The following is a 57,313-nucleotide window of genomic DNA, read 5'->3' as shown; positions in this document are numbered from 1 at the left end:
ATCCAAAAGACGCTCTCTACGAGATGCTGCGCGTAGCTTGTCCTCCGCAGGAGTACGCGGACTCGCTCTCCGTGGCGCTATCGTCAATCCAAAATCCAAAATTGAATTGCCCAATGCCCAATGCCCAATGCCCAATCCCTTAACTGCGTAACTTTCTTTTACATTATATCTGTTTGATTTTTCTGAAATCTGGGAAACAGACGCACTTCAGGTATTTGATTCGTTTTTGCTAGTGATAGAAAACTCTAACAGTTATGTCATAATTTTTAACGTATATTTAAGATTTCTCCTCTGCGAGGACTTAGCCATGAGCGAACCAGCTGTTGAGACTACGGTGTTAGATCGCTACGAGTGTCGCGCCTGCGGTTATGTTTACGAACCTGAGAAGGGAGACGACAAGGATGATATTCCTTCAGGGACACCCTTTGCAGAACTGCCCATAAATTGGCGCTGTCCAGTTTGTGCTGCTAAAAAAACCGCTTTTGCCAACATCGGCCCTGTGGGTACTGCATCCGGCTTCAAAGAAAATCTCGGTTACGGTTTTGGTGTCAACACCCTAACGCCAACCCAAAAGAATATCCTAATTTTTGGCGCTTTGGCTCTTGGCTTCTTGTTTTTTATCAGTCTCTACGGCTTACAGTGACAGCCGTTAAGCAATTCAAAATAGACGCTCTCTACCAGACGCGCTCTTTACCTTGGACTCGCTCTTTGTGGCGCTAACAAAATTCCAAATGGAAAACTCAGGATTGCCCAGCATCCTAACGCCGACTACTACAGAAATTTAGAAACAAATAAGAGATACTGATGCATTCAATTGTGAAAAGTTGGCAACGAATAGCTGCCTTGTTGATAGTAGTCCTGATGTGCATAGGTTGTAGCAAAATTCCCTCTGTTAGCTACAATCCCTGGAAAATCATTTCTGTGCCAACAGACTCGAATCTATTAGATATTGCTTTTACTGATAACCCTGAGCATGGCTACTTAGTAGGTAGCAATGCTACCCTGTTGGAAACCAATGACGGTGGTAATACCTGGAAACAAATAACACTACAACTGGATGAGCAAAAGTATCGCTTTGACTCAGTAAGTTTTCTCGGTAAAGAAGGCTGGATTGCTGGAGAGCCTGGACTGTTACTGCACACTACTGATGAAGGTGGTTCTTGGTCGCGTATTCCCCTGAACGAAAAGCTACCAGGTAGCCCGATCGCAATTAAGGCAGTGGCAGACAAGACAGCTGAAATGGCTACTGATGTCGGAGCCATATATAAGACCACAGACGGCGGCAAAAACTGGAAAGCCCAGGTGGAATCAGCAGTTGGTGTGGTGCGTAACTTAGAGCGTTCTGCTGATGGTAAATATGTTGCCGTTTCCGCTAAGGGTAGTTTCTACTCGACTTGGGAACCGGGGCAAAATGCTTGGGTACCCCATAACCGCAATAGTTCTCGGCGGGTGGAAAACATGGGCTTTACTGACAATGGGCAATTATGGTTGCTAGCCAGGGGCGGTCAAATTCAGTTTAGTGATCCAACTAAACCTGAAGAATGGCAAGAGGCAAAATATCCAGAGTTATCAACCAGTTGGGGTTTACTGGATTTGGCATATCGCACACCCAACGAAATTTGGATAGGTGGCGGTAGCGGTAATTTGCTACGGAGTGGGGACGGTGGCAAAACCTGGGAAAAAGACCGTGCGGTGGAAGAAGTTGCTGCTAATTTGTACAAGATTATTTTCTTAGAGCCAGAGCGGGGATTTATAATTGGCGATCGCGGCGTTTTACTCAAATATTTACCAAACCCTGAAACAACTTCTCCAGCAGGGGCGGCTTAGTAAGAGGACGGGGGAGATGAGGGAGATGAATTAATAACCAATGCCCTGTTTGGCCTATGCCCCATGCCTAATTTCTGAGAATAACGTTGCAACTTGTAACTCTTTCTTAACTTTGTAGGATAATAAACTCTATAACACTCTATGTAATTAGGTAGGGATCTAAATGTCAGGTACCACTGGAGAACGTCCGTTTTCGGACATCATTACCAGCGTTCGTTACTGGGTAATTCACAGCATCACCATCCCGGCATTGTTTATTGCAGGTTGGTTATTTGTACAAACTGGTCTGGCTTATGATGCCTTTGGCACACCCCGTCCCAACGAATATTTCACAGAAGCACGGCAAGAAGTGCCAATTGTGAAGAACCGTTTTGAAGCTAAAAAACAAGTTGAACAATTTATTGGAAAGTAGTTTGAGATCATGACTAGCGGCAATAACATCAATCAACCAGTTACCTATCCAATTTTTACCGTTAGATGGCTGGCAGTTCACACTTTAGGTGTACCAACTGTATTCTTTTTAGGCGCGATCGCCGCAATGCAATTTATTCACCGTTAGGAGCAATTATGGTAGAAAGATCGCCCAATCCCAATAATCAGCCGGTTGAACTAAACCGGACTTCGCTATACCTGGGACTACTTCTAGTTTTCGTTCTGGGGATTCTGTTTTCCAGTTACTTCTTTAACTAACTGGAACTAGTGTTGTTAATGTTTGTTTATTGAAGATATGTTGATTTGTTGTTAAGAGAGGAGAGAAGTTGTGTCTGAAAGTGGGAGAATTCCCCTGTGGGTCGTCGCTACGATCGCAGGCTTAGGTATAATCACAGTCTTGGGCATTTTCTTTTATGGTGCCTACGCCGGACTTGGTTCTTCGATTTAACATTAGTTTGAACCGAACGCTATAAGTTAGAATTTTCTAGCATTTGTTGAGAAATCAACGTTAAAAAAAACCGCCTGTCTCTATGAGATGGGCGGTATTGATTTTGGTCAATAGTCTAGAAATGTATCCGACATTCATACTTGACCAAAGCAACGCAGTGGCTCCTAATGACTAGATCACTTAATATCGCTGATATCGTCGCTTTCAATGTATAAAAATAGAAAAGCAAAGGTCACAGCTGGCAAAATCCAACCAATTGTGTAAACCAAGATCGGAGACAAGAACGAAGTAGTAGCCAAGACAGAAGGCAAAAAAGAAACTGCCATAGTAAAAGTTCCCATTAAATCACACTACAATTCAAAATGAGCTTACTGCAAATACTGCCAGATTTTTGAAATTCTTTCATATTTTTAACACAGACGGGGAGTGGGGAGTGATTTGTTGAATAATTCTTCCTTGCCCCTTTGTCCCCTGTTTTCCAACCGCTACTGGCGATCACATACCCAGTAGTTCATCTAGCTGCAAGCTTGGCAAGTCTGGAGGAACCACAGTTCGCACTATTGTGACTTTGTGACTCTCTTGCTGGGTTGTCAAATCAAGTGCGATCGCTTCCAAGCGAATTTCTAAACAGCCAAAGGGAATGTTTAATTGGGTCATCACTTCCAACCCTCCCAAAGCATTAGGTAGTAAATTTGTCAATAAATGCGGGCCATCTAGTAACCAGCGAGTTTGATAATCTTCAAGCCATAACTTGACAACAACTTGTGGAGGTACTTCAGGCAGTACTACGCGCACTATGATAAACTTGCCAGCGATTAGTTCGCCTTCTGGCACTAGCAGTTGGGGAATTGGCAAAGGTTCAGTGGCTGCCGCAATTATAGGTAAGTAAGGAGATAAATCTAACAGTGGTTGCTCCTCTTCTTCAAAGGGGTAACTCCTGGTTGCGTCGGCTTCCAGTTCACTATATGTATCATCTACAACGATTTCTTGCGCTAACCAAGCTGAGGCTATATTTATTTTTATCGGAGGAAGGGGGGGCGGTAGTTGTGTTAACACCGATGAGAGCGTTGGTTCTAATACTTTTTCTAGTTCCGTATTTTCTCCTATCTCCAGATCCGCTTCCTTCGCTGTATTTACATCTTCCCCAAAGTTCCCCAGTTCGGAAGCCAACCCTTGGACTTCTTCCGTCCCCTCTTTGTTGCGCGTCTTTGTCAGAAGAAGTTCTGAGTGACCGCAACCTTCGCTCAGATTCATCTCTGTGTTGGCATCTAGGTTTAACGGCAAGTTAACATCAACATTCGCATTTTCTGCATTTAGAGAAAGCGATGTCTGCTGTGCTGAAACATAGTTATCGTAGTTTTGAAGTTGCAGATCATTGATAGATTCAGGCAAAGAGTATCCTTGGCTCTGCATCCACTTCCTAAGTAAAGGAGATGAGTAAAGGTTGCCTGTTGTAATCAATTGTGTATTTGGCTGGGCTTCTACAGCAACAGATTCCTCCTGGAATTGTGCATCACCTACTACTAATTCAGGTGTATTTTCATCTTCAGCTATTGCGTCCAACTGGGGGAAGTCTTCAGCAGGTGAAAGTTGCAATGCCTCTGGGGAAACATTGTTTTTTACTTCCTCCTGGAATTGTGCATCACCTACTACTGATTCAGGTGTATTTTCATCTTCAGCTATTGCGTCCAACTGAGGGAAGTCTTCAGCAGGTGAAAGTTGCAATGCATCTGGGGAAACATTGCTTTTTACTTCCTCTGCATCACCTGGCAAAGCTTTTAGCCGTCTCAAGTATGGAAAAGTTGCATTGAGTTTTGGCATTCGACGTTGCCTGATCACCAACTGCTCCAAGTTGATGGTGGATATAGTAGCATCCTTTTCTAGAAGTTCCTCCTCTGTAGGGGGTTGTGCAACAACATCTGTGGAAGTCTTGGCATCGGTTTGAACAAGGGGCAGTTTCGGCAATTGAGGCGAAGTGCCTGAATTCTTGACCTTAGATGTCCGCAGGGCAAGTTCTCGCAGAACTTGCAGGTTAATTTGCGGTGGTAGGGGTGTGTTTGGGGATGGATTGAGTATTTGAAACTGGTCGGTTTTTGGAATCTTGACCAGATTAAATAGTTTCAAATCGAGCCTTACAGCTGTCTCTGGTTCTGTCAAAGTAGCAGATGAGTCCGATAGTGCTATGAGGCCATTTCCATTTAAGGATGTACTAGGTTTTGCTATGGCTGTGATTGCCAGTAATTCTTTTACATCTGCGGTAATGGTGAACGACTGGTTGGCTAACCGGATGACTTCACTAACATCGGCAAATCTACCATACAAAGTGATATCTGCCAAAATTAACTTGGATTCACAGTCAGCAGGAATATCAATTGAGGTATTGATGGTGAACGGCAACTCCTGGTCTGGTAAGGGTTGCCGTACCTGGGTTAAGATTTTTGAGTTATTGGGCGATCGCAGTTCAATTCCTAGTTCAAGCCCTTGCAAGCTTGTTGGGGATAATGTTTCAGCCTGATCTACATTTGTCTTTTCTGGGAGTTCTATGTGTCCATTGATTGTAAGAGGTTGTCCCCAACGAGCAATGTAAGTATCCTGACCTAAAGTTAGTAGTAATGGTGGCGACGGTTGTGTTGCTGGAGAATCTGTAACGTTTTCATCTTTTGGCAGCAGTTCAGAAGCGGGTAAAGCTAAATCTATTAAATTTTGTAAAATCTGCTCTGCCGTCTCACCTTTGAGCCACACAGGACTCACAGGCTCATCGATAACTCTATTTTCTTCGGTTTCATCTGGTACAACAATGCTAGTGGGGTTGCTGTCTGTAGCAATTCCCACTTCTGCGGAGGGAGCGATCGCTTTATCTAGAGTAATTTCGGCATCTGCTGGGGCGAGAAATTCCAAATTCTCTTCATCTGGCACAACAATGCTAGCGGGGTTGCTATCTGTAGCAATTCCCAGTTCTGTCGAGAGAGCGATCGCTTGATCTAAGGTAATTTCGGCTTCTGCTGGGGCGGTAAATTCCAAGTTCCCTTCATCTGGCACAACAATGCTAGCGGGGTTGCTGTCTGTAGCAATTCCCACTTCTGCCGAGAGAGCGATCGCTTTATCTAGGGTAATTTCGGCATCTGCTGGGGCGGGAAATTCCAAATTCTCTTCATCTGGCACAACAATGCTAGCGGGGTTGCTGTCTGTAGCAATTCCCACTTCTGCCGAGAGAGCGATCGCTTTATCTAGGGTAATTTCGGCATCTGCTGGGGCGGGAAATTCCAAATTCTTTTCATCTGGCACAACAATGCTAACGGGGCTGCTGTCTGTAGCAATTGCCAGTTCTGCAAAGACAGCGATCGCTTTATCTAGGGTAATTTCGGCTTCTGCTGGGGCGGGAAATTTCAAGTTTTCAGAAAAAGTATCTGGGTGATCAGGTGAATTTGATTCTATATTCTCCCCCAGCCTTCTTTGCTCCCCCTCTTTTTCCTGGGGCAATACTTCAAGTTGGACACTGTACTGCCAAGATTTACCTAACAGATCCGACATCAAATCGCCAAAACAGCGCAACTCCCAAACTCCCGACTGGAAGTAGGTAAAAGGAATTACCGCCATTAAGCCTTCTGAGTTAGTGCGGCGCGATCGCTTTAAAATTCGCCGCGTTGGTTGAACTTCCTGGGTTGAAGAGTGAGTTACCCGCACTTCCACCTCTGTATTAGGAAGTTTAGAAAGAGCCAAAACTCTATACTCCCCTTCCCAAATTTCCAAATTTGGCGATTCTAGGATATGCCACGAGCGAGCGCCTTGTTTCTGTATCAGAAATTGCCAGTGTTCCATTGTGAGTGATGCCCAGACCGACGAGCCGCCTAGTAATATTGTGTATTACCTTGCTTGTCAGTTTACCTCAGTATTTTGTAATTGCATCACTTAGATGGCTATCAAGTTAACTCAGCTTTACTTACTTGATTTTTCGCACTTTAAATAGTCGCGTCAAGGGAATTTTAATGGGTCGCCGTGTTGCTTGTGCGTAAAGATTTCTTGTTTCCTGAATTAACACAGATGCAATGAATACCGTTGGCTGTCCCTACTAAACTTAGTGCGAAGAATTTTGTATTATTTTTTACTTTGCAATAGACACAACAGACAATCTATTAAGATTCAGTTGACAATTTTTATTGAATTGTGATTGCTCACATTTTTGCTACAAAGAGTTAGGATGTGGTTTTTAAGTGTCCTCTGTGATCGCCGACGCTGGGCGCAAAGCGCCATCGCACTCTTGATAACACTTAACCCAATACGCTTGGGTTAGCGTCAAAACCTTAAACTGCGTAGGTTGGGGAGCCACTGCTAGAGGTGCGGTTTCCCGACATGGAAATTGCGCGTCTCACGAGAGGGAGAAGCAAGTGGCGTTTAAGCAAAGCGCAACCCAACAAAGCTATTTTTCTTAAGGCTTGCCTATTGACACTTAACCTGCAAAGCCCAACATAGAGTTTGTAGCGGTTCAAACAGCCGCTACAAACAAAGCGTGTCCTCACCTAAGTAAAATATGGGTGACAATGAGGATTTACAGGAGGGATTCGATGCTAGTCATTTTAATGGACGAGCAAATCCTTGCCACTGAGCAAGTTTGCCAGTCTTGTTTACTCGCTGACCGGAGCGGTCAACCCCGTTGGCGTGGGGGTCAACTGCGCTGTGGTCAAGCCATTCGCAAGCTTACTCAACAGCAGCCAGACCAGTATGAGTGTATGATGGGCTTTCGCATCGCCCATATAGAATAGTTGAATTTGCCAGCAAGACCAAGCAACTGCGTTATCCTAAGCTCAAGTAACTATATAAATTTCACCACAGGAGAACGCATAATGTCTTGGCGTGGGTCTACAACGGTTTCAGATCGGATTTTTGCTTCCTTGCCTTATTTGCTACCGATGGTTGAGGCAGTAACTTTTGGCTTTTTTTTATTAAAGCAGTTTCCTCCCCTGGCAGTCATTTTTACACCGATTCTGATTTTATGGTCATTTTACACAAGTGTGCGCTATGCAGGACTGATTATTTTCTTTGCCTTATTCCTATTGGTGGTAAGAAACGAAAAAATCAGTCACTTTATTCGTTTCAACACGATGCAAGCAATCCTTTTGGACATCATTATCTTTTTGTTTAGCATCCTGACTGATGTTGTGGGACTAGTTCCCTCTGCTGGTTTTGCAATCCAAACCTTATCCACAACCATTTTTCTAGGCATAGTGGTAGCAGTTGGATATTCAGTCATCCAGTCATTGAGCGGGCGTTATGCCGAAATTCCGGCGATTTCCGATGCAGTGTATATGCAAGTGCGTTAGAAATTAACGGGACACTACGGTGTTTTCCAGGCGACCAATACCTTCAATTTCTACACGGACGCGATCGCCTGGATGCAATGCACTTACACCCTCCGGCGTACCTGTAAGCACCAAATCACCCGGTAGTAACGTCATCACCTGACTGATATAGGAAACTAGAACATCGGGGGAAAATACCATCTGATCGATACAAGCAGATTGGACTGGATTGGCGTCGTCATTCACAAAAGTCTGCAATCTTGCTCCGGGATTTAATTCCCGCACAATCCAAGGCCCCAAAGGACAAAAAGTATCAAAACCTTTGGCTCGTGTCCATTGACCATCCCGTTTTTGTAAATCCCGCGCTGTTACGTCATTGGCGATGGTGTAGCCCCAAATTTTAGTTTGGGCTACCTTGGGCGTACATTCAAAGGCGTAATCACCAATCACTAGTGCTAACTCTCCTTCGTAGTCAACTCTTTGTGACTGGGGAGGATACTTAATTTCGCTCTCAGACGGAATTATAGACGTGGGTGGCTTGAGAAAGATTAGTGGTTCAGAAGGTACTGGAGTTCCCATTTCGGCTGCATGGTCTGCATAATTCTTACCCACCGCCACAATTTTTGAGGGAGCGCAAGGAGCCAGAATTTGGTAATTTTCTGGTGTCAAAGTTAAATCAGTGGGTTGTCCTTCTAACCAAGGCGGAGCATCTAGCACCTGAACATTGAGGGATAGTTTGAGTAACCCATAATAAATCTGTCCTTCTGGATTTTGAATTCGCACATAGCGCTGTGCCATAACCTTAATACAATATCCTTTTATCTGCTTTTTTGTTGCTGTGAGCCGATAGCAATCCTCAGTGAGCTTTTTAGCGAACCGATTGAGCCTTAAGCAAAAAAGCGATCGCTATAGATGCCCTTAAGGAAATATACCCCTTAGTGAACCTGATAGCTTGATCAATCTTGCTAAAGAAATATCGGGATTGCCTCCCGACCTAGTTTTCATTAGGTACATCGAAAAAATCCCAACTTCGGCGATTTGGCTAATGATTCAAATTGAAAACTGGTAAGATTATAGTTCCTTGTTGCTTCAGATGTTGATCAATACTGACATTTAAAATTTAAATCAGGTATAAATTAACATTGGCAGCCACTTTTGTCCATGAGGAGACTGAAAAATATGACTACAACTTACGAAACAATGTACATCCTCCGTCCTGACCTCGGAGACGAACAGGCAGAGCAAGCAATTACTAAATATCAGAATTTGCTTCGCGATCAAGGCGCCCAGGACATCCAAATTCAAAATCGTGGTAAGCGACGTCTGGCTTATGAAATCAAAAAACACCGCGATGGCATCTACATCCAGTTAAACTATACTGCGCCTCCAACTGCGATCGCCCCCTTTGAACGCGCCATGCGCCTGAGTGAAGAAGTGATTCGCTATCTGACAATTAAGCAGGAAATCGAAGAGGAAAAACCCGCTAAAGTGGCTGCAACGGTCTAATGGGTAGGGAGTAGGCAATAGGGAATAGGGAAGAGTTTTCCCAATGCCCTGTTTGCCCAATTCCCAATTCCCAATTCCATTCAATAAAATTTTGTCTTTTTCTTTTTTCGTAACTTGTCTGGGAATGCTAAATTAACAAATACTTGCCAAAGGTAGTACTTCCGCAGTTATACCTAAGAGTGGACAAGATTCTGAATGGGAGCTATAAGCTACTGTGAGCCAATCTGATACACCCAACATTCAAGTTCTCTCTACGGAAGTATCGCAGCTACGCCAAGAGTTGCAACTTCGCGATCAATTAGTGCAACAACTATCTCAAGAACTCTTCCGCCTGGTAAAGGGTAACACTAGTTTTATGCCCCAGCAGCCGGAGCTTGAGCGCGATCTCGCCCAGTTACAAGCTTTGCAAGAACAACTCCAAGCTGTGGAGCAGCAGGTGGCGTTCTATCAAGAGCAAATTACAACTCGTGACTCCGAAATTTACCAATTGCGACAGTCAGTTCAAGAACTCACCGATCGCAGTCGAATGTTGGAGCAAGTAGTACAAGAGTTACCTCAAATTTACCGTCGGAAGTTTGAGGAGCGGATGATGCCAGTAAGAGAAAAGGTAGCAATGCTACAACGGGAAAACCGCCAACTACAAGCAGAACTGCAAAGTGTGAGTTACCGTTTAGCACTCAAAACTCGCAATGCTAGTCATAGCGGCATTGATTTGCCAAATTTTCCCCACCCAGCATCCGAACAAACTAACATTTCGACTCCCCAGAATGCCTAAAGTTACCATTATTGTGGAATCGAAGAGGTAAGAAATTGGCGCAACAAAGTATCTTGGAGACATCCAAGTAGTACATCAAGACAAAAATAACTATAGAGTTAGAAATAACCCAAAGGCTGAGATTCTAAAATTTCTTACCTCCTGCTTCTTTGCACGAGTTGCGTCGGACATAGAGCAATTAGCTCAGAGTAATTTGAGAAGCCCTCTCTTTGCGAGGCTGGGGAGTGTCACAAACAATTGCATTACTTTGACCAATTTTGGCCATTTCCTAGTTTACTGGTTTAAGTAGATTGGCTGACAACAAGCAGATACATTCATCTGCCATTGATATTACCTAGCTCAAAACCATGAGTTTTTCTCAACATTCTTCTCTAGGCAGAAAAGAAAGTCAGCCTGCTAGCACCAGACTGTTATCTTTAAGAATGTGAAAAAATGCAAATATTGCTTGACTCCACCATCCTTCTAAAGGTAGATTTATTTAGTTAGCCTGCTAGCACCAGACTGTTATCTTTGACGGTGGTAAAAATATCTTCGTAAGTGTGAAAAATTTCAAACACTGAATCTAGTTGCGTAAGTTCCAAAATTAACCGTACAGGAGCTTGCACGTTGCATAAAACTAAGCGGCAACCACTCTGACGTGCAGCTTTCAACCCTTTTACTAAAGGGACTAGCCCAGAACTGTCCATAAAATTAACTTCTTTTAGGTCGATAACCCAGAGTTGATCAGCTTGGGGCACTACTCCAGCCATCTGTTCGCTCAAAACCTTACCGCCTTGCAAATCTATACTTCCTTGGGGTTTAAACAAAATCACTTGAAGTTCTTGTGTGAGAGCCATGAATTTAACAGGGTAATTGGAACACTTGACAGAAAATTCAAAAAAGACATCAATACATCTTCTCTTTCAACGGCAAAATGACTGTTCTACCCAGATATTTGGGCAATTGCAGCCATGCAATTGAGAGCGATTATTTCAGTATTCATGCCGTATAATTTGTGATAACTTTCATCAATATAGGCATAATCGCCTAACAATTTCGGTATCAACCGTATCTTTTACAGTATTTTCATAATTATCTGGGGTATTTATAAAGAATTTATAAATTTTTTAGTTTTTTTAAAAAAAATATTAAAGTGTGGTAGGTATTTCTAAAAATTGCCTAGTTAATAGCCAAAAACTAATAGTTACCATAGATTATAAGTTATGGATTATTCAGAATTAAACTAATGACTTAATGACTGAATGTAGTGGTTTGATTGACACCCCACCCAAAAACAAGCAAAGATATAGTAAAAGTAAAAATTTATAAAGACGGCGGTGCGGGATGTCTTTAGAGTTGATTTCACTAGAAAATATCCAGGAAGTCGCCCACAGATACGGGTATTGGGCAATTTTTTTGGGAATTTTGCTAGAAAATTTAGGCATTCCCCTTCCTGGTGAAACCGTGACCTTAGTAGGCGGGTTTCTAGCTGGCAGCGATGAACTAAATTTCTGGCTGGTTCTTGGTGACGCAATTATGGGTGCTGTGATTGGCGGCACTTGTGGCTATTGGATTGGTAGAGTTAGCGGTTGGGATTTTCTCGTAAAAGCTGGTAGCATATTTCGGATTTCGGAAGTGCGGCTGCTGAATATTAAAGATCAATTTAGTCAAAATGCGGCGAAAGCGGTATTTTTTGGACGTTTTCTGGCATTGTTACGAGTTTTTGCTGCACCACTAGCTGGTATAGCCGAAATGCCCTTTGGAAAATTCTTTTTATACAACTTGTTAGGAGCAGTTGCTTGGGCTAGTTTGATGGTGACATTGGCTTTCTTTGCTGGCAAGATTATCTCTTTAGAACAATTGGTTGCTTGGGTGGGTCAATTTGCGATCGCAGCGTTATTAATCCTTGCTGCCTTAATTGTTGTCCCCCTGTGGTTAGAGTCTCGCCAAGTTAAGGAAGTGAGTAATGAGGAGTGAGGAGTAGAGACGCGATTAATCGCGTCTGTACAGGAGTTAGGAGTAAAGTAAAAAGTTATTTTTTTAACTTTTACTTTTGTATTTTACCTTTTTAACGGGTCGCGGAAGTCCCAATCTTCTCTACGAGACGCTACGCGAACAAGGTATTCCTAAGATGGGGATTGTGAGCGGGTGATAAGGATTGCATCTGGGATTGATTTTTTACTTTGTAAAAAATCAATCCCAGATGTATGACGAGTCACCAAAATTTTCTGGTAAGCTAAATAGTATCTTGACCATCAATGCCATAAGCGAAAACCAAGCTAACAGGTATATGTTGCAAGAAGAACATTTGGGTCTTGGGAACCAGGACTTCTGCCCTTGGAGGGAATGTTAGACTTTCTAGTACTACGGAGTTCTGGAGGCTATTCCCGATGAATTGGGAAGCTCCGTCCGTCTTACGGCGGAGTAGTTCACCTCCTAAATCTGGCAATTTTGGATTTTAGATTTTAGATTTCTCCTTCAATCCAAAATCCAAAATTCAAAATCTAAAATTGAATGACTCCTAACTTTTAGTTAGCCGTGACCAAATGCGAGTCGGTAGTCCCCAAACGTAGATAAAGCCTTCAGCCGCTTTGTGGTCAAATTTGTCTTCGGCTCCGTAGGTTGCCAAATCGGGAGTATAGAGGGAATTATCGCTCGAACGCCCAACTATCGTAGAGTTGCCCTTGAACAACTTCACGCGCACAGTTCCAGAGACTCGCTCTTGTGTCTTTTGAATAAACGCATCGAGTGCAACTTTGAGTGGACTGTACCACAAACCGTTGTAAACGATTTGGCTGTAAGTTTCTTCAATCCCACGCTTGTAATGGGTAACATCTGCCGTTAAAGTCAAGCTTTCTAAATCCCTATGTGCCTGAATTAGGACTAACATCGCGGGTGATTCGTAGATTTCCCGCGATTTGATGCCCACCAGACGGTTTTCTATCATATCGATCCGCCCGACGCCGTGATTTCCTACCACCTGATTGAGTTGTTCAATTAGCTCAACTGGCTTTTTAGCTATGCCGTTGAGGGTTGTGGGAATACCACCGTGGAAACCAATTTCGATGTACTCTGGCTCGTTGGGAGTGTCAGCGATCGCTTTGGTCATCTCATAAATTTCTTCTGGTGGCTCAAATGATGGATCTTCGAGTAAACCAGCTTCAATGCTACGACCGAGCAAATTCTTGTCAATGCTGTAGGGAGAGGATTTTTTGACTGGTGAGGGGATACCAAAGTTTTCACCATAGGCGATGGTTTCCTCACGGCTCATCCCCCATTCTCTGGCTGGTGCGAGGATCTTCAGGTTGGGGTTCAGGGCGGTAACTGAGACATCAAAGCGAACCTGATCGTTACCTTTACCCGTGCAACCGTGAGCGATCGCATCAGCACCATATTTTTCAGCCGTTTCTACTAATACCTTAGCAATCAGTGGACGGGCAAGAGCAGTTCCTAGAGGATAACGATTTTCATAGAGGGCGTTGGCTTGAATCGCTCCAAAGGCGTAATCTTTAACGAAGCTGTCTTTGACATCCGCCACTAGGGATTCACTTGCACCCGATTTCAGAGCTTTTTCTCGAATTGGCTCTAATTCATCTCCCTGACCTAAATCTGCTGCTAGGGTAATCACCTCTTCCACACCCCACTCCTGTTTGAGGTAGGGGATGCAAACTGAGGTATCCACTCCGCCAGAATATGCCAGGACAACCTTTTTGGCGCGACCCATTAATTTCTCCAGTTAGGAAAACAAACAATGAGTCATTATTATATCTGAACTAATCCATGTATATTTTCTTGATGCAACAACCTATAGGGGGTAGATATAGCGAAGCTGTCACAAGGGGCAAGATAGCCTGAAAATATTGCTGCTGCTTTACTCCCTCAAGAAATACGGTTTTTGGGGGAGTAAAATGAAAGGCGATTGCCCAGTGGGGATTGCGATCACATAGCGACTCATAGCTGAGTATCGCCTTTCAGGGATAGCACGCTTTGTCTAGCTGATATTTTATTTTCGTGAGAGTCCCTAACCTCGGATTATTGGTGCTTCGTCTTAGAATCAGGAGCCGGATAATGGCAGATTTTGCTTGATTGCTCAACTTGAAAATCATTAAACCTTATTCTTCTAACTGTTTCTACGCATCCTGATACAGGTTTTGGCTGTAAAAACTGCAAAATGCTGAGAAGCAAAGGTAAAATAACTTTGCTAGGGCGTTGCCAATCAATCCAGCGTGTTATGACTGATTTTGGATTGGTAGAACGGTTCTCCAGTTCCACATATGGTGAAACTTTAGAGGATTTTTGCGCTACTATATTAGTAATGGCAAACAAAAACTTGCCTTTGTTGAAGGCATGATTTTTTTTCATAATAAAATTGTCAATTGTTTGATTAATGTCGATTAAAATCTGCTATCACCGACGGCAAATCAGTGGTAGCGTGAAATTGAAGCCCAATGCTGACCGTAAATCAGTGTTGGGTTGTTTATTTTGGTGATGTACTCGGTGGCAGACGAGAGCAAAAAAACTTCATCATATTGTCTCCAATTTGACTTTAGAGCAGTTTGCAAAACTGCTCTAAAGTTCTTTTGCTGCTGATACTTTATGTATAACGCGAAATTTCAAACCTGACAACTCTTGACAACTGCGCCAAATTACTGAAGCAGCGAACGAAACGCCAATTAAGTAACAACACCTTAAGACATAACATAGCATAAAATAACCTAAAAAGATAACACTGTAGAAGTATATAACAGAGCCAAGGCACAAGATGCATGAGTAACGATATGCATCTTGTGCAGCTGGGTGTTTATAATATGCTTGTGAGTAAAGTACTAAATTCATATGTTGTCTGAAGAAAAAAACTTTGAAAATTCTAATACTCTATCCGTAGAAAAATCTAAGTCTTCAACTGGAATAAATGAACCTCCTGCGTCAGTCGCTTATATTCACGGTTTCTTAGATGAATACGGACTAGATCCTTATGAATTTCGTCTTTATGCCCACATGGTTCGCCGAACGGGTGGTAAACCAAAAGGGGTCTTTTTTGCGAGTCTCAAAAAGACCGCTGAAATTTGTGATATGAGTGTTCGCAAAGCTCAACAAGCTTTAAAGGTGTTGATTAAAGCAAACCTTTTAAAGCAGACAAAACGTGGCGGTCGGACAGACGAATACAGAGTGACTCTTACTAGTGAGTGGATCTCAAAGGAGGAATTAGCAAAAATTCGCATAGATGCAACAAGCAGTAAACCTGATAAAACGATAGACACAGTTATCAAGACAGATATTACGTGCGAATAGCAACCAAACAGGAATGTATGTTAACTGGATGCATAAGCCAGGAAGCACTCTACCGTGTGCGGATTTTTAATCCGCACACGGCAATATTATCCTTCCAACGACAGCAATATTTTCAGACTATCTTGCCCCTGGTGACAGCTTCGCTATATCTACCCCTATAGGTAGATTGTCAGCAAACTCAGACAGCACAATCTGTATAAGTAAGTGGGCAAGAATAAATCAAACTATTTTATACAATGTAAAATTAATTAAAAATTAGATTAAAAATTTGCAGGGTGGATAATCCCACCCTGTTATATGTAGATGCCAATCAACCACCTAACAGTTTATTTTTGATAATTTGGTTCAAGCTTTTGTGCTTGATGACCTAGAAGATGCTGTCTTTTTGGCCAAGAACAAACCCAACCCAAATACAGACAATCCAAGCATAAAACTTGGCTCTGGGACACTTGCGTAAGTGATGGTTTGAACACCCGTAGCAGTCGAATCATTCAGATCGATAAAACTATCACGGTAGACATTAAACGTGCTTGGTGTAAAATTCAAGCCCAACCCCGCTTGGTTCAAAATTGTTCCGGAAAAGTCGGTTAAAACTGATGCTAAAGGATCATTGGCTTCAGTATAGAATTGGTGATTGTAGGTAGCAAAAATCTTTAAGCCTTCTGCGATCGTTACTTGTTGATCGTCTGCTGCTGCTTGGTCAAAGGAAAAAGTCCCTGTGAGAGTTTTATTCTCGTTAGAGAAATTATAAGTGAGTTGTTTAGCTTGGACGGGCATAGTTTCCCCTACCGCAAAAATCAGAGCAGTTCCCAGCGTTACAGCTGCTAACTTGTTGAAGATGGAGTCAGTCATTTTTTTACCTTGATTAAAGAACAGATACAAAAATACCGAAATAGCTTTATGAAACAGAGACGTGAGAACACACGTCTGTGCAACACAAAGTTTTTCAGTCAGACAATGCAAGGATTTTAGATTGACCCTACAGATCAATCCATTTGCTCTAAGGATTTTGGATTTTGAATCTTTTAATCCAAAATCCAAAATCTAAAATTTAAAATTCGGTCAGTGTTTAGTGAAGCGGTGTATTAATTTCACGGACTGACGATCGCAGTTTTCATCGCCTGGAAGATATGACTTTGATCAACCACTCCTCGAACACCGGGCGCACTGTAAGTACCAGAGCTATCTGTGAACTTGAGCTTTTGTCCAAACGATCGAGTCAGAGTTGATGAATAAGCACCCTGGTAGTAAACAGGTACAATCCGTCGGCTATGGCTACCCCAGAGGTACTTGTAATTTGGATCAGCTCCCCAGAAGTGACCAGCATCTTTAGGGTTGTGCTTGTTGAAGGTGATGTCCTTAGCGTTATACTTCAAGCCTCTAGCTTTATTAGGATCAGGATTGGGAGTTAGCTTTGAAACAAAGTCATTATTCAGAGTCAGGTAGTGGTCATGGTCAGCAGTAACAAGCAGCAGATTCTTACTCCAACCTCCATGCTTGTTTACCCAACTAATCACCTCCTGGACTGCTTTATCAAAATCATTCATGGTACCGATTAGGTTATCCATGTTGTTGTCATGAGCAGCCCAGTCTACATCACCTCCCTCAATCATCAGCCAGAAACCGTCTTTGTCTTTACCTAGAACCTTTAGAGCTGCTTTGCTCAGATCAGCCAAAGTTGGATTTTCGTTAATCTCTCTGGCGATAAAGCTAGCATCGGTTTCGCCGGGAGCGAGAGGACGGATAGTATCAGGTGTGGGGCCAGCGATTGGGTTCCCTGCTGCGTCAACGACAGGAACACAATCCCCAGCTGTACCAGGAATGATCTGACCTGATGGACAGGGACTTACACTCTTAACAACGGTGCTATAGAGCGAGCCGTTGTTCAGACCTGTTAGACTGTAGTCTCCCTTAGAAGAGCTAGTAGGAAGGTTGCCTTCTTGCCCACGCGCACCGTATAGACCAAATAATTTGCCTCCCTTATTTGGGTTGATGTTAGCAGCCGTCTTTAGCAGTGTCTGAGTTGCATTCGGCCCACGTTCCAAAAAGGTATAGCCGTAACGATTGGACGTAGGGTTATCACTGAGATGCTTGTAAGTGTCTTCTGTAATATACGTATAGTTAAAGATACCCTCTGCTGTAGTTGTACTACTTTTATTGTCAAAGTCTTTAGGATGACCGCCACCCAACAAGACATTAGGCTGAAAGTTTAGCAATGTCTGTTGCAGAATACTGTCTTGGTTAGTCTTGGTGGGGTCGTATTTACTGTCGTATTTGCTGCGACGATTTACAAAAGAAGCCGCAGCACCAGGCGTTGCGTGGCTAATAGGTACGGAAGTAACTAGTCCTGTAGACTTACCTTTTTCTTTGGCAATTTCCAGGATAGTTTTCAACTTTTTCTCGTAAATGTCTACACCCATCGCGTTGTTAAAGCTCTTTACGCCCGTATAAAGAGTCGTAGCGGTGTTAGCAGAGTCGGGATAACTGTGTTTGATGTACTCTTTGTCGTATGTACCAGGATTAGCAGGGGTCAGAGGAATCCAGGGAACAGGGCCGCCCTTACTAGGGTCGTAACCTGTCAAATTACCATCTGCCAAACTGTTGCCATCAAGTCGATTGCCTGGATTAAAAGGAGTAGGCTGGAATGAGAAGTTGGGACGAACAGGACTTGCACCTGTGAATGTATCAGACCCATCCAGAGCAGAGTTAGTTGTTAGGTGGGGCTGATCTGTTGGCTTCTCTGGTGTATTTCCCTGAATCGTTGTGCCATAGGTGGTAACAAGTCCATATCCACTTAGCTTTTGGAAGCTTAGACCTAAGCCTTTACCACTAGTGTAAAAAGGGGCACCTTTGGCAACGGCTGCGGCCCGTGCCAGATTCCAACCCATACCATCGCCAATCATGATAATTACATTAATTCCATTACCAGCCGCCATAGTCGGCTGAAAAACAGAATTACCAAATATCAGCAGAACGGTACAGAGAAAGCCAACCATAGTCAAGGATAGCGATCGCTTGTACTTTCGCAAAAATGAAATCATTTCAGTGCGCCTTAAAGTTAGTTGAGCAAGTATTAGCGGTTAATACTGATAAAAATTTGGTTCTAGATGAGTAGCACCGAAGTCTGAGTACGTAGGAGTTACATCTAGCTGAGTAGAGGGTGTGGTATGACTCTGGTTAGAGGCAGGGTTAGAGGCAGTTGCTGGTTGTTGATTCGATGTTCCGAAGAACAACAGGACTGCCAAAAACAGACCAGATATGAACCAAACTAATGTGCGTTTGTAGTGTTTCAGTAATGAAACAATTTGAGATTTTGGAATTAAATTCATGATTGAGTAAACCTCCTAGTAAATAACCGTTTGATAATCGAAATAATGCTAATAAGCATCATATTTAAATCTTCATTTTAGGCAAAAAGTTTGGTGTTTGATAGGGACATTAAACAAAGAAATAATTCTTGCTATTGGTCTATCAAGGAAACCTTGACGAGTAAATAAAATCTTCAATTTCTTTTCTTTCTTTCTTTCTTTCTTTATTTCTCTTTTTTCTTCCTTCGCGCTCTTCTCTGACGAGACGCTGCGCGAATGCGTCCTTCTCCCAAGGGGAGACGCTAACGCGTAGCTTGTCCTCCGCAGGAGTACGCGGTTCGTTCCTTTACCCTTCAAACTTCGCTTGACAGACTACTATTACAATATATTTCGCTATTATTTTGGTTTTAATTTGTTTTACTCGCAGACAACATTAAAACTATATCTTGGTTAAATAAAGGATGAATTGGCATTAATGAAGGTTTTCTAGAGCTAGTTAGCTGTAAAGTTATCTCAGCAATATTAAAGTTTTTTTGAAGGTGAGCTTCCAACTTAGCGAGTAAGCGATCGCGTTCTTGGATAGTTGTACATTCCACTGTCAAATTGGCACAAAGCATGACTTTATTTAAATTAATTTTCCAGATGTGAAGTTTTTCTACTTGAACAACACTAGGAAAAGATTTAAGAGATATTTCCACCTCGATGGGGTCAATTGATTCCGGTGCATAGTCCAAAAAAATCTTCAGGCTTTCTTGGACTAGGGGGAAAGCACTTAAACCAGTAAAAATTGCAACTACTAAACTAATAGCGACATCTGCCCACCACCAATCCCAAAGATGAACTGCTAAAGCAGCTATAATTACGCCAACAGAACTAGCAGTATCGGCGATGACATGAAGCAAAGCCCCCCGTAGGTTTAGGTCGTCGTGAGTGTGGGGATGAAGCAAAGTAATGTTGAGTAAATTGACGATTAAACCTAACACCGCAATTCCTAACATTGGTAAGCCCAAAATTGTTGCTGGATGTTGCCAGCGCCCAATAGCTTCCCATGTGATAAAAGTAGCGATCGCCAGCAAACCTAATCCATTCAACAAAGCTGCTAAAACTTCGATACGCTGATGTCCAAATGTTGCCTGACTTTTAGCTGGTTGCTGTGCTAAGAAACTTGCAAATAGTGATATTAGCAAGGCTGTAATATCAGATAATATATGTCCTGCATCTGCTTGTAGAGATAAACTTTGACTCCACAAACCCACACTCCACTCAGCAACAAAAAAACAAGCAAGTAAACCTAATGTTATCCACAATATCTTGGCTTTTTGCCGACTTTTAAGTACTTTTATCGAAGTATCTTCGCACCTACATTTATCCCCTTCAAGTAAAAGCATTAACCAAAAAAACCTTTAAATCTAAAGTATTACCTGAAAAATTCCCACCTCAATATTTGTGATGGGTCTATTTTAAATTTAGAATGCTACGTTATCAAAGATTCTCTCCAAATATGGACTATATATTTATGGAAATTACTCACTAATTTTTTATTCTAGAGATAGATAATTTTAAATGCACTAATTTACTAAGACTAAGAATATATAAAAATTATCTTGGTTAATTTAAGGGATGGTAATGGTTACGTTAAAAATGATAATTTAAGTAGGTAGGCGTAATTAAACATAAGATCAAACCTCACCCTCAATCCCTCTCCTTACTAAGGAGAGGGAAGCCGGAGGCAGAGTTTTTCCAAAAAGAATTGGCTAGGAATTACGAATTACTAATTGTTTGACCTTTTCAGTGAGCCAATCGACACGATCCTTTCCCCAAAACCTTTCGCTTTCCACTATCCAGGTTGGGACTCCAGGACAAGCAAATTGCTCGTATTCTGCCAAAGCTGCCACTGCTGCTTGTTTGGCTGCTTCGCTGTATACTAATTCCAGAATGCGATCGCCATTTAGCCCAACATCATTTGCAACTTTCTTAATCACAGACTCATCGTTGACATCAAGCAGGTCAATGTACGTTGCTCGAAAGAACGCGGCATCAAGCAGATGCTCCTTCCCAGTTCCACAAGCAGCGTAATACGCTCTGGCGGTCAGTTCTTCCCGACCAAACTTCATTTTCTCCCAGCGCTTGACCCACTTACCAAATTCTTCATACTCCTTGAGCCGAATTTCAATGCCGTACTTTTTTGCCCACCGCAGACAATCTTCTTTGTGATACGACGATAACAGGGCGTTTTCACTTCGTCCTTGCAGGTCAGCTACCTTTATACCTCGCTCCTTCGGTATGTAGATTGGTCGTCGTTCAATATCAACAGGTAAACCGCGCAATGCTTTCTCGGCAAGAGCAATACCAATATATGAATTTGACGAGTGGTATATCGAGTACGAGTATACTTTGATTCGCTGCGACATATATGCTTCTACATCATTAATTCGCTATTTTGATATTATATTAAATTTGGCTTTTCACCCATTGACGAAATTCTTTAACTAATTCCAAATAATCTTTTTCCTCCACCTGCTCTAAAAAATTAGAAATCTCTGTTAGTGGCAGATTGGGAAATGCTAAACTCCGGTCAACAGATATATATTTCTGATTTTGTAAAACGTTAATACTAAAATCATTACCATCATATCGCCAAATTTCAGGTACACCCATATCAGCGTAGACTTCAAAGCGATTCTTAGAACTGCTAGTAATATCAATTTCCACTACCAAATCTGGCGGCGGATCTTGCGTTAAATCTATTCTTTTTTTGCCTCTTATTACATTAATATTTCCAATGTAAAAGCATTTATCTGGTTCTGCACCACTAAGCTGTGGACGTTTAAAAGTAGTAGAACCAAGGCAGTCAATTCTAACTTCTAGTTCTTCTGCTAGAGTTTCGACAAATCGACCCACCATTTCTTTGTATCGTTCATGTTCAGGTGAAGGAACCATAATTTCTAAAGTACCTCGATTGTAAGTAAGCCGGAGGCGGCGACTCGCACTAAGTTCAGTGAGCAAGTTTTCGTATGTTTGCCAACTGATACCCGATAGGTGGACGATTTCTGTGGGTTGAAGCAGTGTGTTGCTAGTCATAGCTATCTAAGAGTATTTGAGAAGTTTTTGGGTGCTAAGGAATAATAGTAATTTTGTAATTTTTAATTACGTTTAGCTCATTAATTCCAATCAATCTTACTTCTAACCCAGTTGCGGAAATCACTCACCAACTCTAAATAATCTTTTTCTTCTACCTGTTGTAAAAAATCAGCAATTTCTGTTAGAGGCAAATTAGGAAACGCTAAACTTTGGTCAACAGCTATATATTTGTCATCTCGGAAGATATTTATACTAAAAATAGTGCCATCATAACGCCAAATTTCTGGTACACCCATATCAGCATAGACTTGAAAACGATTTTTGGAACTGCTGGTAATATCAATTTCCACTACCAAATCTGGTGGCGGATCTTGTTGCAAATTAATTCTTTTTTTGCCCTTAATGAACTTCATATTTTTAATATAAAAGCATTCATCTGGTTCTGCACCACTCAGTTCTGGACGTTTGAAAGTTGTAGAACCAAGGGGCTGAATCCTAACTTCTAGTTCTTCTGCTAGAGTTTCGACAAATCGACCCACAATTTTTTTATAACTTTCATGTTCAGGTGAAGGAACCATGATTTCTAGAGTACCTCGATTGTAAGTAAGCCGGAGGCGGCGACTAGCACTAAGTTCAGTTAGCAAGTTTTCATAGGTTTGCCAACTGATACCCGATAGGTGGATGATTTCTGTGGGTTGGATCAGAGTGTTGCTAGCCATAGCGATATGTGATGTAGGTTCTCGCTGTACAATAGCCTTTCTTACCCTTACTGTACTTTAATAAAGGTAGGTATCTGGTTGCTACAGTCGCGGTGAAAAATATTAAGCTGGTAGATAGCACGTTAAAACTTTAGCGGAAATTCGCGATGCCTGCGGCGGGCTACGCCAACGCATTCATCGGCGGTTTAGAATTCCCCATTAGCGAACTACTTGTAATTACATTATGTTTGATGCATTATCTGACCGTTTAGAATCCGCCTGGAAAAAACTGCGGGGACAGGACAAAATTTCTCAATCCAACATTCAAGATGCTTTGCGCGAAGTGCGCCGCGCCCTGTTGGAAGCAGATGTCAATCTCCAGGTAGTCAAAGATTTTATTAGCGAAGTCGAAGCCAAAGCACAGGGAGCCGAGGTGATTACCGGCGTGCGACCTGACCAACAGTTTATCAAAATTGTTCACGATGAACTGGTGCAGGTGATGGGAGAAGAAAATGTTCCCATAGCAGAAGCCCAGGAACAGCCTACTATTGTGCTAATGGCTGGGTTGCAAGGTACTGGTAAAACCACAGCTACCGCTAAGTTAGCCTTACATCTGCGAAAATTAGATCGTAGCTGTTTATTGGTGGCGACAGACGTATATCGCCCAGCCGCGATCGACCAGTTGGTGACGTTGGGTAAGCAAATTGACGTACCAGTATTTGAACTAGGGAGCGACGCTGATCCCGTAGAAATTGCAAGGCAAGGTGTAGAACGCGCTAGGGCAGAAGGTGTAAACACAGTAATTATTGATACTGCTGGTCGCCTGCAAATTGACGAAGACATGATGGCGGAATTAGCCCGGATCAAAGCAACTGTCCAACCCCATGAAACTCTGTTGGTGGTGGACGCGATGACTGGTCAAGAGGCAGCCAATCTTACCCGCACCTTCCATGAGCAGATCGGAATTACTGGGGCGATTCTCACCAAGATGGATGGTGATAGCCGTGGTGGTGCAGCGCTTTCGGTACGAAAGATTTCGGGAGCGCCGATTAAGTTTGTGGGCGTGGGTGAGAAAGTCGAGGCACTGCAACCGTTTTATCCCGATCGCATGGCATCGCGGATTCTGGGAATGGGTGATGTTCTCACCCTGGTAGAAAAAGCCCAGGAAGAGTTTGACTTAGCAGATGCTGAGAAAATGCAGGAGAAAATCCTGTCAGCGAAGTTTGACTTTACTGACTTTCTCAAGCAGTTGCGGATGCTGAAGAACATGGGTTCTCTGGGAGGTTTGATCAAGATGATTCCAGGGATGAACAAGCTCTCAGACGATCAACTCAAGCAGGGAGAAACGCAGTTGAAGCGCTGTGAGGCGATGATTAACTCCATGACTCGCCAAGAACGCCACGACCCCGATTTATTAGCCAGTTCTCCGAGTCGGCGGCGGCGGATTGCTTCTGGCTCCGGGTATAGAGAGTCAGATGTTACTAAACTGGTGGGTGATTTCCAAAAAATGCGATCGCTCATGCAGCAAATGGGTCAAGGTGGCTTCCCTGGAATGCCGGGAATGTTCGGCGGCGGCGGTATGGGTAATGCCTTTGCAGGTGCAGGCAATCGTCCCGCAGCCCCAGGATGGCGAGGTTATGATGGTGGTGCCCCAGCCACGAAAAAGAAAAAACCCAAAGATAAAAAGAAAAAAGGCTTTGGCAATCTTTAGTCAAGAGTCATTGGTCATTAACTAAGAAGATGTTTTAAAAGTAGTGGCTGAGGTATCCAAGATAGATCCTCTTAAATCCTCCGATAAATTGGAGGACTTTGAGAAAGTTATTCCCCCCTTGTTAAGAGGGGCTAGGGGGGATCTCGATACAGGACTAATAGCAGCAAATGCTAGGCAGTGCTAAAATTAGCATTTCCACCTGAGAATTTCTCAGCAGAGGAAACTGAACCGCAATTTCTCGGCAGCAGCCAGATTTGGGTTACTTCCTCGCCAACTAGTTGCTAACTAATATCTAACAACAGGAGAATGATTCTTCAACATGATCAAACTGCGCTTGAAGCGATTCGGTAAAAAGCGGGAAGCAAGTTACCGCATTGTCGCCATTAATAACCTCGCTCGCCGCGATGGACGTCCCCTAGAAGAGTTAGGATTTTATAACCCCAGAACCGATGAAGTGCGACTAGACGTTCCCGGCATCGTCAAGCGACTACAACAAGGCGCTCAACCCACTGATACCGTCCGTCGCATTTTAGTAAAAGCCAATGTTTTTGAACAGGTCAGTGCCACAGCCCCATCATAATTCTGGAATAATATCCCCAACAGCTAGTCCCAACTATCTTGGGCTGGTTCAGTTTTTGGTGCAGCCGTTTTTGGAATCTCCAGAGACTTTAAGCGTCGATTGTGAAATTTCTCAGGCCCTCAACCGGGTTTGGATTCGCATCGCCTTTGAAAGCACAGATAAAGGAAAAGTGTTTGGTCGAGGGGGACGCAATATTCAGGCGATTCGTACAGTAATTGCCGCAGCCGCAGCCGCAGCTGGGCAATCAACATACCTGGATATCTACGGCAGCACCACGCCAGGCCGCGAGGGTATGTCTTTTGATGAAGAGACAGAAGAGCGATCGCCACCGCCCACTAAAAGAGAACCGCGTGGAAATGATGGGCCTAGACCCATTGTTAAACCCCGCCTCCGCTAGGTCAAAACTAGAGAGCAAGTCTGAGCGGGTGTAGTTACCTCCGCTCAGAATTTTTGTAAAAATGGAAAGTAGCAAAAAGATTTTTGGATCTTTTTTTGGACTCTTCACCAGTAGGGGCGTACAGATGTACGCCCCTACAGCCGATTAATTTGTTGCAAAAATTTTTCCAAAATGTAAGTAAAAAAGCGTAATTTCGCCGTTAGCGAGAAAAGATTAACCTTTGTCAAACACAGATCCTCACGAATTAAGAAATACTATGGCAGGTGCCTTAACAATTCAGCTGCCGAATATTCCCAGTGCGATCGCTCTAGCCGGAGATGGAGAAGAAAATCTCAAAATTTTATCTCGGCAAACAGGAGCTATTTTAGTGCTACGCGGACAGGAATTAGTGATTTCTGGTACCGTTGGGCAAATTGATCTGGCTTCTCGATTAGTGCGATCCCTTGAAGACCTCTGGATTAAAGGCAATACTATTTCCAGTGCCGATATTTTAACAGCACGTCAAGCTATAGATAGCGATCGCCAAGGGGAACTGCAAGACTTACAGCGAGATGTCCTCGCCAAGAGTCGCCGGGGTGAAGAAGTCCGTGCCAAAACCTTTCGCCAGCGTCAATATATCGATGCACTCCGTAAGCGTGATCTTACCTTTGGCATTGGGCCTGCTGGTACTGGCAAGACTTATCTCGCCGTTGTTGTCGCCGTACAAGCACTCCTTGCTAACCAGTTTGAAAAGCTAATTTTAACTCGCCCTGCTGTCGAAGCCGGTGAAAAACTTGGTTTTTTGCCTGGAGATTTACAGCAGAAAGTTAATCCCTATCTTCGCCCACTTTACGATGCTATTTATGAATTCATCGACCCAGAAAAAGTACCTAGTTTAATGGAACGCGGTGTGATTGAAGTCGCACCACTCGCCTATATGCGGGGACGCACCCTCAATAACGCCTTTGTAATTGTGGATGAAGCTCAAAATACTACACCCGCTCAGATGAAAATGGTTTTGACTCGTTTGGGTTTCCGTTCGCGGATGGTGATTACAGGCGATATGACACAAACTGATTTGCCACTTCACCAACAATCGGGTTTAGGAGTGGCTTTACAAATTTTAAAACAGGTTGAAGGCATTGCCTTTTGCGAATTTTCCCAAAAAGATGTCGTGCGCCATCCTCTAGTTCAGCGCATTGTTGCTGCTTATGAACAATACGAAAAATAAGCATGGGGCATGGGGCATGGGGCATTAGTTAGGACTCATCGTTTAACAAATGACAAAGGACAAATGACAAATGACCACAACATTAAAAGAATTTTTAGCCGCTTGTGAAAATTTAGGAACTTTGCGTTTAATTGTTACTAGCAGCGCGGCTGTATTAGAAGCACGAGGCAAAGTAGAAAAGTTATTTTATGCAGAATTGCCCAAAGGTAAGTACGCGAATATGCACACCGAAGGCTTTGAGTTTCATTTGAATATGGACAGAATTATTCAGGTGAAATTTGAAACGGGTGAAGCGAAAAGGGGTAACTTTACAACCTATGCCATCCGGTTTTTAGATGATAAACAAGAGTCTGCTTTAAGCCTCTTTTTGCAATGGGGTAAACCGGGAGAATATGAACCAGGGCAGGTGGAAGCTTGGCAAGCTTTACGGGATAATTATGGGGAAGTTTGGCAACCTTTACCAGCAGAGATTTAAGGCGCAAATCAACTGAACTATACAAATAAAAGTAAAGCTCTTTGATTAGCTTGTAGTAAGTGCTTTAGTGCTAAAACATTTACTACAAAGTTTTATTTTTTAGAAAAACTTACTTAATTTTTAATCGAGAAATAATATAACGTTAAATACAAAACTACTGATGCTTGTAATAAAGGTAATTTGGAGTTTTTGCTTGCTGGTTTTATTCCTCTTGTGGAGTGGTGAAGCTGTTGCAGGAGAGTTATCTCAACGGTTGACAAATTTTCCCCAATGGGAAAAACTAACTTCAGTACAATCGGCTTCGGGTGATTTGGTTTACCCTGAATGGATGGGTGGTACTTGGCAAGTTACGAGTACGTTGGTAGATTTGGCTGCACCTTTAGCACCAGATATCATAACGCCAGGATTTGAAGGTAATCGCCGACAATTAAATCAGCCTGTGAGTTTTGTAGTAAGATTTGTGAAAGAGCAACCATCTATTAGTGGATTACAAATATTTCCTCAGATAAATTATAAATCCCCAATTTTAGTAGCAGATAGAGCCTTTAATAGCTTGAATTTGGCAAGGGCTTATTTAGGGGATGAAGCAGTGTTATTAGTCAAAGTTGATCCAGATTCACCTAATCGTCAAATTACGTTTTTGCGTAGCAGCCGCCAACTAGTTTCCATTGTGACTGCACGGGCTACAGAAACTGCCCCTGATGGCAAGTTCATCACTACAGAAGTGTTTCAACAACTATTTAAAGGCGGTTCACGCCCCTATTTAAACTCTGTAGAATCTACCACCGCTTACCATAAACTTTCAACATCTAATCCGGCGATTGAGGCAGATCAAGTGACTGCTGTCTATCTTTCACCCCAAGATCCAGATTACTTTAAAGCTGGCTCTCGACCAGTTGCCCTCTATCGCTATCGCCTCGAATTTTTCCCTCAAGAACTATCAACTACTCCCAAAGAGTGATTTGTCATCTAGCTATTGAATAGATTGTAATACGTTTGTAGTATATAAATTCCAAGTTTACGATCGCGCTCTTGGACGGTGTGCATCATGGCCAAATTTCAAGATATTGTCAATTACTTTCGCTCTGACTGGAAGCTAAGTCTTTTCAGTATTACAACATCCAGCATTTACGAAATTATTGATTTGGTTGTCCCTTACGCAATCGGGCAGATTTTAAACGTTTTGTCTGCTCAACCGTTGGATAAACCACTTCAAAGTGCGATCGCAACTTTTTCCGACATAACCAATTACCCAGTTAATAAAGCTCTATCTTTGGGTGTATTACTGGGTTTAATTTTCGTTGTCACCGTAGTGAGAGCGCCAACACAACCTTGGTTAACCAATTGGTTTCATTGGGATATAGCCTTCAGGGGGCGTCGAGATCAAAGCGAAAGGGCGATCGCCAAAGTTCTTACTCTCCCACTAGAATTTTATGATGAAAATAACCCTGGACGTATTGCCGGAAGAGTAGCTAGAGGTATTTCTAACCACACTTTTAGTTACCCTGAAATTGCCGGACAGTTAATTCCTAAACTGGCTCGTGTACTGGGAATTTTTGTGTTTATCTTGTTCATTGAGTGGCGGATTGCAATTTTATATCTAATTTCCTTTGTAATTATTCTCAGCTTCAGCTTGAAGCATTTACAAGAGATAATTGGGTACGAAAGTCGTCTAGATAAATATGCAGAGGGCACGGAAAGCCGTACTTCCGAATTGATCACCAATATCAAAACGGTGAAAGCATTTGCTACAGAAGCTAGGGAACTGAAACGGCAAAAGCAACGTTTAGATCGTGAACTAATGGTGCTTGATTATCGCATCCACAAAGGTTATACAAAACTGGGTACTTGGCAAAGAGCTGTAATTCAGTTTTGTGTGTTTACAATTCTGGGTTTGACTCTAGCAGCAACAGTAAATGGGAAAATTTCTCTCGGTCACTTTGTCATGACCTTAACTCTTTCTAGCATGGCATATGCCGAATTAGAACCTATTAGTAGCTTGGCAGAAGTTTTTGCCCGTCGTTATTCTTCCATGCTGCGGTTTCACGAATTTCTACAAGAGCCAACTGCATCTGATTCAGCTAGTCTTTTAGAAGAGAGCAACCAGACAGAATCACCTTATAAATTTACTGGAAAGGTTGAATTGTCGCACCTCAGTTTTGGATATGATGCCAATCGTCAAGTTTTGCAAGATATCAACTTGTTGATTGAGCCATACCAAACAGTGGCATTAGTGGGGCGTTCTGGTTCTGGTAAGTCTACTTTAGTGAAATTGCTGTTGCGATATTTTGAACCTCAAGAAGGTCAAATTCTGATTGATGGTCAAGATATTCGCACTTTGGATGTGGGTAAGTATAGACGAAGGCTAGCGATCGTTCACCAAGAAGTAGACGTTTTCAACGGTACTATATTGGATAACCTCACCTACGGTAGAACGAATGCTAGTTTGGAGCAGGTTCAGGAAGCCTGTAGAATTGCCAGAGTCGATGAAGTAGTGCAGCACTTACCCAAAGGTTATTACACCGTCGTGGGTGAACGAGGTGTCAGGTTATCTGGAGGACAAAGACAACGCTTGGGAATTGCCAGGGCGTTGCTAGTGGAACCAGACGTGCTAGTTTTTGACGAAGCCACCTCTAGTTTAGATTATGAGTCTGAGCGTTCAATTCAGCTAGCGATGCGATCGATTCAAGGCACTTGCACCACCATCGTCATTGCCCACCGTCTAAGTACAGTGCGAGAAGCCGATAAAATTGTGGTGCTGGAGCAAGGAAAGATTGTAGAAGTGGGTAGCCACGATGAACTCTTGCGTCACGAGGGTATTTACCGCCGCTTGCACTCCTTGCAAGAAACAGGAGAACTCCTGAGTTAAGTGAGGGCGATTCTGATTTGAATCAGGTACACAAATAGGGACACAAGAATCTTTACTGCTGTCAATTTCAGGTGAAAACCAGGCAAAGGAGGTAACTGGGTACGAGGTAAAATCGTAGGGTTTTTAAACGCAGAGGAACCCAAAGTAAGCGCATAGGCGCTTCTCTACGAGACGCTACGCGAACGCCTTCCCGCAGGGGTAGGTACGCAGAGTTTTTCCAAACAAAATTCGCTACGAATTAATGAAATGCTGTACTAAGATTTACTCTTACCGGCTTCTTTCTGCGCCGCCTCACTGTATTTCTTATATAGTTGAGTACGAATCTTAGCTTCCTGATAACGGCTGTAGTTTTGTGGCACCGTCGCCATTAAATCTGAAGCCCGTTGCCACTTAGCAGCTATCTCTAACCACTGAGTCGAGGTTGTGGCTGTTTTACCAGATGCAGAAGCTTGGTTGGCAATTCGCACAGATATTGCAAATGGGCCATCAGATAACTCAGAAAGGCTATTGTTAGCACCACGGGATGGTGTTTGGGCTTTATTATCGTTAGTATTTTCTGTAGTTAAATATTTGGAGGTTTCTAATTGCATTAGGTTTTTCAGTTGATTACCTAACTGGGCATAAATAACCCAACCAAGCAACAACAGTGAGCATAAACCAGCTGCTGCTAATATGCTTTTGTTAGGTTTATTTTTGTGTTTTTCTTTGTTAATAAGTACTAAAGGACGAGAGACTGGAGTTTTAGGAAAATTTGGTTTTCCTAGTTCAGCTTGAGCTTCTGTGAAATCTTTAATTAGTTGCTTTAGAATATGAGGCTGAATTAATGTAATTTCGTGTGACCAAAGCAATTGGTTATCGCGATCGCTATCTATTTCTTTTAACCAAAGTAATTGTTGTTCCCGAACAATTCGACTGTTGATATTGACTCGGCGAATGTGACGCGGGGCGATGGACTCAAGAATTTGCTGAATTTGTTCTACGACGGGAGATTGCTCAAGTTGCTCTACCCTAGCCGCTTCACACAGAAGTTGTAAGACACCATCAGAAAAAATGGCTCTAGTTCTGACACCATATTTGGCTAGCTTTTCGTTCAATAGCTGAATAATCGCAGCAACGCTACCTTGGTGAGCTTGCCAAGCGATATCGTTTATCCGGTCTACCACCTGAAATTTAGTGATAGCTCTTCCACCCTGACTGATTAACGTATTCATTAATTTAGGGACTCTTTTCTACTGACCTTGATCTTGTCTTCGATTTTACGAGTAAAAAGATGAGTTGCCAAATAAAATCATAAATATACAGCCTTCGTTTTCGGTTCGGCAAAAACGCTCGATCGCGCTCAGTTAATTTGACATATTACATTATGATGTCTTTTAGCGTAGGCGTAGCCCGCCATAGGCATCGCCGAGGCTCAGATTGAGGTCGCTGAATGGATTTTGGGATGGAGCAAAGCACCCGCCTTCTTGCAATCGCATTCTCTATGGCTAAATAGTATCAGGGTCAACGCCAAGCGATCGCAAATGTTCCTTCAACCTTTCCACCTGCGATTCTGCTTGTCTTACTTGCTCTTGGGCTTGTTCCCTCGCCAATCTTTCCTGTTTGAGCGCCTCTGCCAACTCCTCTGGAATCAGCAACTTTTCCCCAGTGTCTTCTCGATAAAAACCAATTAGTTGCCCTTCTATTTGCAAGCGCAGCTGCAAAGGTTCACATCGACTATCTGTAATTGGCTCATACATTTCACCTCGCAGCCGATACCCTTGCAATTGCTCTTTAATCCACTCTCCCTTGGGGTCAAATAACCAGTATTCGAGTACCCCTAACTGCTCATACAGCGTCTTCTTGAAGCCCGTGTCCTGGTTTCTAGTGCCCTCAGAGGTCATTTCAAAGATTACCACAGGCACTTGTGCCTCTTCCCATATTTTGTAATTATCGCGACCCCCAGGAGCGACATTAAAAATCACCATTACATCTGGGGCTACCCGTAACCTCGGAAAACCTTGAGCATAATAGAGAAACTGGTTACTCAAAACCGTTGCTTGCCGACCCAGCAAATATTGCCTCAATACTTCTAAAGTTGCCAGTAGAGCATATAAATGAACATAACTTTCTGCCAATGGTTCACCATCCGAGCTTGGGTAAAAAACTTCTATTGATTGAGAACTGGGTAAAAGGCTAGTCACGTCGCTTCGCTCCGAATTCAAAATTCACGCATTCACGCATTAACAATCCCTATAAATAAATTTAGTTGCTCTGTATCATGAGTCTGTTTAGGTCATAATTAGCCACCTGGTTGAGAGGATGGGTGCATGATTATATTATCTCAGAGACTTTCGCTGATATTTCTGGAACTGTTGCTTGTTAAGCAAGAGGACAAGCAAAAACCCCATAGATAAATCTATTGGCTCTGAAACCGTGTGGACAAGGGGTTTTTTGTTTTTTACCGTCCCCTTGTCATCTTCGGTCAGGTATCGTTACATACCAAACAAAATAGCTGTATCAGGATACTTTTATGAGGAATTCTCGTTTTTTTTGCCTTTTTTCTACAATGGCAAGACTAATTAGCACAGCGATCGCTACATTAGAAGATATATAAACAAAAATCATTGTTGGTTTTTATTCGTCCGCAGTTCACACAAAACCATGAGTCCAAGTAGCATTATTTTCGGCAATCCCTTACTCCAAGGCATTGGTTTACCTCCCTTTGCAGAGATTAAACCAGAACGAGTAGTACCAGCCTTCAATGAGTTGCTGGGAGAACTTGACCAGCAGCTTGCCACCTTAGAGGCTAGTGTAGAGCCTACTTGGAGTGGTTTAGTAGAACCCTTAGAAAAGCTGACAGAACGGCTTACTTGGAGTTGGGGGGTAGTGAATCATTTAATGGGTGTTAAAAATAGTCCAGAACTGCGCGAAGCCCATGAAATCGTACAGCCACTAGTCGTACAATTTATCAACAAGCTCAGTCAAAGCCAACCCATCTACAATGCTTTTAAGGCACTCCGTAGCAGTGATACTTGGGCAACTTTAGAATTAGCCCAACAGCGCATTGTCGAAGCCGCCATTCGAGATGCAGAACTTTCTGGTATTGGCTTACAAGGAGAGGCAAGAGAGCGTTTCAACATCATACAAATGGAGTTAGCAGAACTTTCTACCAAATTCTCTAACCATGTACTTGATGCCACTAAAGCCTTTAGCTTAACCCTGACAACACAAGCGGAAATTGACGGTTTACCACCAAGCTTAGTGAGTTTAGCAGCCCAAGGTGCTCGTGCAGCTGGCGAAAGCAACGCCACACCAGAAAATGGCCCCTGGCGGATTACTTTGGACTTCCCCAGCTATGGCCCTTTCATGCAGCACAGCACCCGTCGAGATTTGCGCCAAAAGCTCTACAAAGCTCATATCACTCGCGCTTCTGATGGCGATTTAGATAACAACCCTTTAATTGAGCGCATTTTGGAATTACGGCAAGAACTCGCAGATTTACTTGGCTTTAAGAGTTTTGCTCAGTTGAGCCTGGCAAGTAAAATGGCTCCCAACGTTGAGGCAGTCAATGCCCTGTTAGAAGAACTACGCCGCGCTAGTTATGATGCTGCTGTCAAAGACTTGGCAGAACTCAAAGCTTTTGCAGCCGCACTCTTAGCAGCAGAAGCTGAGGATTTAAAACACTGGGATATCAGCTTTTGGGCAGAACGCCAACGAGAAGCAAAATTTGCTTTTACCTCTGAAGAATTGCGTCCCTACTTCCCTCTTCCCCAAGTGTTAGATGGCTTATTTGGGCTAGTCAAGCGGCTATTTAGCGTCACTGTCACCTCTGCCGATGGTCAAGCGCCAGTATGGCATGAGGATGTCCGTTATTTCCAAATTGCTGACGAAACTGGTTCTCCCATAGCCTACTTTTACTTAGACCCGTACAGCCGTCCAGCCGAGAAACGCGGTGGTGCTTGGATGGATGTGTGCATCAATCGGGCTAAAATCACTGAAAATGGTGTCACTGCCATCCGCTTACCTGTAGCTTATTTGGTGTGTAATCAAAGTCCTCCCGTAGATGGGAAACCTAGTTTGATGACTTTCCATGAAGTAGAGACTTTGTTTCATGAGTTTGGTCATGGATTGCACCATATGCTCACCAAGGTTGACTATCCCGGAGCCGCAGGCATCAATAATGTGGAATGGGATGCAGTGGAACTACCTAGTCAGTTTATGGAAAACTGGTGCTATGAGCGACCCACTTTGTTTGGAATGGCGAAACATTACGAAACTGGGGAAGCCCTACCGGAGCATTATTATCAAAAGCTGCTAGCGGCGCGTAATTATATGAGTGGTACTGCTACGTTGCGGCAAATCCACCTGAGCAGTCTTGATTTAGAACTACACTACGGCTATCGACCTGGTAGTAATGAAACTCCGTCAGATGTGCGTCATCGCATAGCCAAGACTACCACCGTTTTACCACCACTTCCAGAAGATTCCATTTTATGTGCTTTTGGACATATTTTTGAGGGTGGTTATGCAGCAGGCTACTACAGTTACAAGTGGGCGGAGGTACTGAGCGCTGATGCTTTTGCCGCTTTTGAGGAGGCTGGGCTAGAAGATGAAGAAGCAATAAAAGCTACAGGTCGGCGTTATCGAGATACGGTGCTGGCACTTGGTGGTGGTCAGCATCCTATGCAGGTGTTTAAAACTTTCCGAGGTCGTGAACCAAGTACGATCGCTTTGCTCAGGCACAATGGTTTAGTCAGTGCTGCTGTCAACGAAACAACACCTCTGTAGGGACATCATAAGGAATTCTAGGGATAGCGGCTTAATTCTATTGTGGCAGCAATATCAATTCCCTTCACCCTAGCAGTAGATTTTCTACACCTACTGTTGTCGTCGTCGTTGCTACCTGGATAATCTTACTGTATTGCGATCGCCACTGTAGTGCATTAGAAATTGTCAGGTAGCCAATTTCTGGCGGTTGCTGCAAAATTCTTTTTCCAAGTATCTCACGCCCAATTTAATCTAAGTATAACCACTTAGCGGCGATGTTGTAACCCTTTCACTCTTGAGTTGCTAGCTTTCCTCAACATGGCAATTCTGTTGAAACTCTAATCCAAGCCGCAGATGCTGCACTTTACCAAGCTAAAACTACTGGACGGGATCAGGCTGTAGTTGCAGACTACTCAATTCCTGACCGAACAATTCGCAGTATCAATATATAAAAAAGCGCATTTAGGCGTGGGTATAATTCGGGATTAGCTTAACGATATATTTTCGGTGCAAATTCCAGGGTAATAATATACTTTTTCGCTTTCTTCAGTGTATTTTCGGACGGAAAATTTATTTTAAACTGTTAAGCATAAGTACAAGGGTTATATTGATTGGCAGTTTATTAGATTCAAAGAAAAAAATGAACTTAGCTACTTACAAAAGAAATAGAGCCAGTTTTGTAATAGTAGTAGGAATTCTGGCTGGTATTAGTATTATCTACTATCAAAGTTTGCTGGATTATGAAAAAGATATTCAATGGGTAACACACACATACACAGTCATTGAAAATACGAAAGAAGTAATTTTACAAGTTAATAATGCAGAGAGTGAACAAAGAGGTTATCTTCTTACAGGTAAACAGCAGTATCTCCAAACGTATGATATTGCAACTGACAATATTCCCAAAAAACTTCAAGTTCTACGTCAATTGACAAGAGATAACTCTAATCAACAGCGACGTATTTCTATCTTTGGATCTCTAATCGCCAAAAAACTGGATTCGCTTAAAGTAACGGTTAATTTAGCAACAAATAATAATTTGCCGTTGGCGCTACGGAGATATGAAAGCCAGCAAAGTCAGCAGCTTTTAGCAGAGATTCAAATGCTTGCTAAAGAGATAGAAAACGAAGAAAATCATTTGTTGAAACAGCGAACAATAGAGATGAACATCAGCGCGGCTAAAACAACTGCGGTTACTATTTTTGGCATGATCATAGCTTCTATTTTAGTTGGTTTAGCAACGCTGGTTACTAACCAAGAACTAGCCAAACGCAAGCGGGTCGAAAATTCTCTCCAGCAGGCTAGTGAAAACTTAGAAGTCACGGTTAGGCAACGGACAGATGAACTCATAAAAACTAATCAACAATTGCAAGCTGAAATTTCTCAACACAAACACACTCTCAAGGTATTATCACTTCGAGAGAAGGAATTTAAGGCACTAGTTGAGAATGCACCTGATATTATTGCTAGGTTTAATACTAAATTGTGCTACGTTTATGTTAATCCAGCTTTTGAAAAGCTTACAAACATCTTAGCCCAAACTTTGATCGGTAAAGCCAATAGACAGTTGAATTTACCACAAGAGTTTTCTCGAATATGGGAATATAAAATTCAACGTGTTACTCAAACTAAGCAAGAGAACGAGTTTGAATGCAGTTTCCCCACAGTTTCAGGCATAGAATACTACCATACTCGGTTGCTGCCTGAGTTTGCTGCCGATGGTTCAGTAGAATTTGTTATGAGTATTGCTCGTAATATTAGTGCTCTCAAACTTGCACAGGCACAATTAATCCATGATGCCTTTCATGATTCTCTAACCGACCTGCCTAACCGTGCCTTATTTATGGAACGTTTGGAGCGTGCTATTGCGCTCACAAAACGACGTACAGATTATACGTTCGCTGTCTTTTTCCTTGATGTAGATCGCTTTAAAGTTGTCAACGATAGTCTCGGTCACGCAATTGGCGACCAATTACTAAATGCAATAGCACGAAGACTAGAAACGTGCTTATGCTCTCAAGACACAGTTGCTCGTATTGGAGGAGATGAGTTCACAATCTTGCTTAATGATTTCAAAAACTTGAATGACATAACGCTCATACTTAAAAGAATAAATGCAGTTATAACACCTGCCTTTAACCTCAATGGACACGAGGTATTTACTAACGTCAGCATTGGTGTAGCCCTCAGTGCAACTAGTTACAATCTACCTGAAGAAGTTCTACGTGATGCTGATCTTGCTATGTATCGTGCTAAGGCATTGGGGAAAGCACGCTACGAGGTATTTGACTCAAGCATGTACGCCCAAGCTACAGAGCTAATGCAGTTAGAGATGGATTTACGAGGGGCAATTGAACACCAGGAATTTCTAATTCATTATCAACCGATTATTCTGTTAGAAACTTACAAAATAAGTGGCTTTGAGGCTTTAGTACGTTGGCAGCACCCGCAACAGGGATTTATTTTTCCAGAGAAGTTTATTCCCATAGCTGAAGAAACTGGGCTGATTATCCCTATTGGTTACTGGGTAATGCGTGAAGCTTGCCGTCAACTGCGTGCTTGGCAGGAGCAATTCCCTACTGACCCACCCTTGACAATGAGTGTCAATATTTCCACTAAACAGTTTTCACAACCTAATCTGATTGAGCAAATTCACCAAATCTTGCAAGAGACTGGAGTTGAAGGCAGAAGTTTGAAACTGGAGATTACTGAAAGCGTAATTATGGAAAATAAGGAATCTGCTACTGCTATGCTCTTACAATTGCAACAGATGAATGTCCAGTTATACTTGGATGATTTTGGCACAGGCTATTCATCTTTGAGTTACCTGCACCGCTTCCCCACTAATGCCTTAAAGATTGATCGTTCTTTTGTAATGAACATTGGTATTAATGGAGAAAACTTGGAGATTATTCAAGCAATCATCACTTTAGCACACAGTCTTAATATAGATGTCGTTGCAGAGGGCGTAGAAACTGTTGAGCAACTCGCACAGCTTAGAGTTTACAAATGCAAATATGCACAAGGATATTTTTTCTCCAAACCCTTGAATAGCAAATTAGCCAGCACCTTAATCGCATCTGGACTGCACTCCGAGTCCAACTAAATTGAAATGATCTATTTACGTAGTTTACCGCCGTAGGCATCGCAGGATAATTAAGAAAAGCCTGAAAACTTCCTCAATAGAATTTATTGCACATCACGATGCATTTGTACAGTGCGTAAGTCCTAAAGTAGAACGACTTAAAAAAACAAGCTATGTGAAGATAAGTAAATACGGATAATGTATCTAGTACGCCACGGCGTAAATAGAGCAACCATTTCAAATCCCTCTCATAGCTTATTCCATTAAGAGAAAGGTCGAGAGGCTTTGAAACCCCCATTCCCGCACTTCGTACCTCTGCGCGAATCTAGGGAAGGGGGGTTAGGTTATGCAATTTAGATGTTAGCAATAAGCTGAAAAACATCTAAATTGCATAACCTAATTAAACCTAACTCTTGTGGGGTGGGCCGAAAAGCCCGCCCTAATGGGAGCAAGTTAAATGTGGAACAGCTTAATACTTTTCAAACAACCTCTTAGACAATTCCCTAGTTCGCTAAGACTTTGGTTTATAAGTTGAAGCAACATGCAATTCTTTCAATTGTTTAGCATCTACACTCGAAGGTGCATCTGTTAACAAACAACGTGCTTGTTGTGTCTTCGGAAAAGCAATGACATCTCGAATGGATTCTTCTCCAGCTAGCAACATTACCAAACGATCTAAACCGTAGGCGATGCCACCATGCGGTGGTGTACCATATTCAAATGCTTCTAAGAGAAAACCAAATTTACTTTGTGCTTCTTCAGGAGATAAACCGATCGCTTCAAATACTTGCTGTTGAATTTCTCGCTGATAAATCCGCAGACTTCCGCCGCCAACTTCTACGCCGTTGAGTACTAAGTCATAAGCTTGGGCGCGTGCAGTCTTTAAGTCGCTCAAATCATCAGGATGCGGTGCTGTAAATGGGTGGTGCAGTGCTTCTAAGCGTTTTTCGTCAGCATTCCACTCGAACATCGGGAAATCTGTAATCCAGAGTAAGTTGATTTTTTCTGGATCAATTAAACCAAATTCCCTAGCGATCGCTTGCCGTAATCTATCTAATGTTTTATTAACTGTAACAGCATCACCAGCCCCAAACAACAGCAAATGTCCAGCTTTTGCACCTGTGCGGTGTAAAATTTCTTGTTTTTGTTCTTCGGTGAGGTTGTCTTTAATCGCGCCAATGGTGTCAATTTCGCCATCATCCCTAACTCGGATATAAGCTAAACCTCTAGCACCGGCTTCGCTGGCTTCTTTAAATAAGTCGCCGCCTGGTTTAATGCGGACATTAGAAATTACATCGTTACCGTTAGGAATGGGCAAGATTTTGACAATACCACCATTGATAACAGTGTCCCGAAAGACTTTGAAACTAGAGTTTTTCACAATATCTGAAACGTCAACTAATTCCAAACCATAGCGGGTATCTGGTTTATCACTACCGTAGCGTTCCATCCCTTCAGCATAAGTGAGACGCAAAAAAGGGCGCTGTAACTCAATTCCTTTAACCGTTTTGTAGATATGGCAAACTAAGTTTTCATTCAGTTCGATAATTTCTTCTTGGGACATGAAGCTCATTTCCATGTCCAACTGGGTGAATTCTGGTTGTCTGTCGGCGCGTAAGTCTTCGTCACGAAAGCAACGGGCAATCTGATAATATCTGTCTAAGCCGGATACCATCAACAATTGTTTAAATAGCTGGGGTGATTGCGGCAAAGCATACCATTCTCCAGGATTGACGCGACTGGGTAGAACATAATCCCGCGCCCCTTCTGGGGTAGAACGGGTAAGTATTGGGGTTTCGACTTCGATAAAACCTTCCAAATCTTCCAAATAACGACGCATGGCTTTGACAATTTGATGACGCAGTTGCAAATTTTGCGCCATGCGATCGCGTCGCAAATCTAAATAACGATATTTCAGCCGCAAGTCTTCCCGCACTGTCTCGGTGTCCGCTATGGAAACTTGGAAAGGTAACTGTTTGCGGACAGCATTGAGTAGTTGAATTTTATCGGCGTAGATTTCTACCTCGCCTGTTGGGATGCGGGTATTCAAGGATTCTTCGGGACGTTGTGTTACCCTACCAGTGATTTCGACAACATATTCATTTCGCAAGGCGTTTGCTTGCTGATATGAATCTGGGGTGCGTTGCGGATCGCTGACGATTTGGACAATTCCAGAGCGATCGCGTAAATCTAAAAATATCACACCACCATGATCGCGGCGACGGTCTATCCATCCGTAAAAGGTAACAGTTTCTCCAATATGTTCTTTTCGGAGTTCGCCGCAATAGTGAGTTCGCATAAGTGTTAGTTCTGTTTATCTGGGCTAGATTGGCAAGAAAATGTCAAAGCCTTCCCATTATCTAGCATCAATAGTAATTGTAGTAGTTCTAGTGAAAGAAAAAAACAAATAATCTCACACTCACACTATATATAGGAGAATCCATGACACCAGAAGGGTAAGTTTTACCTATTTTTGAACAGAAACCCTCTGTACACTTATAAACTCTAATGCTTCGGCGTTTTCTTGTTTAACCTCTAAACAAAGTTCAATAGCTTCTTTAATCGGCTCTATCGGTTCGTCTAGAGATTTGGCTTCGGTCGCGACGCGATCCAGCAAGATTAGGCACGGAGGCAACAAAATAACCTTCAGAGTCGCGTTCTATAATGACGTTAAATTCTCTGGTCATCTGGAGGTTGTTTGGTGGGGTAATCTAATTTTAGAGTAGTTGAGTAGCTGCGATCGCCAAAATAAAGATTTATGCCAATCAAGTTGGTTTGGCTGTATTGATGGCTGATATGGATAGCAAGCAACAGTAAAGTGAAAAGCTATGACACAGACAGCAGTAATTACAGAAGCGATTACCAGCTTAACGGATGCCCATACTCGATTCGGTTTAGCCCGAATTGAAGACGAGCAGTTTTTTCCAGAGTGGTCTGAGGAATTGCCTAAAATTACTGAAGCTGAAAAAACCTCTCTGGATGTACTCAGGCGCAGATATCTATATCACCGTGGCGAAGGTGATTTGTTAGAGGGGACAGTGATGTTGTTGGTGGTGTCTCCCTTACTAGCAGTAGCAGGATTTTACGATCCTCCTTTTAAAATTGCCGCAGAATCATCAGTAGAGTTGGTGCTGAATGATGGAGAAGAAGTACTGCGTGGGCGAATTGATGTTTTGGTGCTGCAAAATCAGTTGTGGGTGATGGTGTTAGAGTCGAAAAAAACCACTCTTTCGGTTTGGTCAGCTTTGCCGCAAGCACTAGCTTATTTGATGGCTAACCCTCACCCTGATAAACCTGTGTATGTGATACTGACTAACGGGGGTGATATTTTATTTATTAAATTGACGCAAACACCTACTCCTCGATACGATCTGTCGCGGGTCTTTGCTCTGTTTACCTCTGCTAGAGAGGTGTATGAAATATTGCAGATTTTCAAAGGTATTGGTCAAGCGATGTCTACGACGGGCTGCGCCAACGCTCCTGTATTATGACTGAATAATTAGTAAGCAGAACTTGAAGCACCAAAATTAGTGAGTAATGTTGCAAAGTAGACCACTCCTGTTATGAGTTAGACCGCTCCCATAAGTTGTGGAACCGCTCCCGTTAGTTGTGGAACCGCTCCCTTTAGTTGAGAAACCGCTCCCGTTAGTTGTGGAACCGTTCCCGTTAGTTGTGGAACCGCTCCCGTTAGTTGGGGAACCGTTCCCGTTAGTTGAGAAACCGCTCCCGTTAGTTGAGAAACCGTTCCCGTTAGTTGAGAAACCGTTCCCGTTAGTTGGGAAACCGCTATAGTTGCAATATTCATAACTACGGCTTAAGTGTAGTAACACCCAGTTCAATATTGCTGATCATACCTTAAGCATTCAAAGGTGAGGGCGCACAGTTATCCTCTTATACTGCGTGTTGCATCGACAATTTTTTTATTTTCCTTATTTTGCCAAAATCCGAAATATTGCAGAGTAAAGTTGTATAAAATCTCATTAAAAACTTCTTGCTGACGCAATTATGCCGCCAGATTACTTCGGTCAAAATCTGCAAGGTCGCTCTTTTAAAGGTCAAAACCTGACTGGGGCAAACTTTAGCAAGGCGGATATTAGAGGGGCAAATTTTACCAACGCGATTCTTAAAGATGCTGATTTCACAGGTGCTAAGGCTGGGCTAGAGCAACGTTGGATTATTGGGTTGCTCACAGTATCATTGCTGCTGTCGGGAATATCAGGGTTGTTCTCAGTCTTTGTTGGTGCATTAGTAGCATATATTTTTGACATCAAAAGCACTGAAAACGTCATCGCCGCGATAGTGTCCCTAATTGTGCTGCTGGTTTTTTGTATTATTACCATTCGTAAGGGTTTAATAGCAGGTTTAGGAGTCTTCGTCATAACCATAGCCATAGCCATAGTTTTTGCCTTCGCCTTCGCATTTGACTTTGCCGTAGCCATAGCCGGAGCCTTCGCCTTCGCTTTAGCTGGAGCCTTAGCCTTCGCTTTAGCCTTTGCCTTCGCTTTCGCCGTAGCCTTCGCTGTAGCCTTTACCTTCGGCTTCGCCTTCGCTTTCACGTTTACCTTCGCCGTAGCCTTTGCCGTAGCCATAGCCTTTGCCTTCACTTTCGCCTTTACCTTCGCCTTAGCCTTTGCTGTAGCCTTTACATTATTTAGCGCTTACATTGCCTGGCGTAGTCTAGCGGGAGATGAAAAAGACGCTTGGTTTCGTTCATTTGCGATCGCTTTTGCAGCTACAGGTGGTACAAGTTTTTGTAATGCTGATTTAACTGATGCTGATTTTACTGGTGCAACTCTTAAAAATACAGATTTGAGAAAGTCCAACCTAACACGCACTCGTTTTTATGAAGCTAAAAAATTAGACTTTGCTAGAGTAGACAACTCGATATTGACTAAACGAGATATTCTCAATTTATTAGTAACTGGCAATGGTAGAGGAAAATCTTATGCTGGTGCTAACTTAAAAGGCGCAAACCTCATCGGTGCAGATTTAAAGGAAGCGAATCTAAAAGATGCTGATATTACAGAAGCCACCTTCCAAGGTGCTTGTTTAGAACGGGCAAACCTAACTCTAGCTCAAGCTGTAGGTACTAACTTCACCAGCGCTCAAATGACAGGTGCTTGTGTGGAAGCGTGGAATATTGAAAGTACAACCAAATTAGATAATGTAGATTGTCGCTTTATCTATCTTCTAGAAAACTCAAAGTCTGAAACAGACGACCGCGAACGCCGTCCTAGTAGTGGCGACTTTCAACCAGGAGAATTTACCAAGCTGTTTGAAGAGGTTCTAAATACCGTTGATTTAATTTTCCGCGATGGTATTGACTGGAAAGCTTTTGTTAATGCTTTTCAAACAGTGCAAGACCAAAATCAAGGCACAGAATTAGCTTTACAAAGTATTGAAAATAAAGGTGATAGGGTTGTTGTCGTTAAGGTTGGTGTACCTGTTGATGCTGATAAAGAAAAGATTCATAGCGATTTTACGCAAAATTATCAACTGGCACTGCAAGCTGTAGAAGAAAAATATAAGGCACAATTACAAGCTAAAGATGAGCAGATAGTCATTTATCGCCAACAAAGTGCAGATATGAAAGAGATTACTAGCTTATTAGCGAATAAGCCGATTAATGTTCAAGTTGACAATAAAGTAGAGAATAAAAATATGACTAACAGCAATGATGCCAGCCGTAAAATTGAAATTGGCAGTGTTGGCAGAGATTTTAATGCAAGTGGACAAGCTTTAAATTTAGGTGATATTAGCGGTACGGTAACAAATACCATCAACGAGTTACCAGCGTCTCCCGAACCTGAAAAACCGGGAATTAAGGAATTGTTGACGCAATTGCAAGCAGCGATTGAGGCTGATACAAACTTACCTCAAGAAGATAAAGCTGAGGCATTAGAGCAAGTGAAAGCCTTAGCTGAAGCCGGGAAAAATCCTCAAGGAGGGGCAATGCAAAAGGCGGGGAAAACGGCTATAAAGATTTTAAAAGGGACGATCGCTAGTTTACCCAGTGCCACAAAGTTGGTTGAACAGTGCAGCAATCTATTGCCGTTGATTTCAAATTTTTTGGGTTTAGGTTAATAGACATAGGCGTGAAAAAGAATTGTTTTGACGTAGCAGTGCTACGTCAAAACAAGGGTTCTGGGTAACGCATATTTAATTTCACGCCTATGTCTAATCCGCCCGTGATTCACTTTGACCTCACTTCCATTCCTTTCTCCTAATTTGAAGCGGCTATTAACCCTTATGCTGAAGTAGAAAGTAAACGCAACAGCTATGAAATTTGCACGAAATCCCACCCCCCGCCAACGCTTACTAAAAGCCCTGACTCTAGCTTTGGTCGTATTGGCAACCGTAATGTCCCCAGCTGTTCTAGCCAACGAGAGCAAAAAAGCGACATTCAGCAACACAACCACGCTCCAAACCATACTCACCAGCAGTCATCGCTCAGAGCAGAATCGCCTCCGAGACAAGTACCGCCACCCAGCCCAGACTTTGAAATTCTTCGGTTTACGCTCCAACATGACTGTAGTTGAATTATGGCCGGGTTCCGGGTGGTATACCGAGATATTAGCTCCATTTCTAGCGGCAAAGGGGCAACTCATAGTTACTAGCTTTGCTCCCAGTACGAGTAAACCCGCTTTGGCTTTCCAAGCTCTACTAGCAGATCATCCAGAGATTTTTGGTAAGGTCAAAGTGTCCCAAATTAATCCCCCAAACGAAATCACCCTAGCCCCAGACAACTCCGTGGACATGGTTGTTACGTTCCGCAATATTCACAACTGGGTGAAAGCTGGCTATGCCGAGCAGGTTTACGCTGCGGCTTACAAAGCACTCAAGCCAGGGGGTATCTTAGGGGTGGAAGAACACCGCGCCAAACCAGGGATTTCGTTAGAAGAGAGTATCAAAACTGGCTATATGTCTGAAGATGGAGTAATTGCTGCTGTGGAGAAAGCCGGCTTCAAATTCGTGGGCAAATCAGAGATTAACGCCAACCCAAAAGATACCAAGGACTATCCGGGCGGAGTTTGGACGCTACCTCCGAGCTTGAGCCAAGGTCAAAAGGATAGGCAACGCTTCCTCGCTATTGGAGAGAGCGATCGCATGACACTTCAGTTCGTCAAACCCAAAGCCTCCTAAGAGGGAGCAGGGGAGATGAGGGGATGGGGAGACAACTGCTGCCTCCTGACAATGACTAATGACTATTAGGGACTTCCAAATAAAAAAATATCCCAAAACTGATGCAAAAATCCTCTCTATTTCTCTTCTCTCTGTGTTCTCTGCGTCTGGAGTGGTTCGTTTCTTTAGATAATTTATTTCTTGAAAGTCCCTTAACTGCTGAGACGATCGCACGAATAACAGCTTTCAAGCGAACCCGCAGAGCGTCTCTAGAGAGGAAAGCACAGGAGCGATCGCCTTGCAGAACTTTCGCATTACCCCTCAAATCGAGCAGATAATTCCTTTCATCAGCTTACCCTACGCTCATATCTATACCTGTAAACTCCAGTTATGTACGCAAAAACCCATGATTTTTTGTTCAGGATTATCTTCTAAAGATTCTTCTGCACCATAGAAGGCAATACCTTTAATATCAGATGATTCAGAAGGATAATGCATTTCATCTCCTCAGGTGCTAGAAGCACGGGGCTTTAGTCCCAAATTTTCGGTAAATACTTACCCCACCAGCCGATACACAATCACCTTTCCTTTCCAATTTTCTTCCACAAATACCAAATACTCACCATTGGAACGCCGAAAAGCGCGGATACCGTAAGGTATATCAATCCAGCCACTTTCGCTTCCAACTTCTGGGCCTGGTTTTAACTGTTGTACTTGCACTCCCGTCGTGGCATTGTAGACATATACTTCTGCGGTTTTCACTGTCACGGCGAATACATAATCTTTTGCTACACTCATTGCAGCTGTAGAGACTTCACGTTTGCCGGTGCTGTCGTAGGGAATCACAATTCGCCAACGGGGAGTACGATTTCCTTGACTCCAATTGTCAAAACGAGCAATCTCAGATCCCACAACTCCAGTATCGTCACCGAAGGCGGGGTGATCTACTGTGAAGCCTGACAAATACATCGTATCTGTTTGGGGGAAATATTCGATCCGCCGCAAGTCGTTAAATATACTGGGAGTAGCTTGCTTTTGCATCGAACTATAGCTGTAGATGGGGTTGCCTTTAGGATCAATTCCCTGTAAAGGATAGTGTCGGATAGCAGTGCCATCTTGTGTTCGCAAAGCTTTCCAAACATCTCCTTTGCTGTCTACCCACCAACCGCCGAGATGAGGATAATCTTTGCTGCGATCGTATTCGTTCTTTTCAAATTTGCCATTACCGTTGCGATCGCGCCAGATCCATTCCCCTTGTTCTGGTTGATGCGGTGGCCAATTTCCGGTGAGAAATTTTTTATCTGCGCCATTGCTACCAACAAACATTCCGGCTGGGATGGCAACTTGGCCATCTGTGGCTGGATTAAAACGATATATTTGCAGAAAGCTGCTATACATATCTGTGAGGAACAAAAACGGCTTCCCTTGGATGCGGCGAACAAAGGTTCCATCTGGCGATGTATGCAGACGCGGATCTTGAGGATATTTGAAACCATTTAAGGTGTAGCCTTTGTAAGTCCATTGCTTACCAGCAGGCTTACTGTAATTCATCAGATAGTGTTCTTGTTTGGTGAATAAATCTACACCATCAGTTTTAGGATCAGCATCTGCATTATCGACGAATATCAATCCCAGCGATCGCCACAGTTGTTTTCCCGATGGCGAAAATTTCCGCAAATCTGTTCCTGATTTGTTGAAACCATTGCTATTTATATAGATATTGCCTGAAGCATCTGTACCAACTCCCGTAAGTCCATAAAGTTTCAAATCTCGAACTTCACCAGGAACTCCTGCATAGATACCGCCCTTACAGCCAAAACTACTCACCTGCACCGGCTTATCTTTGATGTCGTAAATCAACATTTGCTGACGAGGGCCATTTTCTGCCACTAACAGCTTACCTTGATGATTAATAGCGATCGCTGTTGGTTCGACGATATCTGCAATCTCTTGGGGCAATTGCTTTCCAGTTTGGGAATAATGTATAATCTTGGCAGGATTACTACCATTTTTGCTTTGAATAATCCACAGATTTTTTTCTGGATCAATAGTTATTGCCCCCGGATTAGGAACGGTAAAGCTGCGGAGTTCCTTCATCGTATCAGTATCATAGACACGAATCCGGTTAGCACCAAAATCACTCACATACAACTCGCTTTCTACAGTTGCTAATCCAGTGACTTCAGTTTTAGTGCTGGTAATCAACATACTTTTATCCCAGCCACGCCCATTAGGAAATGGCGCAGGTTTTCCTGACAAGTCATAACGTCTAACGCAATGCCAAGCTGTTCCTTCAGAGGGGTAATCTTCATTTGTTTTGCCCCTCGAACCTTGAGTCATGGCAATGTAAACATATTTACTATTTGCTGTTACAGCTTTGCCACCACCACGACTCCAGCCGTGAGTATCTCCAAGGGCACCAATAACCTTAGCATCCTTATATATTCCTGCTTCCATTCCCGCCTCATCCCAATGGCTATTGGTATAAACTGTGCCATCAGGGGCAACATACATTGCCTCAATATTGTTTTGTACCCGCAGATTTCCACTACCAAAAGTATTACCTATCCACGATGTTTTGTATGTGAGTGTGGATGTTCCAGTTGTCGCCCAGTCTGTTGTAATTCCAAGGGTAGTAACGATAACTCCAGCAGTCAGACTGAGTAAAAAGTTGAAAGTTTTACTTTTTTGTAAATATCTGATTTTAGATAATTTCTTTATATGCTGGTTCAGCTTTTGACGCAGTTTTACTAACTCCGCCAGTAATCTATGTTTCATATATTTTTTAAGCTTTTAATTATTTATATACAATCATTGTTTAGTAAATCCGCAAAAAAATATAAATATTTTGAAGCGGCTAAGATATAGGTAATATCTGGACAGACAATCGCATTATTCTTTAAAGTCTCAGCTAATAACTGAAAAAGATTCTTCCAGGTATTAATAGTTACTACTTTTAAACCAGAAATGGTAAATATTAATACATTATAATTTGCGATTTAATGATTTATAGTGCTTTTTCCTCCTGACTATCTAGGATTCACGTCCCTTAATTGGCAGGTATCATATGTGTCGAAGCCAGTGTTGTCTAGTTAATAAAAACACAGGCTTTAGTTCATTGTTGACGTTCACATATAAATAGTTTATAAATTGGTGTTCTATAAAAAACTTTATTGCTAATGTGTATTTAGAAATTTTAGTTATTCAGGTTGGGATACAACACGCTGTAGGGACACAGAAAAAGCTCATTGGTGTCAACTTAAGCAAAAAGTAGCAAAACTTTCGGCTTGACTCACCCGCCTGGAACTAAAGTTCTTTGGCTTTTAGCTAAAGTCTACTGAAGTAGACTAAAGATTTTTCAGATTACTTAGTCATCTTGAGATGACTTGAGCTATTAGCAAGGAACTTCAGTTCCTTGTGGGACATGGTTTTACGTTAAGTTGACACGCATCAGCATTGCTATGCCCCTACTGTTTTAATACATTTATAGGAGACACATCGATGGAAAATAAACAAGAAAGCTTTACGTCAGCATCTGCATCTATTCTCACCCTTGGATTAGGCTGGTTTCCCAAAAGTCCCGGAGGACTAGAAAGGTATATTTATGAACTAACTCATAAATTAGCCGCAAATAAAGACCAGGTTGAATTATGCGGAGTCGGTCTACCAGAGGCTGAAATAAATTCACCGGTTAAGCTGACTAATTTGGCGAGTCCCGATAGTGCTATTTGGCAAAGATTATGGTCAATTCGCACGAACTTCCAGAAAACAAGAACAAGCAAACCAGATGCGATTAATTTGCACTTTGCATTATATAGCTTTCCTATTTTAGATATTTTACCAAAGGGAGTACCAGTTACTTTTAACTTTCATGGCCCTTGGGCTTCTGAGAGTCAGCAAGAAGTGGTTAATAAAAATCTTAGTCTTTTGATCAAGCACTGGCTAATAGAACAAAACACTTATAATCGCTGCGATCGCTTCATTGTTTTGAGCAAAGCATTTGGTAAAATTTTACATCAAAAATATCAAGTACCGTGGAATAAAATTAATGTTATTCCTGGTGGAGTTGATATTAACTGGTTTCAACCAAATTTATCACCTCAGGAGGCTTGTACAAAGTTAGGCTGGCCAAATAATCGCCGTATCTTATTTACATCACGCCGCTTAGTACATCGAACCGGAGTTGACAAATTATTACAGGCACTGGCTATAATTAAGCCCAGAATACCAGATGTTTGGCTAGCGATCGCAGGCCGTGGTCACATCCAAGCTGCACTACAACAACAAGCTACAGAATTAGGACTAGACGACAACGTTAAATTTTTAGGTTTTCTACCTGATGAGCAATTACCTATAGCTTACCAAGCTGCTGAATTGACTATTATGCCTAGTCAATCTTTTGAAGGATTTGGATTAGTAATAATCGAGTCTCTAGCCTGTGGGACTCCTGTTTTATGTACACCAGTTGGGGGAATGCCGGAAATTTTAGCAGAATTTTCACCCGATTTAATTACTACTTCGATAGAAGCCTCGGCTATTGCTGAAAAACTAGAACAAGTGCTTTTGGGAAATATCCCCATACCTTCACGATCAGCCTGTCGCCATTACACCACCACACACTACGACTGGAATAAGATTGCCCAAAAAGTACGAAATATTTTATTAGCTTAAAGAAATTAATCTACTAAATATTAGGGGCGCTACGTGGATAAAATTAGATAAAATAGAGGTTTAATGAGAATTTTTTTCCTAGACCAAAGCGGCAAACCAGGCGGTGCCGAATTATGTTTAATAGATATTGCTAAACCATATGGCGATCGCGCTTTGGTAGGTTTATTTGCAGATGGCTCATTTAAAGATTTACTACAGCGAAATCATATCCCAGTAGAAGTTCTCGCAACTCAAGAAATCCAAGTTCGCAAAGAAAGCAGTTTGGTACAAGGATTAAAGAGTTTGGGACAACTTGCACCTTTAATTACTAAGGTAGTTAAAAAAGCGCGTGAATACGATTTAATCTATGCAAATACCCAAAAAGCATTAGTTGTCGGAGCATTAGCTAGTTTTTTTAGTCGTCGCCCTCTGGTTTATCATTTACATGATATTCTTTCTAAAGAACATTTTAGCCCAACTAATCTTCGCATTGCTGTTAACTTAGCTAATCGTTTTGCATCATTAGTAATTGCTAATTCCCAAGCTAGTAAAACAGCATTTGTGCAAGCAGGAGGGAGCGAAAACATTATCGAAGTTGTTTATAACGGCTTTGCTCCAAAAATTTATCAAACTAATGAGTCTGACATTAATAAATTGCAGCAACAGTTAGGATTGTCAGGAAAATTTGTAGTTGGACACTTTAGCCGTCTTGCACCTTGGAAAGGGCAGCATATTTTAATTGATGCCCTTGCCAAATGTCCGCCAGAGGTGACAGTAATTTTAGTGGGTGATGCACTGTTTGGTGAACAAGATTACGTCCAACAGTTACACCAACAAGTTGCCCAACTGGGATTAGAAAACCGCATCAAATTTTTAGGATTTCGTTCAGATATTCCCCAGTTAATGGCAGCTTGTGACTTGGTAGCACATACTTCTACTTCACCAGAACCTTTTGGTAGAGTGATTGTTGAGGCAATGCTATGTGGAAAACCTGTAGTTGCAGCAAAAGCTGGGGGTGTAATGGAATTAGTAGAACATGGGCTTAATGGTTTTCTAGTGACACCAGGAGAACCCCAGGAACTTGCACAAGTAATTATCACCTGTCTTCAGGAGAGGGAAATTACTGCAACTATAGCCAATAATGCCAGGACTACTGCTAGTCGGCGTTTTGATGTTGCAATTATTAATCAGCAAATTGCCGAATTGCTGTCTCATATAAGGCTCGGTTAAACACTTGTAATATCTGTAGGTTGGGGAGCCACTGCTACAGGTGCGGTTTCCCGACTTGTCCCTTGTGCATCTCCCCAACTCTTGGAGACGTTCCTTCGCGTTGAGAGAAGCAAGTGGCGTTTGAAGAACGTAGCTCGACTTTTTGAATTTTTGAAATTAGCTAATGAGAACTAATCAGCCGGACATGATATCAGACTGAAGTCTGCGGCTAGGCAAAGTAAGCCTGCTTATGCAGGCTAATTATTTTCTGCTAAACTCTGCACTGTAGCTCAAGCCACTTCGCGCAGTTGTGGTTGTGACGGCACACTCACTTCTGGAAATGAAAGCGAGAGTTGTTCGGCTTGAGGTACCGCCGCTTGCTCCAAAACTTGAACTTCGATATTCACGCTCACCAAATAACTGCCTGTATCAGCACCAACTGCTTCAGCAATTAATTTGGCAATCTCTGGGCGTTTGGCAGTCAACGGATCACGTAAAATACACCGATCCCATTCATGCTTGGCAGTCGGATTGAGGTTGAGAATATAATGCTTCATCATCGAACTAACCCTTGAATCCATCTTCCAGAAGGTCTTCACAGAGCCGTTATGCATTTGGCTAGGCTTTGTGAACGCTATCTCCATTATAGTATATTTGTACTAAAATGGGCGATGTCTGAGCGAGAAAGTAGGGAAGATAGACAATTGGTAGGAGCGCACAGGTGTATTAGCGATATTCCCGTGCTACATCCCATTGTTTTAGGGGCTGTGTTTCAATCCAGAGATGAATAATCAAAGCGCGATGCCTACGGGGTGGTAACTGCGATGCCCTGAGCTTGCCGTTGGCGCAGCCCAAGGTAGAGAAGGGATCTTGCCGAAGTGCAGGGAAAGCGATCGCCAAATTTCTCGAAGAGGACTTACCACAATGGTTGCTCGGTGGAGGTGGAGTCTCAATCCTCTTCTTCTCCAATTGGGTAGGGAGTCGCAATCCCTAATTCCAAAAAATCTGCCCATAGGTTATTTATAATAAAAAGCTATTGCAACTAAGCTTACAAAGCAACACCTAATTTTTATATAAATCGCTATATGGTAGATATCTACATTATTGAATTATTTGTGATTGGTCTACTTTTACTGATGGTCACATTAGGGTCAGGTTGGATTGCTCGCTTACCTCTTTCTTTTGCCATCATCTACCTACTAGTTGGTATTATTCTAGGGCCTTACGGCTTCGGGCTGATTGAATTACGTCGGGATGAAGTTTTCAACGCTGAACTGCTGGAGAGAATAACAGAACTTGTAGTAATTATTTCTGTGTTTAGCTGCGGATTAAGAATTGTTCGTCCTCTCAGGTTGGGGGTTTGGAATATTACGGTGCGATTGATTGTATTTCTGATGCCAATTTCAATTTTTGCTCTGGCTACTGTGGGTAAATTCTTTTTAGGGATGAATTGGGGAGAAGCGATTTTATTAGGAGCAATTCTTGCACCTACCGATCCAGTATTAGCATCAGAAGTACAACTGACCGATACAAACGACCAAGATGAGTTGCGCTTTGGTTTAACTTCTGAAGGTGGGTTAAATGATGCTTTAGCTTTTCCCTTCGTTTATTTTGGCATTCATGCCTTAAAAGATGATAACTGGGGTAACTGGTTTAAACAGTGGATTGCGATTGATTTAATTTGGGCGATCGCAGCTGGCATTGTTATGGGAATCGTTGTTGCCAAATCTATAGTTTGGATTGAACAAAAAATTCAAAAACGCCGTCCTGCTGATAAGTTAATGGAAGACTTTATTGCTATTAGCACAATTCTAGTAACTTATTCCTTAACAGAAATGGTTAATGGCTATGGATTTCTAGCAGTATTTGTTGCTGGGTTAGTCGTGCAACGCAGTTACAAAAATTCTGAAAAACCGATAGAACAATTGGAATTTGTTGAGCAAATTGAAAAGCTGCTGGAAGTTGGGACAATTTTAATATTAGGTTCAATATTATTATTGAAACCAATGCTCAATTATGCTATGCAATCTTTGTTAGTGATAATTTTGTTATTCTTCATAATCAGACCTGTAGGAGTTTGGATTAGCACGATAGGTAAACGTCCTCTAGGCTCACGTCGTCGAACCTTCCACCCAGGAGCTCGGTGGTTATTTGGATGGTTTGGTATTCGCGGTGTTGGTTCTTTATATTATCTTGCCTATGCGTTTGGTAATGGCTTAAAAGGTGAAGCTGCCGAACAAATTGCTTGGATAACTTACACTACTATTGTAGCTTCTGTGATTATACATGGTATCAGTGCAACTCCATTAATGAAATGGTATGAGCGCAATATTGCTAATCAGACAAACGCTACTCCTCCTGCTACAATTGATGAATTTGAGTAAAACCAATTAATTTTTGTAGGGTGTGTTATGCCCAAGGCTAACGCACCGGAAAATGTTGATAATGCCGTACCCTCGGCGATAACACACACTACAATTTAGTTTTCCCTTTTCTGAACTATTTACCTGTCACCTTTTCAAGAACTTCTTTCGCTTTTTCACCGAAACTTTCTGGGGGATTTTGTTCTTGTTCCGCCTTCAAATTCCTTTCGTAAGTCTTCTCTATAGTATTAAGGTTTGTTGAATCTTTTATTGCTTGCTCATAAGCTTCTTCTCGTCCTTCTTCTTCAATGCCAACACCTGGGTCAAATTCGTTAGCACGATTAATTTTTTCTTCAGAATTTGGTTTATACTCTGGAGGTATTAGCTTTAATTCTTCAAGAGTAGTTGCATAACTAGCTTGCTGAACAAAAATGAAGGAACCTGACAAGCTGATGAAAATTATTAAGCCAACAACTAAAAAGCTTGAACGTAATGCCTTCTTTAAAGTTAATAGAATTCTTTGCATGAAAAAACCTCTTGTTTTTCTGTTATGAGCCTTGGCGATGTATAAATATATTTAATATTTAAGGCTCACAGGCATCCTAAGTGTTTAGGTACACTTCTTCCTTCTACCGCAGGGTATATTAATTTTTACCTATAGTTCAATACGCTTGGGTTAAAAAGAATAGTCGGTTGGGTTGAGGAATAAAACCCAACAAAGCCTTGATAATGTTGGGTTCCCTGCGGAAAGCCCTAACTGTTGGAGACGCTCCGCGAACGAGTCTACGTTCCTCAAACGCCACTTGCTTCTCCCAACTCTTGGAGACGCTTCGCGTTGGCGGAAGCCTCTCACGAGAGGGAGAAGGAGAACCGCACCTGTAGCAGTGGCTCCCCAACCTACACCAGTTTTATTTTTTAGCCTTAACGCAAGCGTATTGACCTATAGTTCAGTTAATGCTATCTGAACCTTTTAGGATTTCCAACAAATAAATTACTACTCTTATGGGGTATTTTTTTATTTGTCAGTCCCTTAACCCAAGCGTATTGAGCTATAACCAACTGTGATTAATTTTAATTCCTCGGCTTTGCATTACCTCTTTAAATAAGTTTGTTGGTAGTGCTTCTTCCACAGCAAAAACACCTGGTTTCTTGAGTTTACCTTCTAGTAATAATTGGGCAATACTACCTGTGCCGCAACCAGAAATCACGGCTGTATTTTCATGCACTACAGTTGAACAATAAACGGCGGTGTCACCATCTTTTTGCCCTGTAACTTCTGAACGAACTGCTACGCCAATTCCACTAAAATTATTAGTGACATCTGTCATAGAATGGCTGACATGAGAGAGAAATTCAATCATGTAACGACGCTGCATTAACCACTTGGGAAAAACGTGTGCCGCAATCCAAGTTAGGTGATTGTAAAAATCGGGAACAGAGCCAAACTTAGTAATTACAGTTTTTACTGATGGGAAGGCTTTCGGCAATGTAAAGGTTTCTGGCATATCAAACCAGTAAACTCCGGTGCGTCCATAGGGCGGTGGAAACTCAACTAATTCTCTTTCACTATAAGGCTTGATTATCTCCCATTTTCCATCTATCCAAGTCTCAAAAGGATACTGCAACCCCAGAAAAGTTGTTCGCATCACTGTAATGCCAGCACCGCCAGAACCCGAAACTAAATAACTTAAATGGATCTTTTCTGGTTTATCAAATTGTTCAACACCTTGACGTACCATGCTGTTAGAAATACCAGGAAAAATGCCAGTATTAATAATTGCTGTCACACCAGCAGCAGCGGCTTGTTGATGAAAATTGAGAGCTTTGCTGGTATAAGAACGATGGTCGCTGACATCTACATAATTAACACCTTGAGCAATACAGGTTTCGAGAACATTAGTATCTCGATAGTGAAATGGGCCAGCACAATGAATGACTAAGTTAGAGTTTGTGATCGCATCTTGCAGCTTGTCAACTTCTGCCAAGTCCAATACCAAAAACTGCACTTGTCCTCCCGAAGACAAGCTAACAGCCTTCCCAAACTCCGCAGAACGCCCAGTAATCGTAATTTTTGCCTGCGTATGGGTAGCGAGATCCTGAGCAACAGTGCTACCAATCCGCCCCCGTCCACCAAGAATTAAAACGCTGTCTGTCATTACTCCAGATTAGCAACTATAACTTTATTTCATCAGTTTTCTGCCCTGTTTGCCATCGGTTACAAGGATGAATTACCTGCCAATCAAGGAAGATTTTTCAATTACTGGTAGTTGATAACTTTTTACGCCTCAATTTGCCTGACTACCGTCAGCGCCGAATAACTCACCCCGGCGGTACCTTCGCCTGGATGGGTGGAATCACCAACTAGCCACAAATTCTGGATTGGTGTACGATTAGCGAACCCAAAGGGGCCAAAGGTAGGAATCCTTTGACCAATCCCACCAACTATACCGCGATCGCGGGCTGTAAAATGGGCAAAAGTGCGAGGTGTTGCAGCTTCTTGATGAATAATAGTTTCTGGTTTGAGATAGAAGTATTGGGCAAGACGAGCGATCGCTTGGAGGGTAAACTTTTGTTTTAGTCCTTCATAATCTTCAGTCTGCCACCACGGTGTAGGATCGACAAATGAAGAAGCGATAATTGTCGCTTTACCTGACGGTGCGCGACCGTCTCCAGGATCACTGACGGAAACAAATAGGGAATTATTCTCGCCAATGGGGCCATCAGGATCATACAGAAATTGTAAGTGGGGTGGACATCCAAGAGGAATTGCGTTGGCATCTACACCCAAATAGACCACAAACGCGCCCGATGCTTGGGGTAGTTTTTCCACGCGATTTTTATATCCAGATGGCGCTTGTTCTCCCAATAACTGCACCAAGTTTTGCACGGTGACGTTAGTAACTATGTGGTTGGCTGCTTCTGTCCAGACTTCGCCAGTTTTCTGATTTCTAATCACAACAGCAGTAGCTTTGCCGTTCTCTACTTTGATTTCTTCTACAGTGTGGCGCATCAACAATTTGCCGCCATCTTTTTCTAAGGATTGTACCAGGCGATCGCTTAATACTTGCATACTTCCCTGGAGGTGAAACAATCCTTGGGGCAGTTGGGATACACTCAACGCTGTTGCTGCATAAAGTAATGCTGTTTCTTCTGCATTGACTTGGGAGTATAGCTTCAGTTGCAAATCCAAAAAAGTCCTCAGTCGTTGGTCATTTCCCAGTCCACATAACCGTAAAGCATCTCCTACCGTCAACAAAGTCAAGGGTACGGTAATTAATGTACTTGGACGCACCGCTTGCGTTAGCTGCCACAAATCCCATAAATTACGCGGTGGTAGCACCGGATCGCGTCCTTGAAATTCCCAACTGGCATTAAATAAAGTTGCCATCAATTGCCAGAAAGGTTCGCTACCGGGAAACTGTTTTTGTCGTTCCTCATGCCATTTCTTTTGGTCACGCCAGATATTAATCGGTGTACTTTCCCCAGGTAAATACACCGCACAAGCAGGATCACAAGGCGTTGCTTTTGGCAAATCTATTGACAATTCTGAGAAAATGCGGTGGTGAATTCCCCCTGGTTCCAGCCCCGCCACCTGAGTTGCTCCCACATCAAAGGTAAATCCCTGGCGTTTAAACGTTGAAGCACAGCCTCCTGGTAGGAGAGCCTGATCCAAAATTAAGACGCTGTAACCTTTATGAGCTAATAATGCTCCAGCAGTCAGTCCACCTATTCCCGCACCGATGACGACGATATGAGATTTACTTTTGTCAAGAGAAATGCTGGACATTGATTACTTTCTTTAAAATTCTTAATATTTTTACTTATAATTTTACCTTCTCTCAAAGTTAAAAAACGTGCCAAAGGTGCGATTTCTCAATTGAGTCCAATAGAGACCTAACACACCCAACGATCCCGGACACTTCAGATGAAGAAAAAGCCAGCCCTCGGTAAGAAAACGAGGTCAGCAACAGCTCTTTTGTAAAAGCTGCCAATGACTTGTAGTGGAGGTTTAAGGCAGCCATTTGTTCTCAACTTCCTTGCGCCGTTGAGGTTATTTAAATTTCTAATAGCTGTGAATCTATGGATTTGTTGATAAATGCTGGTGAAGGCTTATAAGGTTTAAGCGCTAAATATTTATTATCTTATCAGCAAAACAAAAAGCCTTTCTAAATGTAGTTACAAGGGCTTGAGTTGAATAATAAAACCTGGCATCGAGCTATTTTTGCGTAGGGCTACCCCTAAACTATCGTGGC

At 42.5% G+C, this 57,313-nt stretch carries 55 protein-coding genes and 1 pseudogene; 29 read left to right on the top strand and 27 right to left on the bottom strand.

What is annotated here, in order from left to right:
* Nucleotides 1-307 precede the first annotated feature (307 nt).
* The 6 genes from HWQ23_RS11650 to HWQ23_RS11625 all read left to right on the top strand — a co-directional run bounded on the left by HWQ23_RS11650 (nt 308) and on the right by HWQ23_RS11625 (nt 2,707).
* On the top strand, nt 308-643 hold the full coding sequence (locus HWQ23_RS11650; RefSeq protein ID WP_292828074.1) for a rubredoxin: 336 nt from the start codon (nt 308-310) through the stop codon (nt 641-643).
* 161 nt (nt 644-804) lie between these two features.
* Nucleotides 805-1,827 (top strand): photosynthesis system II assembly factor Ycf48, encoded by a 1,023-nt coding sequence (locus tag HWQ23_RS11645; protein ID WP_292828071.1) that lies wholly within the window; start codon nt 805-807, stop codon nt 1,825-1,827.
* A gap of 163 nt (nt 1,828-1,990) precedes the next feature.
* On the top strand, nt 1,991-2,239 hold the full coding sequence (gene psbE / locus HWQ23_RS11640) for a cytochrome b559 subunit alpha (RefSeq protein ID WP_292828068.1): 249 nt from the start codon (nt 1,991-1,993) through the stop codon (nt 2,237-2,239).
* A 9-nt stretch (nt 2,240-2,248) separates the two neighbouring features.
* On the top strand, nt 2,249-2,386 hold the full coding sequence (gene psbF, locus HWQ23_RS11635; RefSeq protein ID WP_012411801.1) for a cytochrome b559 subunit beta: 138 nt from the start codon (nt 2,249-2,251) through the stop codon (nt 2,384-2,386).
* Nucleotides 2,387-2,394: 8 nt separating this feature from the next.
* On the top strand, nt 2,395-2,517 hold the full coding sequence (locus HWQ23_RS11630) for a photosystem II reaction center protein L (protein ID WP_012411802.1): 123 nt from the start codon (nt 2,395-2,397) through the stop codon (nt 2,515-2,517).
* A gap of 70 nt (nt 2,518-2,587) precedes the next feature.
* Nucleotides 2,588-2,707 (top strand): photosystem II reaction center protein J, encoded by a 120-nt coding sequence (locus HWQ23_RS11625; RefSeq protein ID WP_152589562.1) that lies wholly within the window; start codon nt 2,588-2,590, stop codon nt 2,705-2,707.
* 176 nt (nt 2,708-2,883) lie between these two features.
* On the opposite strand, the gene HWQ23_RS11620 is transcribed toward HWQ23_RS11625, so the two are convergent.
* A complete protein-coding gene (locus HWQ23_RS11620; RefSeq protein WP_292828064.1) occupies nt 2,884-3,033 on the bottom strand; it encodes a photosystem I reaction center subunit VIII in 150 nt (49 codons plus the stop codon).
* Nucleotides 3,034-3,202: 169 nt separating this feature from the next.
* Nucleotides 3,203-6,526, bottom strand: coding sequence for a hypothetical protein (locus tag HWQ23_RS11615; protein ID WP_292828061.1), 3,324 nt, complete (start codon nt 6,524-6,526; stop codon nt 3,203-3,205).
* A gap of 743 nt (nt 6,527-7,269) precedes the next feature.
* Here HWQ23_RS11615 and HWQ23_RS11610 point away from each other — a divergent pair.
* Nucleotides 7,270-7,467 (top strand): hypothetical protein, encoded by a 198-nt coding sequence (locus tag HWQ23_RS11610; protein WP_292828058.1) that lies wholly within the window; start codon nt 7,270-7,272, stop codon nt 7,465-7,467.
* Between the two features lie 81 nt (nt 7,468-7,548).
* Entirely contained in the window at nt 7,549-8,025 is a 477-nt protein-coding gene (locus HWQ23_RS11605) for a Tic20 family protein (protein ID WP_292828055.1), read from the top strand.
* Between the two features lie 3 nt (nt 8,026-8,028).
* On the opposite strand, the gene HWQ23_RS11600 is transcribed toward HWQ23_RS11605, so the two are convergent.
* The gene (locus HWQ23_RS11600; RefSeq protein WP_292828052.1) at nt 8,029-8,802 is read right to left on the bottom strand and encodes a fumarylacetoacetate hydrolase family protein; all 774 of its coding nucleotides are present in this window, start codon (nt 8,800-8,802) and stop codon (nt 8,029-8,031) included.
* Between the two features lie 381 nt (nt 8,803-9,183).
* Here HWQ23_RS11600 and rpsF point away from each other — a divergent pair, with 381 nt between their 5' ends.
* Together rpsF and HWQ23_RS11590 are read left to right on the top strand one after the other, a co-directional pair.
* Entirely contained in the window at nt 9,184-9,510 is a 327-nt protein-coding gene (rpsF, locus tag HWQ23_RS11595) for a 30S ribosomal protein S6 (protein ID WP_292828049.1), read from the top strand.
* A 214-nt stretch (nt 9,511-9,724) separates the two neighbouring features.
* Nucleotides 9,725-10,285, top strand: a complete 561-nt coding sequence (locus HWQ23_RS11590) for an Npun_F5560 family protein (RefSeq protein WP_292828046.1) — start codon at nt 9,725-9,727, stop codon at nt 10,283-10,285.
* Between the two features lie 482 nt (nt 10,286-10,767).
* On the opposite strand, the gene HWQ23_RS11585 is transcribed toward HWQ23_RS11590, so the two are convergent.
* Entirely contained in the window at nt 10,768-11,121 is a 354-nt protein-coding gene (locus HWQ23_RS11585; RefSeq protein ID WP_292828043.1) for an STAS domain-containing protein, read from the bottom strand.
* A gap of 487 nt (nt 11,122-11,608) precedes the next feature.
* Here HWQ23_RS11585 and HWQ23_RS11580 point away from each other — a divergent pair, with 487 nt between their 5' ends.
* Nucleotides 11,609-12,241, top strand: coding sequence for a DedA family protein (locus HWQ23_RS11580; protein WP_292828040.1), 633 nt, complete (start codon nt 11,609-11,611; stop codon nt 12,239-12,241).
* A gap of 259 nt (nt 12,242-12,500) precedes the next feature.
* On the opposite strand, the gene HWQ23_RS11575 is transcribed toward HWQ23_RS11580, so the two are convergent.
* The 3 genes from HWQ23_RS11575 to HWQ23_RS11565 form a co-directional block, all read right to left on the bottom strand.
* Nucleotides 12,501-12,713 carry a hypothetical protein gene (locus HWQ23_RS11575; RefSeq protein ID WP_292828037.1) on the bottom strand — a complete coding sequence of 71 codons (213 nt, stop codon included), beginning with the start codon at nt 12,711-12,713 and terminating at the stop codon, nt 12,501-12,503.
* A gap of 72 nt (nt 12,714-12,785) precedes the next feature.
* Complete coding sequence (locus tag HWQ23_RS11570) at nt 12,786-13,988, bottom strand: argininosuccinate synthase (RefSeq protein WP_292828034.1); 1,203 nt, start codon at nt 13,986-13,988, stop codon at nt 12,786-12,788.
* A 308-nt stretch (nt 13,989-14,296) separates the two neighbouring features.
* Nucleotides 14,297-14,626 carry a hypothetical protein gene (locus HWQ23_RS11565; protein ID WP_292828031.1) on the bottom strand — a complete coding sequence of 110 codons (330 nt, stop codon included), beginning with the start codon at nt 14,624-14,626 and terminating at the stop codon, nt 14,297-14,299.
* Nucleotides 14,627-15,100: 474 nt separating this feature from the next.
* Between HWQ23_RS11565 and HWQ23_RS11560 the strand changes: the two genes are divergently transcribed.
* Nucleotides 15,101-15,556 carry a helix-turn-helix domain-containing protein gene (locus HWQ23_RS11560; protein ID WP_292828028.1) on the top strand — a complete coding sequence of 152 codons (456 nt, stop codon included), beginning with the start codon at nt 15,101-15,103 and terminating at the stop codon, nt 15,554-15,556.
* A gap of 345 nt (nt 15,557-15,901) precedes the next feature.
* Here HWQ23_RS11560 and HWQ23_RS11555 read toward each other — a convergent pair whose 3' ends face one another.
* The 7 genes from HWQ23_RS11555 to HWQ23_RS11525 all read right to left on the bottom strand — a co-directional run bounded on the left by HWQ23_RS11555 (nt 15,902) and on the right by HWQ23_RS11525 (nt 22,664).
* Nucleotides 15,902-16,408 carry a PEP-CTERM sorting domain-containing protein gene (locus tag HWQ23_RS11555; RefSeq protein WP_292828025.1) on the bottom strand — a complete coding sequence of 169 codons (507 nt, stop codon included), beginning with the start codon at nt 16,406-16,408 and terminating at the stop codon, nt 15,902-15,904.
* Between the two features lie 239 nt (nt 16,409-16,647).
* Nucleotides 16,648-18,597 carry an alkaline phosphatase gene (locus HWQ23_RS11550; protein WP_292828023.1) on the bottom strand — a complete coding sequence of 650 codons (1,950 nt, stop codon included), beginning with the start codon at nt 18,595-18,597 and terminating at the stop codon, nt 16,648-16,650.
* Nucleotides 18,598-18,636: 39 nt separating this feature from the next.
* Complete coding sequence (locus tag HWQ23_RS11545) at nt 18,637-18,885, bottom strand: hypothetical protein (RefSeq protein ID WP_292828020.1); 249 nt, start codon at nt 18,883-18,885, stop codon at nt 18,637-18,639.
* Between the two features lie 386 nt (nt 18,886-19,271).
* Nucleotides 19,272-20,252, bottom strand: a complete 981-nt coding sequence (locus HWQ23_RS11540) for a cation diffusion facilitator family transporter (protein ID WP_292828017.1) — start codon at nt 20,250-20,252, stop codon at nt 19,272-19,274.
* 366 nt (nt 20,253-20,618) lie between these two features.
* Nucleotides 20,619-21,275: a DsbA family protein gene (locus HWQ23_RS11535; RefSeq protein ID WP_292828015.1), complete on the bottom strand. Its 657-nt coding sequence runs from the start codon at nt 21,273-21,275 to the stop codon at nt 20,619-20,621.
* Between the two features lie 40 nt (nt 21,276-21,315).
* Nucleotides 21,316-21,945, bottom strand: a complete 630-nt coding sequence (locus HWQ23_RS11530; RefSeq protein ID WP_292828012.1) for a Uma2 family endonuclease — start codon at nt 21,943-21,945, stop codon at nt 21,316-21,318.
* 80 nt (nt 21,946-22,025) lie between these two features.
* The gene (locus HWQ23_RS11525) at nt 22,026-22,664 is read right to left on the bottom strand and encodes a Uma2 family endonuclease (RefSeq protein WP_292828009.1); all 639 of its coding nucleotides are present in this window, start codon (nt 22,662-22,664) and stop codon (nt 22,026-22,028) included.
* Between the two features lie 223 nt (nt 22,665-22,887).
* On the opposite strand from HWQ23_RS11525, the gene ffh reads away from it, so the two are divergent.
* The 7 genes from ffh to HWQ23_RS11490 all read left to right on the top strand — a co-directional run bounded on the left by ffh (nt 22,888) and on the right by HWQ23_RS11490 (nt 29,885).
* The gene (gene ffh / locus HWQ23_RS11520) at nt 22,888-24,354 is read left to right on the top strand and encodes a signal recognition particle protein (protein ID WP_292828006.1); all 1,467 of its coding nucleotides are present in this window, start codon (nt 22,888-22,890) and stop codon (nt 24,352-24,354) included.
* A 319-nt stretch (nt 24,355-24,673) separates the two neighbouring features.
* On the top strand, nt 24,674-24,934 hold the full coding sequence (rpsP, locus tag HWQ23_RS11515; RefSeq protein WP_292828002.1) for a 30S ribosomal protein S16: 261 nt from the start codon (nt 24,674-24,676) through the stop codon (nt 24,932-24,934).
* The gene (locus HWQ23_RS11510) at nt 24,897-25,331 is read left to right on the top strand and encodes a KH domain-containing protein (protein ID WP_292827999.1); all 435 of its coding nucleotides are present in this window, start codon (nt 24,897-24,899) and stop codon (nt 25,329-25,331) included. The genes rpsP and HWQ23_RS11510 overlap by 38 nt, the downstream gene beginning before the upstream one ends.
* A 256-nt stretch (nt 25,332-25,587) precedes the next feature.
* On the top strand, nt 25,588-26,541 hold the full coding sequence (locus tag HWQ23_RS11505) for a PhoH family protein (protein ID WP_292827996.1): 954 nt from the start codon (nt 25,588-25,590) through the stop codon (nt 26,539-26,541).
* Nucleotides 26,542-26,611: 70 nt separating this feature from the next.
* Nucleotides 26,612-27,016, top strand: coding sequence for a ChuX/HutX family heme-like substrate-binding protein (locus HWQ23_RS11500; protein WP_292827993.1), 405 nt, complete (start codon nt 26,612-26,614; stop codon nt 27,014-27,016).
* Nucleotides 27,017-27,176: 160 nt separating this feature from the next.
* Nucleotides 27,177-27,977 (top strand): DUF6816 family protein, encoded by an 801-nt coding sequence (locus HWQ23_RS11495; protein WP_292827990.1) that lies wholly within the window; start codon nt 27,177-27,179, stop codon nt 27,975-27,977.
* Between the two features lie 87 nt (nt 27,978-28,064).
* Nucleotides 28,065-29,885, top strand: a complete 1,821-nt coding sequence (locus HWQ23_RS11490; protein WP_292827987.1) for an ABC transporter ATP-binding protein — start codon at nt 28,065-28,067, stop codon at nt 29,883-29,885.
* Nucleotides 29,886-30,139: 254 nt separating this feature from the next.
* On the opposite strand, the gene HWQ23_RS11485 is transcribed toward HWQ23_RS11490, so the two are convergent.
* Both HWQ23_RS11485 and HWQ23_RS11480 read right to left on the bottom strand, forming a co-directional pair.
* Nucleotides 30,140-31,096 carry a hypothetical protein gene (locus HWQ23_RS11485; RefSeq protein WP_292827984.1) on the bottom strand — a complete coding sequence of 319 codons (957 nt, stop codon included), beginning with the start codon at nt 31,094-31,096 and terminating at the stop codon, nt 30,140-30,142.
* A 273-nt stretch (nt 31,097-31,369) separates the two neighbouring features.
* Nucleotides 31,370-32,065, bottom strand: coding sequence for a Uma2 family endonuclease (locus HWQ23_RS11480; protein WP_292827981.1), 696 nt, complete (start codon nt 32,063-32,065; stop codon nt 31,370-31,372).
* Nucleotides 32,066-32,525: 460 nt separating this feature from the next.
* On the opposite strand from HWQ23_RS11480, the gene HWQ23_RS11475 reads away from it, so the two are divergent.
* On the top strand, nt 32,526-34,652 hold the full coding sequence (locus HWQ23_RS11475) for a M3 family metallopeptidase (protein ID WP_292827978.1): 2,127 nt from the start codon (nt 32,526-32,528) through the stop codon (nt 34,650-34,652).
* Between the two features lie 64 nt (nt 34,653-34,716).
* On the opposite strand, the gene HWQ23_RS11470 is transcribed toward HWQ23_RS11475, so the two are convergent.
* Nucleotides 34,717-34,848: a hypothetical protein gene (locus HWQ23_RS11470; protein ID WP_292827975.1), complete on the bottom strand. Its 132-nt coding sequence runs from the start codon at nt 34,846-34,848 to the stop codon at nt 34,717-34,719.
* 97 nt (nt 34,849-34,945) lie between these two features.
* On the opposite strand from HWQ23_RS11470, the pseudogene HWQ23_RS11465 reads away from it, so the two are divergent.
* Nucleotides 34,946-35,083: pseudogene (locus HWQ23_RS11465) on the top strand (hypothetical protein); the annotation flags it as partial.
* Nucleotides 35,084-35,271: 188 nt separating this feature from the next.
* Nucleotides 35,272-37,737: an EAL domain-containing protein gene (locus HWQ23_RS11460; protein ID WP_292827972.1), complete on the top strand. Its 2,466-nt coding sequence runs from the start codon at nt 35,272-35,274 to the stop codon at nt 37,735-37,737.
* A gap of 490 nt (nt 37,738-38,227) precedes the next feature.
* Here HWQ23_RS11460 and aspS read toward each other — a convergent pair whose 3' ends face one another.
* Nucleotides 38,228-40,015, bottom strand: a complete 1,788-nt coding sequence (gene aspS / locus HWQ23_RS11455) for an aspartate--tRNA ligase (protein WP_292827969.1) — start codon at nt 40,013-40,015, stop codon at nt 38,228-38,230.
* 168 nt (nt 40,016-40,183) lie between these two features.
* Nucleotides 40,184-40,351, bottom strand: a complete 168-nt coding sequence (locus HWQ23_RS11450; protein WP_292827966.1) for a hypothetical protein — start codon at nt 40,349-40,351, stop codon at nt 40,184-40,186.
* A 193-nt stretch (nt 40,352-40,544) separates the two neighbouring features.
* Between HWQ23_RS11450 and HWQ23_RS11445 the strand changes: the two genes are divergently transcribed.
* Nucleotides 40,545-41,207 carry a type I restriction endonuclease gene (locus tag HWQ23_RS11445; protein ID WP_292827963.1) on the top strand — a complete coding sequence of 221 codons (663 nt, stop codon included), beginning with the start codon at nt 40,545-40,547 and terminating at the stop codon, nt 41,205-41,207.
* Nucleotides 41,208-41,284: 77 nt separating this feature from the next.
* Here HWQ23_RS11445 and HWQ23_RS11440 read toward each other — a convergent pair whose 3' ends face one another.
* Nucleotides 41,285-41,521, bottom strand: a complete 237-nt coding sequence (locus HWQ23_RS11440; protein WP_292827961.1) for a hypothetical protein — start codon at nt 41,519-41,521, stop codon at nt 41,285-41,287.
* A 200-nt stretch (nt 41,522-41,721) separates the two neighbouring features.
* Here HWQ23_RS11440 and HWQ23_RS11435 point away from each other — a divergent pair, with 200 nt between their 5' ends.
* The 3 genes from HWQ23_RS11435 (at nt 41,722) to HWQ23_RS11425 (ending at nt 45,176) form a co-directional block, all read left to right on the top strand.
* The gene (locus HWQ23_RS11435) at nt 41,722-43,800 is read left to right on the top strand and encodes a pentapeptide repeat-containing protein (RefSeq protein WP_292827958.1); all 2,079 of its coding nucleotides are present in this window, start codon (nt 41,722-41,724) and stop codon (nt 43,798-43,800) included.
* 195 nt (nt 43,801-43,995) lie between these two features.
* Nucleotides 43,996-44,859 carry a class I SAM-dependent methyltransferase gene (locus HWQ23_RS11430; RefSeq protein ID WP_292827955.1) on the top strand — a complete coding sequence of 288 codons (864 nt, stop codon included), beginning with the start codon at nt 43,996-43,998 and terminating at the stop codon, nt 44,857-44,859.
* A 101-nt stretch (nt 44,860-44,960) separates the two neighbouring features.
* Complete coding sequence (locus HWQ23_RS11425) at nt 44,961-45,176, top strand: hypothetical protein (RefSeq protein WP_292827952.1); 216 nt, start codon at nt 44,961-44,963, stop codon at nt 45,174-45,176.
* A gap of 31 nt (nt 45,177-45,207) precedes the next feature.
* On the opposite strand, the gene HWQ23_RS11420 is transcribed toward HWQ23_RS11425, so the two are convergent.
* Together HWQ23_RS11420 and HWQ23_RS11415 are read right to left on the bottom strand one after the other, a co-directional pair.
* Nucleotides 45,208-45,336: a hypothetical protein gene (locus HWQ23_RS11420; RefSeq protein WP_292827949.1), complete on the bottom strand. Its 129-nt coding sequence runs from the start codon at nt 45,334-45,336 to the stop codon at nt 45,208-45,210.
* 57 nt (nt 45,337-45,393) lie between these two features.
* A complete protein-coding gene (locus HWQ23_RS11415; RefSeq protein WP_292827946.1) occupies nt 45,394-47,616 on the bottom strand; it encodes an NHL repeat-containing protein in 2,223 nt (740 codons plus the stop codon).
* Nucleotides 47,617-48,339: 723 nt separating this feature from the next.
* Here HWQ23_RS11415 and HWQ23_RS11410 point away from each other — a divergent pair.
* Nucleotides 48,340-49,509, top strand: coding sequence for a glycosyltransferase family 4 protein (locus HWQ23_RS11410; RefSeq protein WP_292827943.1), 1,170 nt, complete (start codon nt 48,340-48,342; stop codon nt 49,507-49,509).
* 63 nt (nt 49,510-49,572) lie between these two features.
* Complete coding sequence (locus tag HWQ23_RS11405) at nt 49,573-50,718, top strand: glycosyltransferase family 4 protein (RefSeq protein ID WP_292827940.1); 1,146 nt, start codon at nt 49,573-49,575, stop codon at nt 50,716-50,718.
* A 269-nt stretch (nt 50,719-50,987) separates the two neighbouring features.
* On the opposite strand, the gene HWQ23_RS11400 is transcribed toward HWQ23_RS11405, so the two are convergent.
* Both HWQ23_RS11400 and HWQ23_RS11395 read right to left on the bottom strand, forming a co-directional pair.
* Nucleotides 50,988-51,257, bottom strand: a complete 270-nt coding sequence (locus HWQ23_RS11400) for a hypothetical protein (protein WP_292827937.1) — start codon at nt 51,255-51,257, stop codon at nt 50,988-50,990.
* 166 nt (nt 51,258-51,423) lie between these two features.
* A complete protein-coding gene (locus HWQ23_RS11395) occupies nt 51,424-51,684 on the bottom strand; it encodes a hypothetical protein (RefSeq protein ID WP_292827934.1) in 261 nt (86 codons plus the stop codon).
* A gap of 98 nt (nt 51,685-51,782) precedes the next feature.
* Here HWQ23_RS11395 and HWQ23_RS11390 point away from each other — a divergent pair, with 98 nt between their 5' ends.
* Nucleotides 51,783-53,081: a cation:proton antiporter gene (locus tag HWQ23_RS11390; protein WP_292827931.1), complete on the top strand. Its 1,299-nt coding sequence runs from the start codon at nt 51,783-51,785 to the stop codon at nt 53,079-53,081.
* A 115-nt stretch (nt 53,082-53,196) separates the two neighbouring features.
* On the opposite strand, the gene HWQ23_RS11385 is transcribed toward HWQ23_RS11390, so the two are convergent.
* The 3 genes from HWQ23_RS11385 to crtD form a co-directional block, all read right to left on the bottom strand.
* Nucleotides 53,197-53,586 carry a hypothetical protein gene (locus tag HWQ23_RS11385; protein WP_292827928.1) on the bottom strand — a complete coding sequence of 130 codons (390 nt, stop codon included), beginning with the start codon at nt 53,584-53,586 and terminating at the stop codon, nt 53,197-53,199.
* Nucleotides 53,587-54,109: 523 nt separating this feature from the next.
* On the bottom strand, nt 54,110-55,216 hold the full coding sequence (locus HWQ23_RS11380) for a saccharopine dehydrogenase family protein (protein ID WP_292827925.1): 1,107 nt from the start codon (nt 55,214-55,216) through the stop codon (nt 54,110-54,112).
* A 122-nt stretch (nt 55,217-55,338) separates the two neighbouring features.
* A complete protein-coding gene (gene crtD, locus HWQ23_RS11375; RefSeq protein WP_292827922.1) occupies nt 55,339-56,847 on the bottom strand; it encodes a C-3',4' desaturase CrtD in 1,509 nt (502 codons plus the stop codon).
* Between the last annotated feature and the right edge of the window lie 466 nt (nt 56,848-57,313).

Origin of the sequence: Nostoc sp. JL33 (assembly GCF_017114985.1) — a bacterium.
Classification (GTDB): Bacteria; Cyanobacteriota; Cyanobacteriia; order Cyanobacteriales; family Nostocaceae; genus Nostoc.
Note: the sequence above shows the minus strand (reverse complement) of the source record. Positions and strands in the feature narration are given on the sequence as shown.

What these genes read in the sequence shown, in the direction of transcription:
- HWQ23_RS11425 (WP_292827952.1), top strand. Translation starts at nt 44,961, where the DNA reads ATGCAAAAATCCTCTCTATTTCTCTTCTCTCTGTGTTCTCTGCGTCTG.
- HWQ23_RS11580 (WP_292828040.1), top strand. Translation starts at nt 11,609, where the DNA reads ATGTCTTTAGAGTTGATTTCACTAGAAAATATCCAGGAAGTCGCCCAC.
- HWQ23_RS11485 (WP_292827984.1), bottom strand. Translation starts at nt 31,096, where the DNA reads ATGAATACGTTAATCAGTCAGGGTGGAAGAGCTATCACTAAATTTCAG.
- HWQ23_RS11600 (WP_292828052.1), bottom strand. Translation starts at nt 8,802, where the DNA reads ATGGCACAGCGCTATGTGCGAATTCAAAATCCAGAAGGACAGATTTAT.
- HWQ23_RS11435 (WP_292827958.1), top strand. Translation starts at nt 41,722, where the DNA reads ATGCCGCCAGATTACTTCGGTCAAAATCTGCAAGGTCGCTCTTTTAAA.
- HWQ23_RS11630 (WP_012411802.1), top strand. Translation starts at nt 2,395, where the DNA reads ATGGTAGAAAGATCGCCCAATCCCAATAATCAGCCGGTTGAACTAAAC.
- crtD (WP_292827922.1), bottom strand. Translation starts at nt 56,847, where the DNA reads ATGTCCAGCATTTCTCTTGACAAAAGTAAATCTCATATCGTCGTCATC.
- rpsP (WP_292828002.1), top strand. Translation starts at nt 24,674, where the DNA reads ATGATCAAACTGCGCTTGAAGCGATTCGGTAAAAAGCGGGAAGCAAGT.
- HWQ23_RS11650 (WP_292828074.1), top strand. Translation starts at nt 308, where the DNA reads ATGAGCGAACCAGCTGTTGAGACTACGGTGTTAGATCGCTACGAGTGT.
- HWQ23_RS11540 (WP_292828017.1), bottom strand. Translation starts at nt 20,252, where the DNA reads ATGCTTTTACTTGAAGGGGATAAATGTAGGTGCGAAGATACTTCGATA.
- HWQ23_RS11550 (WP_292828023.1), bottom strand. Translation starts at nt 18,597, where the DNA reads ATGATTTCATTTTTGCGAAAGTACAAGCGATCGCTATCCTTGACTATG.
- HWQ23_RS11415 (WP_292827946.1), bottom strand. Translation starts at nt 47,616, where the DNA reads ATGAAACATAGATTACTGGCGGAGTTAGTAAAACTGCGTCAAAAGCTG.
- HWQ23_RS11620 (WP_292828064.1), bottom strand. Translation starts at nt 3,033, where the DNA reads ATGGCAGTTTCTTTTTTGCCTTCTGTCTTGGCTACTACTTCGTTCTTG.
- HWQ23_RS11495 (WP_292827990.1), top strand. Translation starts at nt 27,177, where the DNA reads ATGCTTGTAATAAAGGTAATTTGGAGTTTTTGCTTGCTGGTTTTATTC.
- HWQ23_RS11420 (WP_292827949.1), bottom strand. Translation starts at nt 45,336, where the DNA reads ATGCATTATCCTTCTGAATCATCTGATATTAAAGGTATTGCCTTCTAT.
- HWQ23_RS11410 (WP_292827943.1), top strand. Translation starts at nt 48,340, where the DNA reads ATGGAAAATAAACAAGAAAGCTTTACGTCAGCATCTGCATCTATTCTC.
- HWQ23_RS11555 (WP_292828025.1), bottom strand. Translation starts at nt 16,408, where the DNA reads ATGACTGACTCCATCTTCAACAAGTTAGCAGCTGTAACGCTGGGAACT.
- HWQ23_RS11615 (WP_292828061.1), bottom strand. Translation starts at nt 6,526, where the DNA reads ATGGAACACTGGCAATTTCTGATACAGAAACAAGGCGCTCGCTCGTGG.
- HWQ23_RS11500 (WP_292827993.1), top strand. Translation starts at nt 26,612, where the DNA reads ATGACCACAACATTAAAAGAATTTTTAGCCGCTTGTGAAAATTTAGGA.
- aspS (WP_292827969.1), bottom strand. Translation starts at nt 40,015, where the DNA reads ATGCGAACTCACTATTGCGGCGAACTCCGAAAAGAACATATTGGAGAA.
- HWQ23_RS11380 (WP_292827925.1), bottom strand. Translation starts at nt 55,216, where the DNA reads ATGACAGACAGCGTTTTAATTCTTGGTGGACGGGGGCGGATTGGTAGC.
- HWQ23_RS11535 (WP_292828015.1), bottom strand. Translation starts at nt 21,275, where the DNA reads ATGTCGCAGCGAATCAAAGTATACTCGTACTCGATATACCACTCGTCA.
- HWQ23_RS11510 (WP_292827999.1), top strand. Translation starts at nt 24,897, where the DNA reads ATGTTTTTGAACAGGTCAGTGCCACAGCCCCATCATAATTCTGGAATA.
- HWQ23_RS11565 (WP_292828031.1), bottom strand. Translation starts at nt 14,626, where the DNA reads ATGAAAAAAAATCATGCCTTCAACAAAGGCAAGTTTTTGTTTGCCATT.
- HWQ23_RS11390 (WP_292827931.1), top strand. Translation starts at nt 51,783, where the DNA reads ATGGTAGATATCTACATTATTGAATTATTTGTGATTGGTCTACTTTTA.
- HWQ23_RS11445 (WP_292827963.1), top strand. Translation starts at nt 40,545, where the DNA reads ATGACACAGACAGCAGTAATTACAGAAGCGATTACCAGCTTAACGGAT.
- HWQ23_RS11440 (WP_292827961.1), bottom strand. Translation starts at nt 41,521, where the DNA reads ATGAATATTGCAACTATAGCGGTTTCCCAACTAACGGGAACGGTTTCT.
- HWQ23_RS11645 (WP_292828071.1), top strand. Translation starts at nt 805, where the DNA reads ATGCATTCAATTGTGAAAAGTTGGCAACGAATAGCTGCCTTGTTGATA.
- HWQ23_RS11475 (WP_292827978.1), top strand. Translation starts at nt 32,526, where the DNA reads ATGAGTCCAAGTAGCATTATTTTCGGCAATCCCTTACTCCAAGGCATT.
- HWQ23_RS11605 (WP_292828055.1), top strand. Translation starts at nt 7,549, where the DNA reads ATGTCTTGGCGTGGGTCTACAACGGTTTCAGATCGGATTTTTGCTTCC.
- psbF (WP_012411801.1), top strand. Translation starts at nt 2,249, where the DNA reads ATGACTAGCGGCAATAACATCAATCAACCAGTTACCTATCCAATTTTT.
- HWQ23_RS11505 (WP_292827996.1), top strand. Translation starts at nt 25,588, where the DNA reads ATGGCAGGTGCCTTAACAATTCAGCTGCCGAATATTCCCAGTGCGATC.
- HWQ23_RS11530 (WP_292828012.1), bottom strand. Translation starts at nt 21,945, where the DNA reads ATGACTAGCAACACACTGCTTCAACCCACAGAAATCGTCCACCTATCG.
- HWQ23_RS11460 (WP_292827972.1), top strand. Translation starts at nt 35,272, where the DNA reads ATGAACTTAGCTACTTACAAAAGAAATAGAGCCAGTTTTGTAATAGTA.
- HWQ23_RS11545 (WP_292828020.1), bottom strand. Translation starts at nt 18,885, where the DNA reads ATGAATTTAATTCCAAAATCTCAAATTGTTTCATTACTGAAACACTAC.
- HWQ23_RS11490 (WP_292827987.1), top strand. Translation starts at nt 28,065, where the DNA reads ATGGCCAAATTTCAAGATATTGTCAATTACTTTCGCTCTGACTGGAAG.
- HWQ23_RS11585 (WP_292828043.1), bottom strand. Translation starts at nt 11,121, where the DNA reads ATGGCTCTCACACAAGAACTTCAAGTGATTTTGTTTAAACCCCAAGGA.
- ffh (WP_292828006.1), top strand. Translation starts at nt 22,888, where the DNA reads ATGTTTGATGCATTATCTGACCGTTTAGAATCCGCCTGGAAAAAACTG.
- rpsF (WP_292828049.1), top strand. Translation starts at nt 9,184, where the DNA reads ATGACTACAACTTACGAAACAATGTACATCCTCCGTCCTGACCTCGGA.
- HWQ23_RS11525 (WP_292828009.1), bottom strand. Translation starts at nt 22,664, where the DNA reads ATGGCTAGCAACACTCTGATCCAACCCACAGAAATCATCCACCTATCG.
- HWQ23_RS11400 (WP_292827937.1), bottom strand. Translation starts at nt 51,257, where the DNA reads ATGATGAAGCATTATATTCTCAACCTCAATCCGACTGCCAAGCATGAA.
- HWQ23_RS11385 (WP_292827928.1), bottom strand. Translation starts at nt 53,586, where the DNA reads ATGCAAAGAATTCTATTAACTTTAAAGAAGGCATTACGTTCAAGCTTT.
- psbE (WP_292828068.1), top strand. Translation starts at nt 1,991, where the DNA reads ATGTCAGGTACCACTGGAGAACGTCCGTTTTCGGACATCATTACCAGC.
- HWQ23_RS11610 (WP_292828058.1), top strand. Translation starts at nt 7,270, where the DNA reads ATGCTAGTCATTTTAATGGACGAGCAAATCCTTGCCACTGAGCAAGTT.
- HWQ23_RS11405 (WP_292827940.1), top strand. Translation starts at nt 49,573, where the DNA reads ATGAGAATTTTTTTCCTAGACCAAAGCGGCAAACCAGGCGGTGCCGAA.
- HWQ23_RS11560 (WP_292828028.1), top strand. Translation starts at nt 15,101, where the DNA reads ATGTTGTCTGAAGAAAAAAACTTTGAAAATTCTAATACTCTATCCGTA.
- HWQ23_RS11570 (WP_292828034.1), bottom strand. Translation starts at nt 13,988, where the DNA reads ATGGGTCGCGCCAAAAAGGTTGTCCTGGCATATTCTGGCGGAGTGGAT.
- HWQ23_RS11430 (WP_292827955.1), top strand. Translation starts at nt 43,996, where the DNA reads ATGAAATTTGCACGAAATCCCACCCCCCGCCAACGCTTACTAAAAGCC.